The organism is Rhodococcus kronopolitis (genome assembly GCF_042654025.1).
In the GTDB taxonomy this organism is placed as follows: domain Bacteria; phylum Actinomycetota; class Actinomycetes; order Mycobacteriales; family Mycobacteriaceae; genus Rhodococcus_G; species Rhodococcus_G kronopolitis.
This window is the reverse complement of record NZ_JBHSFO010000002.1, coordinates 393,386-447,664: the sequence shown is the minus strand read 5'-3', so window position 1 is coordinate 447,664 and position 54,279 is coordinate 393,386. Positions and strand designations below refer to the sequence as shown.

General features: G+C 71.2%; 59 protein-coding genes and 3 tRNA genes (2 of these 62 only partly in view). 34 read left to right on the top strand and 28 right to left on the bottom strand.

The genetic code is table 11. From position 1 onward, the window contains the following. Positions 1–920: the start of a TPM domain-containing protein gene (locus tag ACFO6S_RS05390; protein WP_378414827.1), read on the bottom strand. 1,111 nt of this gene lie to the left of the window's left edge; only the first 920 of its 2,031 coding nucleotides appear in the window; its start codon is at positions 918–920; its stop codon lies beyond the left edge, outside the window. A gap of 123 nt (positions 921–1,043) precedes the next feature. Here ACFO6S_RS05390 and ACFO6S_RS05385 point away from each other — a divergent pair, with 123 nt between their 5' ends. Then, a complete protein-coding gene (locus ACFO6S_RS05385; RefSeq protein WP_378414825.1) occupies positions 1,044–1,721 on the top strand; it encodes a YdcF family protein in 678 nt (225 codons plus the stop codon). After that, positions 1,721–2,998 carry a deoxyguanosinetriphosphate triphosphohydrolase gene (locus ACFO6S_RS05380; protein WP_378414823.1) on the top strand — a complete coding sequence of 426 codons (1,278 nt, stop codon included), beginning with the start codon at positions 1,721–1,723 and terminating at the stop codon, positions 2,996–2,998. Before ACFO6S_RS05385 ends, ACFO6S_RS05380 begins: the two co-directional genes overlap by 1 nt. Before the next feature lie 4 nt (positions 2,999–3,002). Here ACFO6S_RS05380 and ACFO6S_RS05375 read toward each other — a convergent pair whose 3' ends face one another. Then, on the bottom strand, positions 3,003–4,193 hold the full coding sequence (locus ACFO6S_RS05375; RefSeq protein ID WP_378414821.1) for a dipeptidase: 1,191 nt from the start codon (positions 4,191–4,193) through the stop codon (positions 3,003–3,005). Between the two features lie 39 nt (positions 4,194–4,232). Here ACFO6S_RS05375 and dnaG point away from each other — a divergent pair, with 39 nt between their 5' ends. Beyond that, entirely contained in the window at positions 4,233–6,140 is a 1,908-nt protein-coding gene (gene dnaG / locus ACFO6S_RS05370) for a DNA primase (protein WP_378414820.1), read from the top strand. A gap of 64 nt (positions 6,141–6,204) precedes the next feature. Here the strand turns inward: dnaG and ACFO6S_RS05365 are convergent, their stop codons facing one another. Next, positions 6,205–6,450 (bottom strand): hypothetical protein, encoded by a 246-nt coding sequence (locus ACFO6S_RS05365; protein ID WP_072845833.1) that lies wholly within the window; start codon positions 6,448–6,450, stop codon positions 6,205–6,207. A gap of 136 nt (positions 6,451–6,586) precedes the next feature. On the opposite strand from ACFO6S_RS05365, the gene ACFO6S_RS05360 reads away from it, so the two are divergent. The 3 genes from ACFO6S_RS05360 to ACFO6S_RS05350 all read left to right on the top strand — a co-directional run bounded on the left by ACFO6S_RS05360 (position 6,587) and on the right by ACFO6S_RS05350 (position 7,544). Beyond that, positions 6,587–6,659: transfer RNA gene (locus ACFO6S_RS05360), tRNA-Asn, on the top strand. Between the two features lie 221 nt (positions 6,660–6,880). Beyond that, positions 6,881–6,954: transfer RNA gene (locus tag ACFO6S_RS05355), tRNA-Ile, on the top strand. Positions 6,955–7,232: 278 nt separating this feature from the next. Continuing rightward, entirely contained in the window at positions 7,233–7,544 is a 312-nt protein-coding gene (locus ACFO6S_RS05350) for a DUF6191 domain-containing protein (protein WP_378414818.1), read from the top strand. A 13-nt stretch (positions 7,545–7,557) separates the two neighbouring features. Here ACFO6S_RS05350 and ACFO6S_RS05345 read toward each other — a convergent pair whose 3' ends face one another. The 4 genes from ACFO6S_RS05345 to ACFO6S_RS05330 all read right to left on the bottom strand — a co-directional run bounded on the left by ACFO6S_RS05345 (position 7,558) and on the right by ACFO6S_RS05330 (position 10,686). Continuing rightward, positions 7,558–7,890, bottom strand: a complete 333-nt coding sequence (locus ACFO6S_RS05345) for an HNH endonuclease (protein WP_378415236.1) — start codon at positions 7,888–7,890, stop codon at positions 7,558–7,560. Positions 7,891–8,037: 147 nt separating this feature from the next. After that, a complete protein-coding gene (locus ACFO6S_RS05340; protein ID WP_378414816.1) occupies positions 8,038–9,138 on the bottom strand; it encodes a ParB/Srx family N-terminal domain-containing protein in 1,101 nt (366 codons plus the stop codon). Positions 9,139–9,317: 179 nt separating this feature from the next. Continuing rightward, positions 9,318–9,983, bottom strand: a complete 666-nt coding sequence (locus tag ACFO6S_RS05335) for an excalibur calcium-binding domain-containing protein (RefSeq protein WP_378414814.1) — start codon at positions 9,981–9,983, stop codon at positions 9,318–9,320. Positions 9,984–10,128: 145 nt separating this feature from the next. Then, complete coding sequence (locus ACFO6S_RS05330) at positions 10,129–10,686, bottom strand: TetR/AcrR family transcriptional regulator (RefSeq protein ID WP_378414812.1); 558 nt, start codon at positions 10,684–10,686, stop codon at positions 10,129–10,131. A 245-nt stretch (positions 10,687–10,931) separates the two neighbouring features. Here ACFO6S_RS05330 and ACFO6S_RS05325 point away from each other — a divergent pair, with 245 nt between their 5' ends. Beyond that, positions 10,932–12,146 carry a cytochrome P450 gene (locus ACFO6S_RS05325; protein ID WP_378414810.1) on the top strand — a complete coding sequence of 405 codons (1,215 nt, stop codon included), beginning with the start codon at positions 10,932–10,934 and terminating at the stop codon, positions 12,144–12,146. A 265-nt stretch (positions 12,147–12,411) separates the two neighbouring features. Further along, positions 12,412–13,539, top strand: coding sequence for an NDMA-dependent alcohol dehydrogenase (locus ACFO6S_RS05320; protein ID WP_378414808.1), 1,128 nt, complete (start codon positions 12,412–12,414; stop codon positions 13,537–13,539). A 31-nt stretch (positions 13,540–13,570) separates the two neighbouring features. Here the strand turns inward: ACFO6S_RS05320 and ACFO6S_RS05315 are convergent, their stop codons facing one another. Further along, entirely contained in the window at positions 13,571–14,458 is an 888-nt protein-coding gene (locus ACFO6S_RS05315; RefSeq protein ID WP_378414807.1) for an alpha/beta fold hydrolase, read from the bottom strand. Positions 14,459–14,576: 118 nt separating this feature from the next. On the opposite strand from ACFO6S_RS05315, the gene ACFO6S_RS05310 reads away from it, so the two are divergent. The 3 genes from ACFO6S_RS05310 to ACFO6S_RS05300 all read left to right on the top strand — a co-directional run bounded on the left by ACFO6S_RS05310 (position 14,577) and on the right by ACFO6S_RS05300 (position 16,731). Then, positions 14,577–15,200, top strand: a complete 624-nt coding sequence (locus tag ACFO6S_RS05310; RefSeq protein ID WP_378414805.1) for a TetR/AcrR family transcriptional regulator — start codon at positions 14,577–14,579, stop codon at positions 15,198–15,200. A 23-nt stretch (positions 15,201–15,223) separates the two neighbouring features. Continuing rightward, positions 15,224–16,039, top strand: coding sequence for a serine hydrolase domain-containing protein (locus tag ACFO6S_RS05305; protein WP_378414803.1), 816 nt, complete (start codon positions 15,224–15,226; stop codon positions 16,037–16,039). Positions 16,040–16,212: 173 nt separating this feature from the next. Beyond that, positions 16,213–16,731: a DUF3145 domain-containing protein gene (locus ACFO6S_RS05300; protein ID WP_378415234.1), complete on the top strand. Its 519-nt coding sequence runs from the start codon at positions 16,213–16,215 to the stop codon at positions 16,729–16,731. On the opposite strand, the gene ACFO6S_RS05295 is transcribed toward ACFO6S_RS05300, so the two are convergent. Then, complete coding sequence (locus ACFO6S_RS05295) at positions 16,728–17,075, bottom strand: winged helix-turn-helix transcriptional regulator (RefSeq protein ID WP_378414802.1); 348 nt, start codon at positions 17,073–17,075, stop codon at positions 16,728–16,730. The two genes, ACFO6S_RS05300 and ACFO6S_RS05295, sit on opposite strands and share 4 nt — an antisense overlap. A gap of 121 nt (positions 17,076–17,196) precedes the next feature. On the opposite strand from ACFO6S_RS05295, the gene ACFO6S_RS05290 reads away from it, so the two are divergent. Together ACFO6S_RS05290 and ACFO6S_RS05285 are read left to right on the top strand one after the other, a co-directional pair. Next, positions 17,197–17,847: an NAD(P)-dependent oxidoreductase gene (locus ACFO6S_RS05290; RefSeq protein WP_378414800.1), complete on the top strand. Its 651-nt coding sequence runs from the start codon at positions 17,197–17,199 to the stop codon at positions 17,845–17,847. Positions 17,848–18,112: 265 nt separating this feature from the next. Next, the gene (locus ACFO6S_RS05285; protein ID WP_378414798.1) at positions 18,113–18,313 is read left to right on the top strand and encodes a cold-shock protein; all 201 of its coding nucleotides are present in this window, start codon (positions 18,113–18,115) and stop codon (positions 18,311–18,313) included. 101 nt (positions 18,314–18,414) lie between these two features. Here the strand turns inward: ACFO6S_RS05285 and ACFO6S_RS05280 are convergent, their stop codons facing one another. The 6 genes from ACFO6S_RS05280 to aceE all read right to left on the bottom strand — a co-directional run bounded on the left by ACFO6S_RS05280 (position 18,415) and on the right by aceE (position 26,843). Then, the gene (locus tag ACFO6S_RS05280; protein WP_378414796.1) at positions 18,415–19,848 is read right to left on the bottom strand and encodes an acyl-CoA carboxylase subunit beta; all 1,434 of its coding nucleotides are present in this window, start codon (positions 19,846–19,848) and stop codon (positions 18,415–18,417) included. 95 nt (positions 19,849–19,943) lie between these two features. After that, positions 19,944–21,182, bottom strand: a complete 1,239-nt coding sequence (locus ACFO6S_RS05275; protein WP_378414794.1) for a KasA/KasB family beta-ketoacyl-ACP synthase — start codon at positions 21,180–21,182, stop codon at positions 19,944–19,946. An 8-nt stretch (positions 21,183–21,190) separates the two neighbouring features. Continuing rightward, positions 21,191–21,490, bottom strand: coding sequence for a meromycolate extension acyl carrier protein AcpM (gene acpM / locus ACFO6S_RS05270; RefSeq protein ID WP_378414792.1), 300 nt, complete (start codon positions 21,488–21,490; stop codon positions 21,191–21,193). Between the two features lie 107 nt (positions 21,491–21,597). Then, entirely contained in the window at positions 21,598–22,515 is a 918-nt protein-coding gene (locus tag ACFO6S_RS05265; RefSeq protein WP_378414790.1) for an ACP S-malonyltransferase, read from the bottom strand. 127 nt (positions 22,516–22,642) lie between these two features. Further along, positions 22,643–23,962 carry a PucR family transcriptional regulator gene (locus ACFO6S_RS05260; protein ID WP_378414789.1) on the bottom strand — a complete coding sequence of 440 codons (1,320 nt, stop codon included), beginning with the start codon at positions 23,960–23,962 and terminating at the stop codon, positions 22,643–22,645. A 124-nt stretch (positions 23,963–24,086) separates the two neighbouring features. Beyond that, positions 24,087–26,843 (bottom strand): pyruvate dehydrogenase (acetyl-transferring), homodimeric type, encoded by a 2,757-nt coding sequence (gene aceE, locus ACFO6S_RS05255; protein ID WP_378414787.1) that lies wholly within the window; start codon positions 26,841–26,843, stop codon positions 24,087–24,089. 365 nt (positions 26,844–27,208) lie between these two features. Here aceE and ACFO6S_RS05250 point away from each other — a divergent pair, with 365 nt between their 5' ends. From ACFO6S_RS05250 to ACFO6S_RS05240, 3 genes are all read left to right on the top strand, one after another. Then, positions 27,209–27,631, top strand: a complete 423-nt coding sequence (locus tag ACFO6S_RS05250; RefSeq protein WP_378414785.1) for a DUF3052 domain-containing protein — start codon at positions 27,209–27,211, stop codon at positions 27,629–27,631. Between the two features lie 24 nt (positions 27,632–27,655). Beyond that, positions 27,656–28,120: a peroxiredoxin gene (locus ACFO6S_RS05245; protein ID WP_378414783.1), complete on the top strand. Its 465-nt coding sequence runs from the start codon at positions 27,656–27,658 to the stop codon at positions 28,118–28,120. Positions 28,121–28,154: 34 nt separating this feature from the next. Next, positions 28,155–28,226, top strand: a tRNA-Val gene (locus tag ACFO6S_RS05240). A 114-nt stretch (positions 28,227–28,340) separates the two neighbouring features. On the opposite strand, the gene ACFO6S_RS05235 is transcribed toward ACFO6S_RS05240, so the two are convergent. The 4 genes from ACFO6S_RS05235 to ACFO6S_RS05220 all read right to left on the bottom strand — a co-directional run bounded on the left by ACFO6S_RS05235 (position 28,341) and on the right by ACFO6S_RS05220 (position 31,330). Beyond that, a complete protein-coding gene (locus ACFO6S_RS05235; protein ID WP_378414781.1) occupies positions 28,341–28,757 on the bottom strand; it encodes a hypothetical protein in 417 nt (138 codons plus the stop codon). Between the two features lie 421 nt (positions 28,758–29,178). After that, on the bottom strand, positions 29,179–29,589 hold the full coding sequence (locus tag ACFO6S_RS05230; protein WP_378414780.1) for a hypothetical protein: 411 nt from the start codon (positions 29,587–29,589) through the stop codon (positions 29,179–29,181). 124 nt (positions 29,590–29,713) lie between these two features. Further along, entirely contained in the window at positions 29,714–30,484 is a 771-nt protein-coding gene (locus ACFO6S_RS05225) for a biosynthetic peptidoglycan transglycosylase (RefSeq protein ID WP_378414779.1), read from the bottom strand. 522 nt (positions 30,485–31,006) lie between these two features. After that, positions 31,007–31,330, bottom strand: a complete 324-nt coding sequence (locus tag ACFO6S_RS05220) for a type II toxin-antitoxin system Phd/YefM family antitoxin (protein WP_378414777.1) — start codon at positions 31,328–31,330, stop codon at positions 31,007–31,009. Positions 31,331–31,495: 165 nt separating this feature from the next. On the opposite strand from ACFO6S_RS05220, the gene ACFO6S_RS05215 reads away from it, so the two are divergent. Both ACFO6S_RS05215 and ACFO6S_RS05210 read left to right on the top strand, forming a co-directional pair. Then, on the top strand, positions 31,496–31,966 hold the full coding sequence (locus tag ACFO6S_RS05215; RefSeq protein ID WP_378414775.1) for an acyltransferase: 471 nt from the start codon (positions 31,496–31,498) through the stop codon (positions 31,964–31,966). Positions 31,967–32,014: 48 nt separating this feature from the next. Beyond that, positions 32,015–33,010, top strand: coding sequence for a cobalamin biosynthesis protein (locus ACFO6S_RS05210; RefSeq protein WP_378414773.1), 996 nt, complete (start codon positions 32,015–32,017; stop codon positions 33,008–33,010). On the opposite strand, the gene ACFO6S_RS05205 is transcribed toward ACFO6S_RS05210, so the two are convergent. The 3 genes from ACFO6S_RS05205 to ACFO6S_RS05195 are packed head-to-tail and all read right to left on the bottom strand — an operon-like array spanning position 32,936 to position 35,066. Further along, positions 32,936–33,877 carry an SURF1 family cytochrome oxidase biogenesis protein gene (locus tag ACFO6S_RS05205; protein ID WP_378414771.1) on the bottom strand — a complete coding sequence of 314 codons (942 nt, stop codon included), beginning with the start codon at positions 33,875–33,877 and terminating at the stop codon, positions 32,936–32,938. The two genes, ACFO6S_RS05210 and ACFO6S_RS05205, sit on opposite strands and share 75 nt — an antisense overlap. A gap of 51 nt (positions 33,878–33,928) precedes the next feature. Continuing rightward, positions 33,929–34,411 carry a low molecular weight protein-tyrosine-phosphatase gene (locus ACFO6S_RS05200; RefSeq protein WP_378414769.1) on the bottom strand — a complete coding sequence of 161 codons (483 nt, stop codon included), beginning with the start codon at positions 34,409–34,411 and terminating at the stop codon, positions 33,929–33,931. Continuing rightward, positions 34,398–35,066 carry an HAD hydrolase-like protein gene (locus tag ACFO6S_RS05195; protein WP_378414767.1) on the bottom strand — a complete coding sequence of 223 codons (669 nt, stop codon included), beginning with the start codon at positions 35,064–35,066 and terminating at the stop codon, positions 34,398–34,400. The genes ACFO6S_RS05200 and ACFO6S_RS05195 overlap by 14 nt, the downstream gene beginning before the upstream one ends. A 55-nt stretch (positions 35,067–35,121) precedes the next feature. Here ACFO6S_RS05195 and cobC point away from each other — a divergent pair, with 55 nt between their 5' ends. The 4 genes from cobC to ACFO6S_RS05175 all read left to right on the top strand — a co-directional run bounded on the left by cobC (position 35,122) and on the right by ACFO6S_RS05175 (position 39,255). Then, on the top strand, positions 35,122–36,159 hold the full coding sequence (gene cobC, locus ACFO6S_RS05190) for an Rv2231c family pyridoxal phosphate-dependent protein CobC (RefSeq protein ID WP_378414765.1): 1,038 nt from the start codon (positions 35,122–35,124) through the stop codon (positions 36,157–36,159). Further along, positions 36,156–37,286 (top strand): Nif3-like dinuclear metal center hexameric protein, encoded by a 1,131-nt coding sequence (locus ACFO6S_RS05185; RefSeq protein ID WP_378414763.1) that lies wholly within the window; start codon positions 36,156–36,158, stop codon positions 37,284–37,286. Before cobC ends, ACFO6S_RS05185 begins: the two co-directional genes overlap by 4 nt. 92 nt (positions 37,287–37,378) lie before the next feature. Beyond that, on the top strand, positions 37,379–38,116 hold the full coding sequence (locus ACFO6S_RS05180) for a zinc ribbon domain-containing protein (RefSeq protein WP_378414761.1): 738 nt from the start codon (positions 37,379–37,381) through the stop codon (positions 38,114–38,116). Then, the gene (locus tag ACFO6S_RS05175; RefSeq protein WP_378414759.1) at positions 38,113–39,255 is read left to right on the top strand and encodes a bifunctional RNase H/acid phosphatase; all 1,143 of its coding nucleotides are present in this window, start codon (positions 38,113–38,115) and stop codon (positions 39,253–39,255) included. Before ACFO6S_RS05180 ends, ACFO6S_RS05175 begins: the two co-directional genes overlap by 4 nt. A 41-nt stretch (positions 39,256–39,296) precedes the next feature. Here ACFO6S_RS05175 and ACFO6S_RS05170 read toward each other — a convergent pair whose 3' ends face one another. Beyond that, complete coding sequence (locus ACFO6S_RS05170; protein WP_378414757.1) at positions 39,297–39,968, bottom strand: GAP family protein; 672 nt, start codon at positions 39,966–39,968, stop codon at positions 39,297–39,299. A gap of 162 nt (positions 39,969–40,130) precedes the next feature. Between ACFO6S_RS05170 and ACFO6S_RS05165 the strand changes: the two genes are divergently transcribed. From ACFO6S_RS05165 to ACFO6S_RS05140, 6 genes are all read left to right on the top strand, one after another. Continuing rightward, complete coding sequence (locus ACFO6S_RS05165; RefSeq protein WP_378415232.1) at positions 40,131–41,054, top strand: formylglycine-generating enzyme family protein; 924 nt, start codon at positions 40,131–40,133, stop codon at positions 41,052–41,054. After that, positions 41,054–41,899, top strand: a complete 846-nt coding sequence (locus ACFO6S_RS05160) for a hypothetical protein (RefSeq protein ID WP_378414755.1) — start codon at positions 41,054–41,056, stop codon at positions 41,897–41,899. The genes ACFO6S_RS05165 and ACFO6S_RS05160 overlap by 1 nt, the downstream gene beginning before the upstream one ends. Before the next feature lie 153 nt (positions 41,900–42,052). Then, positions 42,053–42,394, top strand: a complete 342-nt coding sequence (gene rplS / locus ACFO6S_RS05155; RefSeq protein WP_378414753.1) for a 50S ribosomal protein L19 — start codon at positions 42,053–42,055, stop codon at positions 42,392–42,394. 89 nt (positions 42,395–42,483) lie between these two features. Then, complete coding sequence (gene lepB, locus ACFO6S_RS05150) at positions 42,484–43,242, top strand: signal peptidase I (protein WP_378415231.1); 759 nt, start codon at positions 42,484–42,486, stop codon at positions 43,240–43,242. Positions 43,243–43,253: 11 nt separating this feature from the next. Beyond that, positions 43,254–43,988 carry a ribonuclease HII gene (locus ACFO6S_RS05145; protein ID WP_378414751.1) on the top strand — a complete coding sequence of 245 codons (735 nt, stop codon included), beginning with the start codon at positions 43,254–43,256 and terminating at the stop codon, positions 43,986–43,988. 37 nt (positions 43,989–44,025) lie between these two features. Then, entirely contained in the window at positions 44,026–44,349 is a 324-nt protein-coding gene (locus tag ACFO6S_RS05140; RefSeq protein ID WP_378414750.1) for a DUF2469 domain-containing protein, read from the top strand. Positions 44,350–44,474: 125 nt separating this feature from the next. On the opposite strand, the gene ACFO6S_RS05135 is transcribed toward ACFO6S_RS05140, so the two are convergent. Together ACFO6S_RS05135 and ACFO6S_RS05130 are read right to left on the bottom strand one after the other, a co-directional pair. Beyond that, positions 44,475–44,987 carry a TIGR04338 family metallohydrolase gene (locus tag ACFO6S_RS05135; protein ID WP_378414748.1) on the bottom strand — a complete coding sequence of 171 codons (513 nt, stop codon included), beginning with the start codon at positions 44,985–44,987 and terminating at the stop codon, positions 44,475–44,477. After that, complete coding sequence (locus ACFO6S_RS05130; RefSeq protein WP_378414746.1) at positions 44,984–45,775, bottom strand: DUF2786 domain-containing protein; 792 nt, start codon at positions 45,773–45,775, stop codon at positions 44,984–44,986. Before ACFO6S_RS05130 ends, ACFO6S_RS05135 begins: the two co-directional genes overlap by 4 nt. Positions 45,776–46,005: 230 nt before the next feature. Here ACFO6S_RS05130 and ACFO6S_RS05125 point away from each other — a divergent pair, with 230 nt between their 5' ends. From ACFO6S_RS05125 to dprA, 4 genes are all read left to right on the top strand, one after another. Beyond that, complete coding sequence (locus ACFO6S_RS05125) at positions 46,006–47,049, top strand: alpha/beta hydrolase (RefSeq protein ID WP_378414744.1); 1,044 nt, start codon at positions 46,006–46,008, stop codon at positions 47,047–47,049. Between the two features lie 195 nt (positions 47,050–47,244). Then, positions 47,245–47,601: a YraN family protein gene (locus ACFO6S_RS05120; protein WP_378414742.1), complete on the top strand. Its 357-nt coding sequence runs from the start codon at positions 47,245–47,247 to the stop codon at positions 47,599–47,601. Continuing rightward, positions 47,601–49,109 carry a YifB family Mg chelatase-like AAA ATPase gene (locus ACFO6S_RS05115; protein WP_378414740.1) on the top strand — a complete coding sequence of 503 codons (1,509 nt, stop codon included), beginning with the start codon at positions 47,601–47,603 and terminating at the stop codon, positions 49,107–49,109. Before ACFO6S_RS05120 ends, ACFO6S_RS05115 begins: the two co-directional genes overlap by 1 nt. Further along, positions 49,106–50,221 (top strand): DNA-processing protein DprA, encoded by a 1,116-nt coding sequence (gene dprA / locus ACFO6S_RS05110; RefSeq protein WP_378414739.1) that lies wholly within the window; start codon positions 49,106–49,108, stop codon positions 50,219–50,221. Before ACFO6S_RS05115 ends, dprA begins: the two co-directional genes overlap by 4 nt. 71 nt (positions 50,222–50,292) lie before the next feature. On the opposite strand, the gene ACFO6S_RS05105 is transcribed toward dprA, so the two are convergent. Continuing rightward, positions 50,293–50,898, bottom strand: coding sequence for a hypothetical protein (locus ACFO6S_RS05105; protein WP_378414737.1), 606 nt, complete (start codon positions 50,896–50,898; stop codon positions 50,293–50,295). Positions 50,899–51,053: 155 nt separating this feature from the next. On the opposite strand from ACFO6S_RS05105, the gene ACFO6S_RS05100 reads away from it, so the two are divergent. After that, entirely contained in the window at positions 51,054–51,845 is a 792-nt protein-coding gene (locus ACFO6S_RS05100) for a siderophore-interacting protein (RefSeq protein ID WP_378414736.1), read from the top strand. Between the two features lie 28 nt (positions 51,846–51,873). On the opposite strand, the gene ACFO6S_RS05095 is transcribed toward ACFO6S_RS05100, so the two are convergent. After that, positions 51,874–53,058, bottom strand: coding sequence for a multidrug effflux MFS transporter (locus tag ACFO6S_RS05095; RefSeq protein WP_378414734.1), 1,185 nt, complete (start codon positions 53,056–53,058; stop codon positions 51,874–51,876). A 100-nt stretch (positions 53,059–53,158) separates the two neighbouring features. On the opposite strand from ACFO6S_RS05095, the gene ACFO6S_RS05090 reads away from it, so the two are divergent. Then, positions 53,159–54,103 carry a tyrosine recombinase XerC gene (locus tag ACFO6S_RS05090; protein ID WP_378415229.1) on the top strand — a complete coding sequence of 315 codons (945 nt, stop codon included), beginning with the start codon at positions 53,159–53,161 and terminating at the stop codon, positions 54,101–54,103. A gap of 12 nt (positions 54,104–54,115) precedes the next feature. Here the strand turns inward: ACFO6S_RS05090 and ACFO6S_RS05085 are convergent, their stop codons facing one another. Next, positions 54,116–54,279 carry the 3' portion of a M23 family metallopeptidase gene (locus tag ACFO6S_RS05085; RefSeq protein ID WP_378414732.1) on the bottom strand. The gene runs 325 nt beyond the window's last position, so 164 of the gene's 489 nt are visible here — the last part of the coding sequence; its start codon lies off the right edge, out of view — the gene reads right to left on this strand; the stop codon is at positions 54,116–54,118.

The window sequence follows — 54,279 nt, the reverse complement described above, 5'->3', positions numbered from 1 at the left end:
ACGAGCATCTCCCGCTGCTGTTCGGGGGTCTCCGGAACGTCGTCGTCCAGGCGCTGGCGGATCGTGAACGCCGACGCGAGGGTGGCCTTCGCGGCGTCGTAGGCGGCGCGGAAGGGGGCGGTGGTGAGCTCGCCGAACTCGCCCGTGGCCAGCTCCAGCTCCTCGCCGCTGGTGCGGATCGCATTGTCCGTCTCCACCAGCACCTCGCGGGCGCGGGCGTCCAGGGTGGCGACCGGCAGCGCCGCGAGGGCGGCGGGGTCGGCCCAGTCCACGTCGCCGCCGGCGCCCGGACCACCGTGCGACTTCTTCTTCCGGCGCGAGTAGAGCACCGCGCCACCCGCGCCGACGATCAGCACGGCGCCGCCGGCCACGAGGTACTTCACGCCGCTCCCGGACCCCGAGCTGCTCATCGCGTCGGAGAGCCCGCCTGCCGCGGCGATCGCCGCGCCTGACCAGTCGTCCTCGCGCAGGGCGGGCACGATGGCGTCCCGCTCGATGCTGTCGAGCTCGGAACCGGTCACGTTCTTCAGGTCCGACGGCGCGTCGAAGGCGTAGGCCCGGTCGTCGGTGGCGATCGCCAGCAGCACGTCCTGACTGCCGAGCCCGCTGGTCTGCGCGGTCTTGTCCGCCCACTTCTCGGCGTCCATGCCGTCGAAGGTGCCGACGTACGCCACCCACAACTGCACGTGCTGCTCGTCGAAGAGGGTGTCCAGGGCCGCGCGCACGTCGGCGCGCGCGGAGTCGTCGAGGACGCTCACCCGGTCCGAGATCTGTCCGGGCATGCGGAACGGGGCCTCCGCCGACGCGAGACCGGGCAGCGCCAGCAGGCCGAACATGGTCAGGGCCGACGTCGCCGCCGCGGCGACCGTGATGCGGTGCAGGCCGTGTCGAACGCGACCGCGCGATTGTGCAGATGCCATGGGGATGAATCTATCGGCCGGGAGGCGGATCCGGCCGCGGACACCGCGGCGGCGGGCGCGTCGGGAGCCGGGGCCGGGCGCGCCGCACGGTGCCGCCACGGCGGTTGCTGGCAGACTTGCGGAGTGAGTTCAACAGCATTGGCCGAGCGTGCCGACGGTCGACTCGGTTTCGGCGGCACCCTGGCCCGGTGGAGCCGGCGATTCGTGGTCGGGTCGATCCTGATTGCGGTGGTGTTGGTCGGCGGGACCGCGGTGCGGGTGTGGCAGGTGGCCCGGATCAGCGACCTGACTGAGGCCGACGCGATCGTGGTGCTCGGCGCCGCCCAGTACTCGGGCACCCCGTCGTCGGTGTTCGCGGCGCGGCTCGAGCAGGCCGTCAAGCTCTTCGACAAGGGTGTGGCGCCGAGGATCGTCACCGTCGGCGGCAAGCAGGTCGGGGACGTCTACACCGAGGCCGCGTCCGGCAAGAACTACATGATCGGCCGCGGCGTGCCTGCGGACCGGATCATCGCCGTCGAGGAGGGATCGGACACGCTGCTCAGCATCGAGGGCGTGAGCCGGGTGATGGGCGAGCGCGGGATGTCCTCTGCCGTGCTGGTCAGCGACCCCTGGCACTCGCTCCGTGCCCGGACGATGGCACGCGACGTCGGGCTCGAGGCCTGGACGGCACCGACCCGACAGGGGCCCGCGGTGTTCACCCGGGAGTCGCAGGCGCACGGCATCATGCGGGAGACCGGCGCGCTGCTCTGGTACCAGCTCACCCACTTCTCGGCCGACTTCCCGTACACCGCGGTGCAGTGATGACCACCCCGGAGACCGCGCCCTACCGCCCGCACGACGTCGAACGGCGGGTCGTCGAGGCGCCCAAGTCCGGCGCGCTGCCCGGCACGTCGGCCCCGCGCAGCGACTTCGCCCGGGACCGGGCCCGGGTGCTGCACTGCGCGGCGCTGCGCCGACTCGCGGACAAGACCCAGGTGGTGGGCCCGCGGGACGGCGACACCCCCCGCACCCGGCTGACGCATTCGATCGAGGTGGCGCAGATCGGCCGCGGCATCGCCGACGGTCTCGGCTGCGACCCCGACCTGGTGGACCTGGCCGGGCTGGCGCACGACATCGGGCACCCGCCGTACGGGCACAACGGCGAGAAGGCGCTCGACGAGGTCGCGGCGAACTGCGGTGGCTTCGAGGGCAACGCCCAGAACCTGCGGATCCTGACCAGCCTGGAGCCGAAGATTCTCGATCCGGACGGCGGCAGCGCCGGCCTGAACCTGACCCGCGCGGCCCTCGACGCGTCCGTCAAGTACCCGTGGACCCGGCCCGGTCCGGGCGCCAAGTTCGGTGCCTACGACGACGACGCGGAGATCCTGGCCTGGGTGCGCGACGGCGCGCCGAGCACCAGGCGTTGCCTGGAGGCGCAGGTGATGGACTGGGCCGACGACGTCGCCTACTCCGTGCACGACGTCGAGGACGGGGTGATCGCGGGCCGGATCGACCTGCGCGCCCTGGCCGACCCCGGCGAGCAGCACGCGCTCGCGGAGATGGGTGCCGCGGAGTTCCGCGGACTGGTGGTCGACGACCTGGTCGAGGCGGCGCGGCGGCTGTCGGTGCTGCCGGTGGTGGTCGCCGTCGGCCGCTACGACGGCACGCTGACGTCGTCGGTGGCGCTGAAGAACCTGACCAGCGAGCTGGTGGGCCGGTTCGCGACCGCCGCCGTCACCCGGACCCGGGAGGTGACGGGTGGGGTGCCGCTGTCCCGGTACGACGCCGACCTGGAGATCCCGCCGATCGTGGCGGCCGAGGTGGCGCTGCTCAAGACGGTCGCGCTGCGCTACGTGATGTCCGACGCCGGTCACCGGACCCGTCAGGACCGTCAGCGCGACCGGATCCACCGGGTGGCGCAGTGGTTGATCCGCACCGCGCCGTCGGGGCTGGACCCGATCCTGCTGCCGGCGTGGGAACGGGCAGGCGACGACGCGGCGCGGACCCGGGTGATCGTGGACCAGATCGCGTCGTACACCGAGAGCCGGCTCGAGCGGGTCGACAAGCAGAGCCTCGGCGCGCAGGCGGCCTGGGGGTAGGGGCTCAGCCGGCCGGCAGCACCTCGGCCATCACCCGCAGCGTGTTGCCGCCCATGATCGCGCGGATCTCCTCGTCGGTGCGGCCACGGTCGCGCAGTTCCTGAGTGATCACCGCGATCTGGCTGGTGTCCCAGGCCACCGTCGTCGCGCCGTCGAAGTCGCTGCCGAGTGCCGCGGTCTGCAGGCCGCCCACCGCGACGACGTGCTCGATCGCGTCGACCACGGCGGCGGGGGTCAGTTCGCACACCGCCGCGTCCCAGTAGCCGATCCCGACGACGCCGCCGGTGGCCGCGACGCCGCGGATCTCGTCATCGGTGAGGTTGCGGTTGACCTTGCAGGTGGCCTGCACACCGCCGTGGCTGGCCACGACGGGCCGGGTCGCGAGCGCGAGCATCTCCGCGATCGCCGGGTGGCTGGCGTGCGCAATGTCGACGATGACCCCGCGCCGCTCCATCTCCGCGAACACCGTCCGGCCGAGGTCGGTCAGGCCGCCCTTCGCCTCGCCGTGCATGGAGCCGGCCGTCTCGTTGTCGAAGAAGTGGGTGAAGCCGGCCATCCGCATGCCCGCGTCGTAGAGCCGGTCGAAGTTCCCGGCGTCACCCTCGAGGTTCTGCAGGCCCTCGACGGAGAACAGCGCGCCGGTCACGTTCTCTCCGGCCGCCCGGTCGTCGAGCACGCTCGCCAGGTCCGCCTGCGTGCGGACCAGCCGCAGCTGCCCGTCCGAGTCCGCGGCCGCCTTCTCCAGCTTCTCCGCGTGGTAGAGCGAGCGCTCGAGCAGTGAGCGCCAGGTGCGCGGCGGCTGCAGCTGCGCGACCGTCAGCAGCTCGATGTTGTCGGTCTGGTCGGAGTTGGAGTCGTAGTTCTGGTTCTTCGGCGACTTCGACACGGACGAGAAGACCTGCAGTGCGACGTTGCCGTCCTGCAGGCGCGGCAGGTCCATGTGTCCGCGGTCGGACCGCTCGAGGAGGTCGCGGTCCCACATCAGGGTGTCCGAGTGCATGTCGGCGATCTGCAGGCGAGCGTGCAGGTCCCGGGTCGACGCGGTCACCTCCGGGAGGTCGCCGGGGACCTTCTTGTTCATGGACTTCTCGATGACGCCGGGGCCGATCGTGAAGAACGTGACCAGGGCGGCGGCGACCAGGACCAGTGCACCCACCAGGGTGCGGCGCAGCCACTTGCGCTTCGGGGACGGCATGCGGCAGATCCTAGGCGCACGACCCCCTAGACTGGCCCAGTGGCGGGCCGAATTTCTGAACGAGACATCGCGGCCATTCGCGACCGGGTACACATCGAGGACATCGTGGGGGAGTACGTCGCGCTCAAGCGCAGCGGCGGCGACTCGATGAAGGGCCTGTGCCCGTTCCACGACGAGAAGTCGCCCTCCTTCCACGCCCGGCCCAGTCACGGGACCTACCACTGCTTCGGCTGCGGCGAGGGCGGCGACGTCTACTCGTTCCTGCAGAAGATCGAGCACGTCTCCTTCGTCGAGGCCGTCGAGCAGCTGGCCGACCGGGTCGGCTACACCATCTCCTACGAGGGCGGCGGGCCGTCGGTGCAGCGCGACCGCGGCACCCGGGCCCGGCTGGTGGCGGCCAACGCGGCCGCGCAGGCGTTCTACGCGGCACGCCTCGGCGAACCTGACGCGCAGACCGCCCGCGACTACCTCACCGAACGCAACTTCGACGGCCAGGCCGCGCTCACCTTCGGCTGCGGCTACGCGCCCGACGGCTGGGACACGCTGACCAAGCACCTGATGACCAAGGGCTTCGAGGCCAACGAGATCGTCGAGGCCGGGCTGGCGACGCCGGGCAAGCGCGGCACCCCGATCGACCGGTTCCGGCGCCGGCTGGTGTGGCCGATCCGCAACCTCAGCGGCGACGTGATCGGGTTCGGTGCGCGCAAGCTCTTCGACGACGACACCATGCCCGGCAAGTACATCAACACCCCGGAAACCATGCTGTACAAGAAGTCGCAGGTGCTCTTCGGCCTGGACCTGGCCAAGCGGGAGATCGCCAAGGGCCACCAGGCGGTGATCGTCGAGGGCTACACCGACGTGATGGCCATGCACCTGGCCGGGGTGAAGACCGCGGTCGCGGCCTGCGGCACCGCGTTCGGCGAGGACCACCTGGCGATGCTGCGTCGACTCCTGTTGGACGACAGCTACTTCCGGGGCGAGGTCATCTACACCTTCGACGGTGACGCGGCGGGTCAGGCGGCCGCGCTCAAGGCGTTCGAGGGCGACCAGAAGATGTCCGGGCAGTCCTTCGTCGCGGTCGCGCCGGACGGGATGGACCCGTGCGAGCTGCGGCAGGCCTCCGGCGACGCCGCGGTCCGGGACCTGGTGGCGCGCCGGATCCCGATGTTCAAGTTCGTGGTGAAGTCGCTGCTCGCGGCGCACGACCTGGAGACCAGCGAGGGCCGGGTCGAGGCGCTGCGGCGCACGGTGCCGGTGGTCGCCCGGATCCGGGACGAGGCGCTGCGCGAGGACTACGCGCGTCAGCTCGCCGGCTGGGTCGGCTGGGACAACATCCCGACGGTGATCAAGCGGGTCCGCGACGAGGCGCGTCGGGGATCGTCCCGGACCTCCGGTCGCGGACGGCCGGGGACGGACCGCGTCGCCGAGACCGCCGACGCGCAGGCGCCGACGGGTCCGCCGCGCCCCAACCCGAAGGACCCGGCGCTGTGGCCGCAGCGCGACGCGCTCAAGGCGGCGCTGCAGTACCCGGCGATCGCCGGGTCGGTGTTCGACTCGCTGCCCGCGGAGACGTTCGGGCACCCGGCCTACGCGATGGTCCGGCAGGCCGTCGCCGCGGCAGGCGGAACCGCGGCGGGCCTGGCAGGCGCGGAGTGGATGGAGGCCGTCGGCAGGCAGGTGGAACCGCTGCAGTCGCTGGTCACCGAGCTGTCGGTGGAGCCGCTCCGGGCGTCGGACGTGCCGAACTACATCCCGCGGGTGCTGGCACGGCTGCAGGAGGTGTGGGTCGGTCAGCAGGTCGCCGACCTCAAGTCGAAGCTGCAGCGGATGTCGCAGGCGGACCGCCCGGACGAGTACATGTCGCTGTTCGGCGACCTGGTGGCGCTCGAGCAGTACCGGCGCAGCCTGCTCGAGCAGGCCGTCGGGGACAACTCCGAGGACGTCTAGCTCGCTGCGTACCGCCCCCGGGCGGTGCCCGCTCGCGCCCCGCGGTGCCCCCGGCGGGGGCCGGCTACAGGCGTTCGCGCGGTACGTAGATGGTGGTGTCCGGTTCGGTGTCGATCTGCTTGAGCGGCTCGAGCTTCGGCTGGGTGCTGAGGCTGTCGGAGAGCTTCTGCCGGCCCACCTCGATGACCTTCTTGGTGGCGGGGCTGCCTGCCACGGCCTTGGCGGCCCGGCTGATCTGTTCGTAGCGGGCCCGACCTGCCTTGGATCCGAGCACGTATCCCGCGGCGATACCGATCAACAAGCGCATCATTCCTGCTTTCCTCCCGGACGAACGGCCTGCCCACAGTGTGCCTGACACCGCGTTGGGCAGGCGATTTGGCACCAGGGTGGGGTTATGGGTTAAAGTCTCTCTGCAGCCAAACGGAAACGGGAGGCGCTGAAAGTAATCCCCTGTAGCTCAATTGGCAGAGCTTCCGACTGTTAATCGGACGGTTACTGGTTCGAGTCCAGTCGGGGGAGCACACAGAGAAGCCGCCCACCAGATCATCTGGTGGGCGGCTTCTTTGGTGTCGGGGGTTCGCCGGTCCGGCCCGCGGATCGAAATGTGACGAGCATCACCTGCCTGGCGGGCGGTCGCGCCGGGCGTACGTCCGGGCGGGTAACCGCACCCTGGTCTCGCACGCGTCGCGGGGGCCGGTAGCATTCTGCTCTGCAGTCCTCCGGCGTCGCCCGGGCGGAATGGGGCGGTAGCTCAGTCGGTTAGAGCCGTGGACTCATAATCCATTGGTCGCGGGTTCGAGCCCCGCCCGCCCCACTTCAGCAGATGTCCCCGAATCGAGCCCGACGGACCAACTCGTCGTCGACGGCAATCGTTCGGCCCCGACAAGTGCCGACCGGCCGTCGTCGTCGATGCCCGCCAAGCGCCCGGAGTTGTTCCGCGGTCAACGCTTTGGCCCCGGACGGGGAGTTCGGCCGGACCGGGGAGACGTCGCGCGCCGGATTCGAGTCCAGGTCCCGAAGCCAAGGACGTGTCGGTGCCGCGTGCGGTGAGACCTGGCGGCGCGACGTGACCCGCAACTAGACTCCGTGACTGTGGGACTGCTGTGGGCGATGACGATTCCAGGGCTGCTGTGCCTGCTGGTGCTGCTCGCATTCGCCGAGACGTTGTGGAACCGCCTCACGGGCGGCCGAGCGTTGCCGTGGACGCGGAAGCATGGCGGGCGCACCGTCTCCGCGACCGGGTTCGAGGAGGTCACGGCACTGTTCCAGGGATCCAAGCATCACGAGTTCGAGCAACGGCAGACTGCGTTGATGCATCGAGAGGACGAGGGGGACGGCGCACCGCCACGGGTGCGGGTCGACATCGCGTCGAACACCGTCGTGTTGCGGCCGGAGGCCACCTAGGCTGCCCCACCGGTCAGTCCCGGTGCAGCTGCGGATCCTCGTCCGACGGTGTCGGGAACCGCGTCACCATCGCCGAGCCGATCTCGTGCAGGCGCAGCAGGAAGGCCTTCTCGTCGTGGCCCTTGCGGCGCATCCACGCGGTGACCTCGCCGTTGCACTTGCTGGAGTTGCACGACGCGCAGGCAGGCGCGATGTTGTCGAGCGTGTAGCGGCCACCGCGCGAGATCGGCAGGACGCAGTCGCGCTGCAGGGGTCGGTCCCGGGCGCCGCAGTAGGCGCAGCCGTCCCACGCCTCCCGCAGTGCGGTCCACTGCTCGGCAGTGAGGTCGTGCTCGACGAGGTCCATCCGGCGCTTGCGTCGCCGCGCGTACCTGGATTTGCGGCTGATCGCCATGGCCGAACCCTACCGTCGCGGGCGACGAAGGCCCCGGAGCGCCGCTCCGGGGCCTTCGTCGTGGTGTGGTCGCCGCCGAGTCTTGGGCGGCGACGGCGCCTACTTCCCGTGCGCCGCCTTGTATTCCAGCGCGTAGGCGATCTTGCCGGGCTTGCCGTCGGAGTACGGCTTGGACAGCTTGGCGAACTCGCCCTTGTCCTCGGTCTTGCCGTCGTTCCACTGCGCCAGGGCGCCGAGCTGGGCCGCCGTGAAGCCGCCGCCGACGACGGTGTCGGCCGGAAGGGCCGTCTGCGCCTTCGTGACCCGCTTGACGGTGTCGAGGTAGCTGGCGAGCTCGCGGGTGTTCCAGCCGCTCAGGTCGGCGGCCTTCGCGTCACGAAGCCATGCGCCCCAGTAGAACTCCTGGAACGGGATGGTTCCGGGGGTGAAGCCGATGTCCCGGGCGAAGTACATGAGGCTGCGGTACCGGTCGTCGGCGAAGTTGGCCAGGCCCACCCCGGCGGGGAGGCTGGTGACCGGGACCTCCTTGCCGTCGACGTCGTGGTTCCAGACCCACCCGTTCTTCTTCATCTCGGCCCAGAAGTTGTTGACGGTGAAGGTGCTCAGGTTGGCGAGCACTCGCAACCGCACGTGCACGTCGGGACCCTCGGTCTCGTAGAACGAGGTCAGGGTGTGGTGGCCGTCGGTCAGGTAGAGCTTGGCAGCGGGACCGATCACCACGGTCTTCATCGGCGCGACGGATTCGGCCGTCTCCTGGCCAACCGGCAGCTCGCAGGTGAACGAGCCCGGATCCGCGATCTTCGCGCCGGGGGTCACCGTCACGGCCTTGACCTGACCGTTGGCCTCACACCAGTCGTCGAACTTCTTGTTGATCTCGTCCTTGCCGAGGGTGTACCGGCCGAGCTTGTAGTACACCTCGTCGTACCCCAGGGAGGGCTGGGTGGCGCGCACGTCGCCGATCCGGACGTCGATGAGGTCACCGACCTCCGAGCACCGGAACGGGGAGTCGGAGAAGCCGGCGGCCGACCCGCTCGACGAACCGTTGGGGAACAGGTCGGACGCGCTGCCCGCGGAGGGACCGCAGCTGGGGGAGTTGATGTCGGGTTCGGCGAGGGCGGTCCCGGTGGCGCCGAGGGTGCCGGCGCCGACGAGGGCAAACGCGGCCAGCGTCGTGAGCGCGCGGCGTGAGGTGAGAGACATGGGTGGGTGATCTCCTGGTCGACGGTGAGGTGCGAGTCACCTTGATCCGCCCCGATGGCCGGGCGGCCGACCGCGGGTGGACCGGCGTCGACGGTTCCGTGAACGGTCGGCGCCACCGAACCCCGGCTCGACGAATCCGCTCGACGATCCGCCGCTCGACGGCGGGGTGGCCTGCCAGGTTACTTGTAGCAGGCGACGCCGTCGCCGTCGCGATCCAGATCGGTCGAGTATCCGGGCTGGCCGCGGTGGATGGGCGCCGCGCCTGCCGCGCGTACCTGCACGCAGTTCGTGTAGGTCGACCCTGACGGACTGACCGGGTCCGCGGCGGACCCGGTGCCGAGGCACTCGGCCGCGAACCCGAGCGCGTCGTCGGCGTAGTCGGCGGCCCCACGCTCGGTCATCGGCGGACGGCAGTCCTCGACGGTGGCGCCGCCCGTTCGCTTCTCGGTCCCGTCGGAGCCGAGTTGCTCGGGGTCTGGGCAGTTGTAGCAGAGCCGGCCCTCGACCTCGTGGTCGTAGGGCTCGGTGGTCGGGTCGGTCGCCGCCCCGTTCTCGGGCTCGTGCTCGTGCTCGGTGACGGGTGCGTCCGTGACGGGCTCGTCGGTGCGGGTTTCGTCGGTCCGGTTTTCGCCGGTGCGGGGTGCGCCGGTGACGGGGGAGGACTGCTCGGGGGCGGTCTCCGAGGGGCGCGGTGCCGCGATCTGCGGCGGTGTGGTCGGCGCCGGCGGCTCCGGCGTCGTGCTCGTGACCGCGCCGCTCGGCGGGTTGACGGACTGTCCGGGCGAGCATCCCGCGAGAACGGCGCAGCCGAGGGCGGCAGCCAGGGCGGCGATGCGCACGTTCACGGATGCTTCTCCAGTCTGCGCATGGACAGTGCGCGGTGCAGGTCAGCAGTGTTTTCGCAACTATCGCACATGCGGCCGGTGTCGCGCCCGCCGTCGGGGGCCTCGACTTCGCGACGCGGGAGACGGTCAGGTCGCGGGGCTGGGTCTACCGGAACGCCGGCTCGACGAACCGTTCCACGATCCGCCGCTCGGTGTCCGGGTCCGCCGCGGGCAGGGCCAGCAGCGACATCACCACCCGCACGATCCACTGCGCGCTGTCGTCGTCCGGGGCGATGCCGGTCAGGGTGGTGGCGATCCGGCCGAGTTCCGGGGACGAGGCGAGGTAGTCGTCGCCGCGTCCGGGACCGGTGTGCGCGAACCACGCGGCCAGTGCCGGGTCCGAGCGGACCGCCGCGACCGAGGTGAGGATCGCCTCGACGATGCGGCGGGAGCCGGTCAGCGGCGCCACCGCGGTCGCAACCTGCTCCGCGACGGTGGCGGCGGCCGCGGCGACCACCCCGCCGACCAACGCGGACTTGCCGCCGACGTGCCGGTACAGCGTCGCCCGTGAGCATCCCGCCCGCTCCGCGACGTCCTCGATGCTGACCTGTTCGAGGCCGCGTTCGAGGAACAGTTCGGCGGCCGCCGCCCGGATCTGTGCGACGGCGGCCGCCCGCCGCGGGTCGGTGCCCAGCCAGTCCTGCCGTCGGTTCGACGTGTCCATCAGTCCTCCGATCGGCGTCTCACTGATGTCTCACTCCTGAGACGGAGTTGGGCGAGAGTCTAGCCACGGCCCACTCGGTGAGGGTGCTGACCAGGCCGTCGTCGGGGCCCTCGGCGGCGGGTGAGACGGGCCGTCGACGCCCGCGTCGGGTGCGCATCTCAACCCTCCTGCCGGGGTTGACAGGCCTGTGACCAGAGGGAACGGTGGTGCCTCGACACGAGTCCTACTGCCGCGGGAGACGGAAGATGACCACCTTGCCGCTCGACGGGATCGACATCTTCGACCCGGTCAACCTCGACGACCCGAACGGCCTCTACCGGGCGCTGCGCGAGGGCTCTCCCGTCCATCGGGTCCCCGGCACCGACTTCTACCTCGTCTCTACCTGGGAGCTGGTGACCGAGGCGGCAGCCCGCGTCGACGACTTCTCCTCGAACCTGACGGGCATGCTCGTCCAGCAGCCGGAGGGCCCGCCCGCCACCTTCGACATGGACGGCGGCGGTCGGGCCGTGCACGTGCTCGCGACGGCCGACGACCCCACCCACCTCCAGCACCGCAGGCTGGTGCTGCAGAGCCTCGGCAAGCGGATCCGGGCGCTGACGCCGGCCGTCGAGCAGCTGGCCGACCGGCTGTGGGCCGAGGGCCTGTGCGAGGGCCGGATCGACTTCGCCGGCGCGATGGCCGACGCGTTGCCGCTGGCCGTGATCGCCGAGCTGATCGGTCTTCCCGAGGCCGACGTGCCGCAGCTGCTGGGCTGGGCGTACGACAGCACCGAGATGCTCGGCGGGGTGGTCACCGCGGACCGGCTCGGGCAGCTCGTCACCTCCTCGGTGGAGCTCGCGGGCTACCTGCACGCCCGGTTCGTCGAGGCCAAGGACGAACCCCGCGACGACCTGCTCGGCGTGCTCGTCGCGGCGAGCCGGGCGGGCGAGCTCACCGACGACGTCGCGGTGCTGATCCTGATTCAGCTGGTCGGCGCGGGCGGCGAGTCGACGGCCGGACTGATCGCCAGCGCCGCGCGGCTGCTGGCGACCCGGCCCGACCTGCAGGAGCTCCTGCGCGCCGAGCCCGCCCGGATCGACGCCTTCCTGGACGAGGCGCTGCGGCTGGAGTCGCCGTTCCGTGCGCACCACCGGCACGTGGTCGCCGACACCACGCTCGGCGGGGTGGCGCTGCCCGCCGGCAGTCACCTGCTGCTGCTCTGGGGCGCGGCGAACCGTGACCCGGCCCGGTTCGAGCGGCCGGACGAGCTCGACCTCGACCGGCCGAGCATCCGCTCCCACCTGGCGTTCGGGAAGGGCGCCCACTTCTGCGTCGGCTCGGCGCTGGCCCGGATGGAGGCGACGGCCGCGATCGCCCTGTTGCTGGACCGCAGCACCGAGGTCACCCTCGCCGACGGCGCCGAGTGGGTGCCGAGCATCTTCGTGCGCAGGCACCTCCGGCTGCCGCTGTGGGTGCGCTGACCGGCGACCGCGATTCGTCGCGTGGCGACGGACGGCCTCACCGACGCGGGGAGAGACCGGAACCGGCCTCGGGCGGGCCGACGGACGTGTCGACCCGTCCGGACCCGGCCCTGCCTGACCTGGCGTTTCTCCTCATCGTTAGACCCTGTCACGAAATTGGCCTAGAACGTGTTCCAATTTGGCGGTTTTCCCGCTATCGTGTGCCCTGTGATCACCGTCACCTCGATCACGACAAGCTGACGCGGACGAAAGGCCAGAACCAAAGATGAAGACTAAAGGCGCGCTGTTGTGGGGACTGAACGAGCCGTTCTCGGTCGAGGAGATCGAACTCGGTGATCCGCGGGAGGGCGAGGTCCAGATCCGCATGGAGGCGGCCGGGATGTGCCACTCCGACTACCACCTCGTCACCGGCGCCACCCCGCTGCCGTCGTTCCCGGCACTGGCCGGGCACGAGGGTTCCGGTGTCGTCACCAAGGTCGGCCCGAACGTCAAGCGGCTCAAGGAGGGCGACCACGTCGTCCTGTCCTTCATCCCCGCCTGTGGCGCCTGTGACCCGTGTACGCAGGGTTACTCGAACCTCTGCGACCTGGGCATGGGCCTGCTGAGCGGCCAGTCCATCTCCGACGGCTCGTACCGTATCCAGGCCCGCGGCCAGAACGTCATCCCGATGTCCCTGCTCGGCACGTTCTCGCCGTACATGACCGTGCACGAGTACTCCGCGGTCAAGATCGACGAGCACATCCCGTTCGAGGTCGCCGCGCTGGTCGGCTGCGGCGTCACCACCGGCTGGGGCTCGGCGACCAACGTCGCGCAGGTCCGCCCCGGCGACTCCGTCGCGATCGTCGGTGTCGGCGGCGTCGGCATGGCCGCGCTCCAGGGCGCGGTCGTCTCCGGTGCGCGCCACGTCATCGCCATCGACCCGGTCCCGTTCAAGCGCGAGCAGGCCCTCAAGTTCGGCGCCACCCACGCCTACGCGAGCCTCGAGGAGGCCATCGTCCCGGTCATGGAACTGACCTGGGGCAAGATGTGCCAGAAGGTCATCCTGACCATGGGCGAGATGGACGGCGCGATGGTCGACCCGGCGCTGACCCTGACCGCCAAGGCCGGCACCTGCGTCGTGACCTCGATGGGCAACATGTCCGACATGGACGTGAAGATGAACCTCTTCCTCTTCGCGATGCTGCAGAAGACGCTCAAGGGCAACGTGTTCGGCGGCGCCAACCCGCGTCACGAGATCCCGATGCTGCTCGACCTGTACAAGTCCGGCCAGCTCAACCTGCAGGACATGATCTCCAACACCTACAGCCTCGAGCAGATCAATGACGGCTACCAGGACATGCTGGACGGCAAGAACCTCCGCGGCGTCATCAAGTACACCGACGCGGACCGCTAGACCCTCGCACCACTCGACGGCGCCGGGCAGCTCATTCGAGCCGCCCGGCGCCGTCGTCGTTGCCGGCCACCCATTCGTCGATGAGCCCGGCGACCCGGTCCGGCGCGTCGACGGGGACGAACGCCCCGCAGTCGTCGAGGACCTCGAGCCGGGCGCCCGGGATGTCGGCCGCCAGCCTGCGGCCCAGGTCGAGGCCGAAGACGCGGTCGTCGGCGCCCCAGACGAGCAGTGCCCCGCCGGTGAAGGTGCGTAGCTGCCGCGCGGCGGCCAGGGTGTGCGAGGCGTCGATCCCCGCGAAGAACTTGACGGTGTCCCGGCGCAGCCGCCGGTCCCGCAGCGGCCGCGTCCAGCCGGCGATCACCTCGTCGCCGGGCCCGCGGTGGCTCAGGGGGCGTGGTATCGCGAACCGGCGTGCCGCCCGCAGCCGAATGAGCCGCCCGCCGAGGGCGAGGACCCCGGGCGCCCGGCCGAGTGCGAAGAAGGCGCGCAGCGACCGGGGCGGAAACTGCTCGTAGGCGTCGCAGGCGGTGAGGACCAGCGTCCGCACGAGATCGGGATGCCGGGCGGCCAGGATCTGGCTCAGGCCACCGCCGGTGTCGTTGCCCACCAGCGTGACCTGGCGCAGCCCGAGGTGCCCGACCAGTTCGGCGGCGAGGTCGGCCAGGGCGGGCGGGTTCAGATCGGCGCCGGGGTTCATCGGCCGGGTGTGCGAGCCGAGGGGGAGTGTCGGCAGCAGACACCGGTATCCGAGGGCTGCGGTCCGTTCGGCGACGCCGTCCCAGAGGTGGCTGTCGACGAGCGCGCCGTGCACGAAGAGCAGCGGGCTGCCGGACGGGGCGCCGATCTCGCGCAGATGCACCGGGCCCGCGGTGGTCTCGATCCAGTGTTCCGTTTCCAGGTTGGTGCCGCTCTGCGTCATGTCGGGCTCCTGTATTGAAAGTGGATTCAATAGCAACTTCGACGGTAGCCTCTGTTGAACACCATTTCAATAGCCGTCGAGCCCCTGGAGTGAGCGCGACCGAGGGGAGGGGGCGCCGATGCCCGAGCAACGCACCCGGCTGACGACCGAGCAGCGCCGCGCCGAGCTGATCGAGGCGACCCTGCGCGCGCTGTCCAGCCGGGACCCGGAACGGCTTTCCGTGCAGGAGATCTCGGCGGAGGCCGGGGTGTCCGTCGGACTGCTGTACCACTACTTCGGCGGCAAGGACGCGCTCGTCTTCGCGGCGATGGAGTTCGCGGCGGACCGGATGATCGCGGACCTGACCGCGGCCACCGGCGAGGGGCCGTTGCTCGGCCGGCTGATGGCCGGACTCGGGGCCTACCTCGACCACGTGCAGCTGCACAGCGTCGGCTGGCAGGCCCTGATGCGGGCCGGTGGGAGTTCGGGCCTCGCCGAACTCGGGCGCCGGGTGGACGCGGCCTCGTTCGAGCTGATCCTCGACGCGCTCGGCATCGACACGCCGAGCGAGACCGCGGTCATGGTGGTCGAGGGCTGCCTGGCGTTCGAGAAGGCCGCGTGCCTGCGCTGGCTGGCGAGCGCGGACATCGAGCGGGCGACCCTCGAACAGGTGCTGGCCGGGACGTTCCTGTCGGCACTGCAGTCCGCCTCGGGTGCGGATCCGGCACTGGCGGCCGGGCTGGCCAGGCTGGCGGAGGGCTGAGGGCGGTCTCGTAGGCTGACCGGGTGCAGAGCCTCAATGCGATCACCCAGTGGCCCGTCGACCATGCCGCCGCGGCGGTGATCGGCCCGGACGGCACGATCGCGTCGGCGGGGGAGCCGGACCGGGTGTTCGCCCTGGCCTCGGTGACCAAGCCGCTGGTCGCCTACGCGGTGCTCGTCGCCGTCGAGGAGGGCGCGGTCGAACTCGACCAGCCCGCCGGCCCGCCCGGGTCGACGGTGCGGCACCTGCTCGCACACGCCTCCGGGCTCGCGTTCGGCGAGAACGTGGTGGCGGCCGCGCCCGGAGCCAAGCGGATCTACTCGAGCGTCGGCTTCGAGGTGCTCGCCGACCTGGTCGCGGCCGAGAGCGGGATCGAGTTCTCCGAGTACCTGCGCGAGGCGGTGTTCGTGCCGCTGGGCATGACGGCGTCCGCGCTGACCGGGCCAGCCGGGCACGGCGCCGCGTCCACGGTCGCCGACCTGGCCCGGTTCGCCCGCGAGTTGTTGCGACCCAGCCTGGTCTCGGCGCAGACCGCCGCCGCCGCGACCACAGTGCAGTTCCCCGGGCTCGACGGCCTGCTGCCCGGCTACGGTTCGCAGCGGCCCAACGACTGGGGCCTCGGGTTCGAGATCCGGGGCCGGAAGTCGCCGCACTGGACCGGCACCGGGAACTCGTCGGCGACCTTCGGGCACTTCGGGCAGTCCGGCACCTTCCTGTGGGTCGATCCGGTCCGGTCGTTCGCCTGCGTGGCGCTGGCGGACCGGCCGTTCGGCGACTGGGCCAAGTCGGCCTGGCCGGTGCTCAGCGATGCCGTGCTGGCCGAGACGCCCCGCCGGTAGCGCCGGGCTCAGCTCTCCGCGCCCCGATCCGGACCGCCGAAAGGCCAGATAACCACTGGTTACCTTTTCGTGATGCGTAAGGCTGGACCCTGGTGCACACTGATACCTCGAACGTGCGTGGAGTCGACATGAGGCCGTTGGGGAAGACGTCCCTCGTCGAGCAGGAGGTTTCTGTGCACGCGTTGAATCAGTTCGCTGAAGGTACGAATGGTGTACTGCACGTGCACTCTGCGCCCGCGGCCCTGTGCCCCCACGTCCAGTGGGCACTGACCGCGACCCTGGAGTGCCGGGCCAACCTCAAGTGGGCCGCGCAGCCGGCCTCGCCCGGACTGTTGCGCGCGACCTGCACCTGGTCCGGGCCGGTCGGCACCGGCGCCCGGCTGGTCAACGCGCTGCGTCCCTGGCCGATGCTCAGGTTCGAGGTGACCGAGGACGCCAGCGAGGGCGTGGACGGCGAGCGATTCAGCTACGTGCCGACGCTCGGGCTCTGGCACGGGTCGATGAGCGCCAACGGCGACGTGATCCTCGGCGAGATGCAGCTTCGAGCCCTGATCTCCGCCCATGGCCACTCCGGAGCCCTCGCCATGGAACTCGACGTCGCGCTCGGCTCCGACTGGGACGCGGAACTGGAGCCGTACCGCAGCGGCGGCGAGGGCGCCGAGGTCACCTGGCTGCACCGCAACGTCGGCTAGGCGTCGGTACGCAACTCGTGTGCGGCCCGGGCATCACGGACCTCGTCCTGATGCTCGCGATTCCACGCGCAGGCGGCCGCCATCGGCTCGAGCAACGACCTCCCGAGCGGGGTGAGCTCGTACTCGACGCGCGGTGGGATCTCCGGATAGGCGGTGCGGGTGAGAATCCCGTCACGCTCCATCGCCCGAAGCGATTCGGTGAGCACCTTGGGGCTGACCCTGTGCAGTGGCACCTGCAGTTCCGAGAACCGGTGAGGCCCCTCGCGCAGGCACGCGATGATCCGCGCGGTCCACTTGTCGCCGATCCGGATCGGCGTCGGGTCGGGGTCGCAGTCCGCGAACATTCCCGCTCGAGTCGATTGCTCACCTGGTCAGCGTAACTATCGTTGCGGTAACCGGCACCCCCAGCGCTACTTTCGCGGCATCGGCCGGCGAGCGTGCCGGCCCCGTCGAACGGAGTCCCATATGAGCAGGATCATCATCTTCGGTGCGGGTGGTCGCGCCGGGCGTCGGGTGGTCGGAGAGGCGGTCGACAGGGGCCACCTGGTCACCGCCGTGGTCCGGGACCTCGACCGCGCCCGGCACTCCGGCCTGGCCGGCGTGACCGTGCTGTCCGGGGACGTCACCAGTTCCGACAGCGTGGCCGAGCTCGCGGCAGGCCACGACGCGGCGATCAGCGTCGCGGCGCGCCTGGACGTCCCGTCGACGGAGTTCTTCGCCGACGCCGCCCGGGCCCTCGTCGACGGGCTCGGCCGTGCCCGGACGGGTCGGCTGGTGACCCTCGGGATCGGCTCGATGCTCGAGACGGCGCCCGGCGTCCGGGTGCTGGACGACCCGGCGTTTCCCGCTCCGGCCCGGGAGTTCTCCCTGGGCCACGTCGCGGAACTCGAGGTGCTGCGGACCGCCGGTGCCGGCTTGGACTGGGTGATGCTGGCGCCGCCGCCGACCATGCTCGACGAGACCGCCGAGCGCACCGGTCGCTACCGGATCGGGGGGACCGCGGTGCTCGGGAACGAGGACGGTGCGGCGGCCTTCTCGTACGCCGACCTCGCGGTCGCCCTGGTCGACGAGGCCGTGCGCCCGGGCCGACGCGGGGAGCTCGTTGCCGTCGGCTGACCCGGACGGCGCGCGGCCGTCCGGGCCCGGTCACCGGCTCCGGGAATGAATCGGGCGCCGGATCGGTTGACCCTGTCGGTCGTAGTTTTTCTGTGTTTGTGTTTGCGCACGCCCGCAAGGAACTTTGTTGCGAGGAACGTTTGTCACGCGGAGCTTCGGTTCCGCGCACTCTTTGCCTTCAGGAATCTGGAGACGCCGAGTCTCGAACCGGCCCGGGACACCACGAGGTGTGGGTCCCGCCATCCCAGCCCTGTAAGGAGCAGAAATGACTCAGGGAACAGTCAAGTGGTTCAACGCGGAGAAGGGCTTCGGCTTCATCGCCCGCGCCGACGGACCGGACGTCTTCGTCCACTACTCCGAGATCGACAGCTCTGGTTTCAAGAGCCTCGAGGAGAACCAGCAGGTGGAGTTCGAGGTCGTGCAGGGGCCCAAGGGCCCGCAGGCCGCCTCGGTCCGCCCGCTCTGAGCTACCGCGCGAGCGAGTAGCGCGGCTGCCTGACCAGCCGACGAGAATGCCCCCGACAGTGTTGTCGGGGGCATTCTCGTGTCCGGGTCAGCCGAGCCGACTCACAACGGGATGTTCTTGTGCCGTCCACGCTGCGCGGGTGCGGCGGCCAGCGCAGCGGTGAGGGTGCTGCGGGTCTTGGCCGGTTCGATCAGCTCGTCGACGACGCCGATCGAGATGGCGCGCCCGACGCCGCCTGCGATGGCCTCGTGTTCGGCCGCGAGCCGGTCGTGCAGGGCCTCGCGCTCCTCCTCCGGTGCGGCGGCCAGGGCGCGCTTGTGCAGGATGCCGACGGCGGCCTTGGCGCCCATCACGGCGACCTCCGCCTCGGGCCAGGCGTAGACCGCGGTCGCGCCGAGCGCACGGGAGTTCATCGCGATGTACGCGCCGCCGTAGATCTTCCGGGTCACCAGGGTCACCCGGGGGACGGTCGCCTCGGCGAACGCGTGCAGGAGCTTCGCGCCGCGGCGCACCACGCCCTCCCACTCCTGGCTGACGCCGGGGAGGTAGCCAGGGACGTCGACGATGACCACCAGCGGGATGCCGAAGGCGTTCGACAGCCGCACGAACCGGGCGGCCTTCTCGGCGCTCTCGGAGTTGAGGCAGCCGCCGAGGCGCAGCGGGTTGTTGGCGATGATGCCGACGGTGCGCCCGGCGAGCCGGCCGTAACCGGTGACGATGCTGCGCGCGTAGTTGCCCTGCAGCTCCTCGAAGCTGGATTCGCCGTCCACGTTGTCGATCAGCTCGTGCACGATCGGTCGCACGTCGTAGGCGCGCTTGGCCGAGGCAGGCATCAGGGCGCGCAGGTCGGTGTCGCCGTGCTCGGCGGCGGACTGGTCGAAGGTGCCCTGGTCGCAGAACATCGACACCAGCCGGCGGGCGCGGTTGAGGGCGTCGAGCTCGTCGGTGGCCGCGATGTGCGCGACGCCGGACTTCTTGGTGTGGGTGTCCGGGCCGCCGAGCGAGGCCATGTCGACCTGTTCGCCGGTGACCGAACGCACCACGTCGGGTCCGGTCACGAAGACCCGGCCCTCGGGGGCCATGATCACCACGTCGGTCAGTGCGGGGCCGTACGCGGCGCCGCCGGCGGCGAAGCCGAGGACGACGGAGAGCTGGGGGACGTTGCCGGACGCGCGCACCATGGCCTCGAACACGAGACCCACGGCGTGCAGGGCCTCGACGCCCTCCGCCAGGCGGGCCCCGCCGGAGTGCCAGACGCCGACGATCGGGGACTGCTCGTCGATGGCGGTGTCGATGGCGCGCACGATGTGCTTGCACCCCTCGACTCCCATGGCGCCGCCCATCACGGTGGCGTCGGAGCAGTAGGCGATGGTGCGGACGCCGTCGATCGTGCCCGCCGCGGCGAGCACCCCGGAGTTGTCACGGGGGTGCAGGGGCACGGTGGTCCCGGCGTCGAAGAGGTTCTCGAGTCGCGCCAGGGGGTCACGGGGATCGAGGTCGGTGTCGGATCTGCTGATCGGTTCCAAGATTGTCATCGCCGGTCCTCCTTGTGCGAGCCGCCTGCCGGCGGTGGTCGGGGTGGGGGTCCACAGGTACTGCGGACCCCCACCGTTCGGGCGGTGCCGACCTGTCAGGCTCGGCCGAAGGCGAGCGCGACGTTGTGCCCACCGAATCCAAACGAGTTGTTGATTGCGAAATCGATCTGGCCCTGACGGGGTTCACCCTTCACGACATCCAGGTCGATCTCTGGATCCTGATTCTCGAGGTTGAGCGTGGGCGGGATGATGGAATCCCGCACACTCAGGACCGTGAGCACTGCCTCGAGCGCACCGACGGCGCCGATCGAGTGCCCCAACGCGGACTTCGGTGCGTACACCGAGGCGTGAGAGCCGACCGCGGCCTTGATGGCTGCAGCCTCGGCGGTGTCGCCGATCGGGGTGGCGGTGGCGTGCGCGTTGACATGCGTGATGTCGGACTTGACCAGGCCGGCCGTCTGGATGGCCCTGGTCATCGCCCGCGCAGCGCCGAGGCCCTCGGGATGAGGCGCCACGATGTGGAAGCCGTCCGAGGTGATGCCCGCACCCAACAGTCGTGCATGGATGGTGGCACCGCGCGCCTTCGCGTGCTCCTCGGTCTCGAGGACCATCATGGCCCCGGCCTCGCCGAAGACGAAGCCGTCGCGATCCTTGTCGAACGGACGCGACGCAGCCTTCGGGTCGTCGTTACGCGTGCTCAGGGCACGCATCATCGTGAAGCTCGCCATCGCGACCGGGTCGATGATGCCCTCGACACCACCGGTGACGATGATGTCGGCGTCGCCCATGATCAGCATCCGGTACGCATGCGCAAGCGCTTCCGAACCGGACGAACATGCCGAGACGGGAGTGATGACGCCGGCCCGGGCACCGAGCTCGAGCCCGACCACTGCGGCCGGACCGTTCGGCATCACCATCTGGACGGCGAACGGCGACACCTTGCGGTAGCCACCGTCCTTCATCTTGTCGACGGCGTCGAGGAGAGCCTCGCCACCGCCGAGTCCGGTGCCGAGGACGACGCCGAGTCGGTCCTTGTCGACCTCGGGGCTGCCCGCGTTCTCCCACACCTGGCGGCCGAGCACGAGCGCCAGGCGCTCGACGTAGCTCATCCGCCGGATCTCGACGCGGGTCAGGGAATCGTCAGGGCTCACCTTGAGGTGTCCGCCGATGCGGACCGGAAGGTCGAACTCCTCGATGAACGGGTCGTCGAGAACGCCGATTCCGGATTCGCCGGCGAGCAGGCCCTTCCACGTGGAATCCACGTCACCAGCGAGCGACGTCGTAGCCGCGAGGCTGGTGACGACGACGTTGGGGAAGTTCCTGGTGGAAGTCACGGACTGACTCACTCCTCGGAGTCGAGCTTGGCCTTGACGGCGGCGGCGGCGTCGCCACCCTCGGCCTCGAGCTTCTGGATGTACGCGACGGCGTCGCCGACGGTGCGCAGGCTGGCGAGATCCTCGTCGGGGATCTTGACGCCGTACTTGTCCTCGGTCTGGACGGCGATCTCGACCATGGACAGCGAGTCGATGTCGAGGTCGTCGACGAAGGACTTCTCGATGGTCACCTCGGACGGCTCAATGCCGGTGACCTCCTCGATGATCTCGGCGAGTCCGGCGATGAGTTGTTCCTGGCTGGCGGCCACTGGGTGGCTCCCTTCATGTTTGGTGAATCGTGGGTCCAACTTTCGGACGGTGCGCACACCGGCCAAAATGTTCGTGGTGCGTCGCCGTGAAGAGGCGACGCAGGATACTAACCGGCGGCGCCGAGCTCCAGCAGTCCGTCGAGATCGGCGGGCGTCTTGACCGCCAGGGTCGGCGTGCCGCGCATCTCGCGCTTGGCGATGCCGACCAGGGTTCCGGCCGGGGTCAGCTCGGCGATTCCCGAGACCGCCGCGGTACGGAGGTAGTCGGTGCACAGGTCCCAGCGCACGGGGCGGGTGACCTGCGCGGCCAGCTTGGCCAGCGCGTCGGCGCCGGAGGTGACGGGCAGGCCGTCGGAGTTGGACAGCAGCGTCCGGGTGGGCTCGGAGGGGGTGATCCGCGCGGCCGCCTCGGTGACGGCGTCCTGCGCGGGCGCCATGAATGCGGTGTGGAACGCGCCGGCCACGGGCAGTGCCCGGACCCGAGCCTTCTCCGGGGGCGCCGCCGCGAGTTCCTCGAGTGCGCTGAGCAGCCCGGCCGCCACGATCTGACCGGCGGCGTTGCGGTTCGCGGCCTCGAGGCCCAGCTCGGCGAGCCGGGCGAGGACGGCTTCCTCGTCGCCGCCGAGCACGGCCGACATCCCGGTCGGCTGCAGCGCGCAGGCCTTGGCCATCTCGGCGCCGCGGATCGCGGCGAGCGTGACGGCGTCGTCCGCGGAGATGACGCCTGCGATGGCGGCCGAGGCCAGCTCGCCGACGGAGTGCCCGGCCGAGATGAGCTCGGCGGGCACCTGTCCGCGGCGCTCGAGCTCCTCGAAGGCGAGCAGTGCGGAGGCGACCACGAGCGGCTGGGTGACGGCCGTGTCGGTGATCTCCTCCGCCGTCGCGGTGGTGCCGAGACGTTCGAGGTCGAGCCTGGAGGCCTTCGACCAGATGGCCAGGCGGTCGGCAGTGCCGGGCAGCTCCAGCCAGGGGCTGAGCATGCCTACGGTTTGGGAGCCCTGTCCGGGGGCAAGCAACGCAATCACAAGCTAAGAGAACACCCAGAAGGCGGGTTTGCGAGGTGTTGTTGGCAATGAACCTTGGATCAGTGTTTTGTAGGGTTCCTACAAACGGCCACGTCGGCGTCGGGCATCGGACAGGGCCGGATGTTCGTTACACCCCGTTCTTGTGAGTAGCGTTAGATGTTACGGGTGTGACGGAATTGGCCGTTTCGTTACCTCTTTGGGCCAGCCTGCCGACGGTCGCGGCCACTCTGAGCACATACGCGTCGCGCGGGTTGGTCGGATCCCGGCGGGTGACCTCGGCGATTCGCTTCAAGCGATAGCGGACCGTATTTGGATGTACGAACAGTTGTCGGGCGCAGGTCTCGACGGCCCCGCCGCAGTCCAGGTAGGCGTCGAGGGTGTCGGTCAGCGAGGCCCCGGCGGCAGCCAGCGGTCGCACCAGGGCGTCGTTGAGCAGGTCCAGCGCGGCCCGGTCGCCGATCAGGGCGCGCTCGGGCAGCAGCTCCGCCGCGTGCACCGGCCGCGGTGCGGCGCGCCAGCCGGCCACGGCCTCCATTCCGGCGAGCGCCTCCACGGCACTGAAGTGCGCCGCGCCGAGGGTCGGTGTGGTCGGCCCGATCACCACCGGTCCGGTGGAGAAGCTGGTGAGCATGTCCGCCATGAACTGCCGGGTCTCCGGCGACGGCGCCATGTCGCCGGAGATCACCGCCACCAGCCGGGAGCCCTGGACCACCGCCAGCGCCGCCCGATCGTGCCGCTGCGCGATGGAGTGGATGGTGCCGACCACCGACACGCGCTGGTCCGGTGGCGGTGTCCCCACCATGACGGTGGCCGGGGAGGTGGCGTCCCAGTTCAGCGTCGCGGCCCGCGAGAGCATGTCGGGGCCGCTGTCGCCGCGGACCACGGCGTCGACGACCAGCGCCTCGAGCCGGGTGTCCCAGGCGCCGCGGGACTCGGCGGCACTGGCATACACCGACGCCGCGGCGAACCCGAGTTCGCGGCCGTAGCGCAGCACCGCCTCGGTGAGCGCGACCAGCTGCTGGTCGTTGCGGGCCAGGGCGGGCAGCCACTGCTCGAAGAACTCCATCGCCACCCGGACCATGTCGACGGTCTGGCGAAGGGTCAGCCGCCGGGCGAGGTCGTGCGGGATGACCTGGAACGCGTCCAGGCTGAACCGGATGTCGCTCTGCGGGTCCTGCAGCCACTCGAGGAAGTTGACCACCGACGTCTGCACCAGCATCTGCACGCTGGCGCGCTGGTCGGCGTCGAGGTCGGCGAAGAAGGGCAACTGGACCTGCATGGTGGTGACGGCCTCGGTGGACAGCCGCCCGGAGAACTGCTTGACGCGCCGGAGCAGGGCGTCGGGCAGCGGCTCGCGTTGCTGACGGTTCCGGGTGAACACCGGTGTCGGTGTCGGCGCCTCGTTGCCCTCGGCCGGCGTCGCCGGCCCGGATTGCTGCTCGCCCATGACTGGGAAACCTACGCCACCGGGCTGCCAGGACCACGCCGCCGGGCCACTGGGACCTCGACGCCGGACGCCCCGGACACCGATGTCGGTGTCCGGGGCGTCCGGTGTGTCGGTGCCTGGGCGGCTACGCGCTGCCCGGGTCCTTCAGCGACTTCGGCGCCGCCAGCACGTCGTCGATCCGGTACTGCTGCGCGGCGGTGACCGCGGTGAGCCGGTCGATCTTGCCCTCCCGCGCGAGCGCGATCAGGACCGCCACGGTGATCGACTCCGCGTCGACGTTGAAGTAGCGGCGGGCGGCCGTGCGGGTGTCGGAGAAGCCGAACCCGTCGGTGCCCAGGGTGGTGTAGTCGCCCGGCACCCACTGGCGGATCTGGTCGGCGACCGCGCGCATCCAGTCGGACGCGGCGACGACCGGGCCCTCGGCCCCGGCCAGGGCCGTGGTGACGTAGGGGACCGGGGCCTCGGCCTCGGGGTGCCGCAGCGCCTCCCGCTCGCACAGGACGCCGTCGCGGCGCAGCTCGCCCCACGAGGTCACCGACCACACGTCCGCCGAGACGCCCCAGTCGTCGGCCAGCAGCTGCTGCGCGCGCAGGCCCTCCGGCATGGCGACGCCGGAGACCAGGATCTGGGCCTTCGGCCCCTGCTCCTCGGACTTGCTGTACCGGTAGATGCCCTTGAGCAGGCCCTCGACGTCGAGCCCCGCAGGCTCCGCCGGCTGGACGTACGGCTCGTTGTACAGGGTGATGTAGTAGAAGACGTTCTCGCCGCCGAAGCCCGGCTCGAGCGTCCCGTCCGCCGACACCGTGCCGCCGTACATCCGGCGCAGGCCGTCCTTGATGATGTGCGCGATCTCGTACGAGAACGCCGGGTCGTAGGTGACCGCGGCCGGGTTCGTCGACGCCAGCAGCAACGAGTGACCGTCCGCGTGCTGCAGGCCCTCGCCGGTCAGGGTGGTGCGGCCGGCGGTGGCGCCGAGCACGAAGCCGCGGGCCATCTGGTCCGCCGCGGCCCACAGGCCGTCGCCGGTCCGCTGGAAGCCGAACATCGAGTAGAAGATGTACAGCGGGATCATCGGCTCGCCGTGGGTGGCGTACGAGGTGCCGACCGCGGTGAACGACGCCGTCGAGCCGGCCTCGTTGATGCCCTCGTGCAGGATCTGACCGATCGGGCTCTCCTTGTACGCCAGCATCAGCTCGGCGTCGACGGAGGTGTACAGCTGGCCGTTGCGGTTGTAGATCTTCAGCGACGGGAACCACGAGTCCATGCCGAAGGTGCGCGCCTCGTCGGGGATGATCGGCACGATCCGCTTGCCGATCACCGGGTCGCGCAGCAGCTCCTTGAGCGTGCGGACCAGGGCCATGGTGGTGGCCACTTCCTGCTTGCCCGAGCCCTTGCGGATCGGGTCGTACGTCGAGTCCGGCGGCAACTGCAGCGGCGCGACGTCGGTGTTGCGGGACGGCAGGAATCCGCCGAGCTGCTTGCGTCGCTGCAGCATGTACTGGATCTCCGGGGCGTCGGGCCCGGGGTGGTAGTACGGGGGCAGGTACGGGTCCTTCTCCAGCTCTTCGTCGGAGATCGGGATGTGCTGCAGGTCGCGGAACCGCTTGAGGTCGTCGAGGGTGAGCTTCTTCATCTGGTGCGTGGCATTGCGGCCCTCGAAGTGCTTGCCGAGGGTGTAGCCCTTGATCGTGTGCGCCAGGATCACCGTCGGCTGGCCCTTGTGTGCCATCGCCGCCGCGTAGGCGGCATGCACCTTGCGGTAGTCGTGGCCGCCGCGCTTGAGGTTCCAGATCTCCTGGTCGGTGAGGTCCTTGACCAGTTCCTTGGTGCGCGGGTCGCGGCCGAAGAAGTGGTCGCGCACGAACGCGCCGTCGTTGGCCTTGTAGGTCTGGTAGTCGCCGTCGGGCGTCGTGTTCATCAGGTTGACCAGGGCGCCGTCGCGGTCGGCCTGCAGCAGCGCGTCCCACTCGCGGCCCCAGACGACCTTGATGACGTTCCAGCCGGCGCCGCGGAAGAACGACTCCAGCTCCTGGATGATCTTGCCGTTTCCGCGTACCGGTCCGTCGAGACGCTGCAGGTTGCAGTTGACCACGAAGGTCAGGTTGTCGAGACCCTCGGTGGCCGCGACCTGCAACAGGCCACGCGACTCGGGCTCGTCCATCTCGCCGTCGCCGAGGAACGCCCACACGTGCTGGTCCGAGGTGTCCTTGAGACCGCGGTCCTGCAGGTAGTGGTTGAACCGCGCCTGGTAGATGGCGTTCATCGGGCCCAGGCCCATCGACACCGTGGGGAACTCCCAGAAGTCGGGCAGCAACCGCGGGTGCGGGTACGACGGCAGTCCGCCGCCCTTGTCGGCGTGGCTGTGCTCCTGCCGGAAGCCGTCCATCTGCTCGGCCGGGATCCGGCCCTCGAGGAAGGCGCGGGCGTAGATGCCGGGGGAGGCGTGACCCTGGATGAAGATCTGGTCGCCGCCGCCGGGGTGGTCCTTGCCGCGGAAGAAGTGGTTGAACCCGACCTCGTAGAGGGCCGCGGAGGACGCGTAGGTGGAGATGTGGCCGCCGACGCCGACGCCGGGGCGCTGGGCCCGGTGCACCATGATCGCGGCGTTCCACCGGATCCACGCCCGGTAGCGGCGCTCCATCGACTCGTCGCCGGGGAACCACGGCTCGTTCTCGGTCGGGATGGTGTTGACGTAGTCGGTCGAGGTCAGCGCCGGAATCGACACGCGACTCTCGCCGGCGCGCTCGAGCAGGCGCAGCATCAGGTAGCGAGCGCGCACGGGTCCGGACCGCTGCAGCAGGTCGTCGAAACTCTCGATCCACTCGCCGGTCTCGTCCGGATCGATGTCTGGGAGGTAGGACGCCACGCCCTCGCGAATCACGCGGACCCGGCCGTCGGCACTGGGTACGGGACGCTGTGTGGGGGGTGTTACGGGGTCCTGGGTGTGGTCGGACAACAGTTGCTCCTCATCCGCGATGGGCGCGCGGGTACGGGCGCCCAATCCTGATGGTCTGCCTGTGTGACGGCGGACCACATCTGACGTTGATGGTGATCTCTCTCAATCTTGCCGTACCGGCGGAAAAGCAGGGAATCCGAGTCTCATTTCGGGCCGTGCGGAAACTTTTGTGGAGGCATTCGGCCCCGTTGGCTTGCGCGAGACGCGTTTACCATGTTCGCTTTCACTACTGATTCACACGGAACGGGTGCTGGAGGTTGCAGCCCTGTCAACAAGAGGAGGACACCACCGTGGTCGCCGCGGCCGACGCCCAGAACTACGCCCAGAAGCTCGGCATTACCAACGACATGGTCGTTCAGGAACTGGGTTGGGACGAGGATTCCGACGATGACCTGCGGGCATCGGTGGAAGAAACCATTGGTGGAGAACTCGTGGACGAGGACTCCGACGAGGTGATCGACGTGGTCCTGCTGTGGTGGCGGGACGGCGACGGGGATCTCGTCGATGCCCTCATGGACGCGATCTCGCCGCTCTCCGACGAGGGTTTCGTGTGGGTCCTCAGCCCCAAGACCGGTCAGTCCGGACATGTCGAGCCCAGCGAGATCGCCGAATCGGCGCCGACCGCGGGCCTGACCCAGACGTCGGCCGCGAACCTCGGTTCCTGGACCGGCAGTCGGCTGGTGCAGCCCAAGGCCCGACCGGCCAAGCGCTGACACCGCGGTCGCGAAGGAGTCGAGATGCCTCTCGAGGTCGGTGCCGTCGCACCGGAGTTCACGCTCAAGGACCAGAACAACCAGGAGGTCTCGCTCGCGGACTACCGCGGCAAGAAGAACGTCCTGCTCGTGTTCTACCCGCTGGCCTTCACCGGCACCTGTCAGGGTGAGTTGTGCCGGGTGCGCGACGGTCTGCCGAAGTTCGAGAACGACGACGCCGCCGTGCTCGCCATCTCGGTCGGCCCGCCGCCCACCCACAAGATCTGGGCGTCCGAGCAGGGGTACACCTTCCCGTTGCTCTCGGACTTCTGGCCGCACGGCGCGGTCGCCCAGGCCTACGACGTGTTCAACGACAAGGCCGGGTTCGCGAACCGCGGAACCTTCGTCGTCGACAAGGCGGGCATCATCGCGTTCGCCGAGATGAACGGTCCCGGCGAGGCCCGTGACCAGGCGGCTTGGGAGAATGCGCTTGCCGCGCTAGATTCCTGAGTGTCATTCGGCGGGCTCCGGCCCGCCGAATTTCGGGCGTGTAGCTCAGTGGTAGAGCTCTGGTTTTACACACCAGCGGTCGGGGGTTCGAAACCCTCCGCGCCCACCGCGGTCCGGCGGTCGAGTCGTCGATCTCGTTGTCGGACAACGAACAAGCCCCCCGCCTCGTCGAGGTGGGGGGCTTGTTCTGTTTCGTGGAGCGTGGGCCGTCGCCGGTCGGTCAGGAACCCAGCGGGAGGTAGCCGAAGAACACGTCGTCCACGCTGCCAAACATGCCTAGGAAACCGAAGTCCGTCGACCCTGCCGACCCGAACGGGTTGCCCTGTCGGTGCCAGGTGGTGCACCCGACGGAGGCGAGCCGGTCGCCGGCGTCCAGCTCGACGACGGTGTACTGCATGTTGAAGCCGACGCCCTCGGAGCTCGGTTCGGTTGCGCCGGCCTGGGTGAGGTCGAATTGGCAGGCGGTGCCAGTGTCGCGGGAGTAGTACGTCCCCGGCTCCACGTCGACACCCGCCACGTAGGCGTGGTCGGTGGTGCCGGGAATGCTCACCGGGAGCGCGCTGGCGATTCCGGCGGAGCCGAGGGTGAGGGCGACGGCGGCGAGGGTGGCGCCGGCGAGGCTGATGGTTCTACGCACTGCAGTTCTCCTTGTGGTTGGTGGAGTGAGCGATCACACATTAATGGCTTCGTGGTCCGCCGGTCGGGAGATCCGCGTGGATGTTCCCGCCGAACAACTTTGTGCGACAGCCGATTTGACCATCGGCACCGGGCGGCGGCACGGATCGGGTTTCGGGCACGAGAGTGATCCAACCGCACCCCGCCGTGGTTGTCCCCGGTGAGAACTACCGGGATCCGGGAGGTCGGTACCCGGTGGCTATTGCCGATTCGTCATTTCTGTCCGGGCGTCGGCGGATAGCACCTCAGGAATGTGGAAGACCCACGCTGTCGCGGGAACGGCTCGCGCCGTATGGGATTGACGTGCGCGGGGCCGCCGATGAGAGGGCTGGTCATGTCCGACACCGGCAAGGTCGCGCGGTTCGAGGCTGTGTGCGCGATCGTCAGGGTACGAGGAAGATTCCGCGAGCGCTGATGTACTCGAGTGGGTCGCCCGTGGTCACCGTCGCGGTCACCACTCCCGGACCCGTGTGGGCGACGGCGGGATGGAACGTGTCGATCGCCGACGTGCCGGACGCACCGGTGGAGACGTTCGTCCAGCGAACCGAGTACGCGCCGGGGACTGCAAAGGGGCGGGGAGCGGGGAAGATCGCGATGCCTGCCGTCTCGCCCACAATCGCGACCGGATAGTCGACGCAGGCCGGCCTGCAGAGCCCGTCGATGTCGAGTCCCCACACCCGCGGTACCTGGAACGGCATGGTTGTCGCCGCCGACGCCGTCGCGTTGCTCGTCGCGAGGGGAGTGGCCGCGAGGGCGGCCAGGGTGAGCGCGGTGGCGATCGAGGATCCGAACACGGGGTCAACCCTTCGTTCTGCGAACGACTTCCCGGTATCCGCCCCCGACGCGCGGTACCGAGTTCAACGGTAACCGCTAGCGGTCAGCCGTGTGCGGGCCGTGCGATCGAATTCGACGGGACCCTCACCGGGCCCCCTCCGCCGCCAGGCGGTCGGCCACGCTCCGCGGCATCGAGGAGCAGCTGCCGGAGTCGTCGCCGAGGGTGTGGTCGCCGGCCGAGTCGGTGATCCCGACCGTGTCGACGACGCCCTCCCAGTCGCCCATCTCGCGGATCCGCTGGGGCACCTTGTTCCGGGCGTTGGCGACGGTGCTGGCCACCAGCCAGGTCCCGTCGCTCTCGATGTCGACGCCGCCGCCGGGAGCGCGCCGGACATCCTCGCCCAGCGGCAGCAGGCCGGCCAGAGTGGCCGCGTCCCAGGGGTTTCCGTCCCACGGCGGCCGGTTGAAGTAGTACCAGCTCGCGGCGCAGACGCCGTACAGGTTCGGGCCGAACTGGGCGTAGTTCAGGTACAGCTCGAGCTGCCGCTTGTCGCCCATGAGGTTGTACGGATAGGACAGGACCGATTCCGCGACCTTGCGCGCCGCCTTGACGATCTGCCACTCGCCCCGGATCAGAAAGATGTTCTTCACCAGCTGCTGCGGGATCGTCGAACCGGAGGGATCCTCCTTGCCGGACAGGAACGCCCCGATGCGCTCGTTGAACACGCCGACGTCGAACGGACCGGTCCGGGTGCCCAGCCGGGCGTCCTCGTGGACGAGCACGGCCGCGACGTAGTGCCGGCTGATGTGGTCGAGCGAGACCGCCTGGAAGACGGTGGGGCCGCCGGCCTCGTCGGTGAGCATGAACATCGTTCGCGGCGGGGTCCAGACCCGCAGCACGACAGGCGTCACCACGATCCAGACCAGGGCCGCGATCGCGATCCGGGTGCCCCAGCGGAGCCAGGTGGCGCGGCGGCCGGCGTCGGGCGGAGTGGGCGTCGGGTCGCTCGGGGGACCGGGCCACGGTGCCGGCGGCCATCCGGGCGGCGGCGACTGCGGTCGTGAGCGCTCGGCCGGCGGCGGTGGGTAGGTCGCCCGGGGTGCGGGACGGGACGCAGCGCGTGGCGTGGCGCGAGACGTGGGTGGGATCGGACGTCGGGGCCAGGGCGGGGTGACCGTGGGCCGGGCATCGGGGGTCGGGCGGTTCGGGCGGCCGCCGAGTCGTGTGTTCAAGATGTCCTCGGGGCGGTGTTGCAGGGCCAGAAGCCGGAACCGGTTTGCTCAGTTGAACTTTAGACGTTGTGCGAGGGGTTCAGAAACCACGCACTGCGTGCTCGTGCACGGACTGTGGGTCCCGAGGGAGTGACACGGGTTCAGGGACCGGTCAGCCACGCACGAGTCGCGGGTCGGCCTGCGGGTCGAAGGTGGGGCGCGGGGTCACCGGCGCTTCGCCGCGCGCAACTTCCGCTTCCGCTTCTTGCGGGACTTCTTCGACTTGCGTGGCCGCGCCGCCGGATCGGTGGCGGGGGTCGGCGCATGCTCGCGGAGCGACTCGGCGGCCGCCCTGCGACGGAGGCTGTCCATCAGTTCGGGGGAGCGGAGCAGGAAGGTCGCCTCCTGCAGCGTCTTGTAGCGGTCCGCGGAGATCAGGACGGCGTTGGCGTTCTTGCCGGCGATCTCGATGGCGACGGTGTCGTCGTTGACCCGGCGGACCAGGTCCTTCAAACGCTTCCGTGCGGTCTTCACGGTTGTTGCCGTCACCACCACCGACTCTCCATTCGCTGCATCCCGACTCCGGGATCCTGCCACCTCGTCGGCCCGATTCGCGGTACCTGCGCCTCCGCCGCGCGCGCCCGACGGCGCACCGGAGGGTGTCGCGGCGTTCGGCCGACGGCGCGCGGCCCGACGGGACTATCGTCACTTCTCGTGCGGCTCATCAACATCGTCCAGTCCTGGCGCCTCGTTCCCGTGTGGCTGCGCATCCTGCTGTTGCTGATCGGGGGAGCGAAGGTCTGGGGCGCCGGGATCTATGCCGGATGCCACTTCGGCAGCAAGGACATTCGGCTGGGCCTGGGCACCTTCGTCAACCGGGGTGTGCTCTTCGACGGCACCGCGCCGATCACGCTGGGCCGGCAGGTCGCGGTTGGTCACGGCGTGCGGTTCATCACCAGCACCCACCGGGTCGGGCCGCCCGACGGCCGCGGCGGCGCCGTGTACCACCTGCCGATCGTCGTCGAGGACGGCGCCTGGATCGGTGCGGGGGCGCTGGTGCTGCCCGGCGTGACCGTCGGCTCCGGCTGCATCGTCGGCGCCGGTGCCGTGGTCACCAAGGACTGCGCGCCGAACGGGCTCTACGCGGGCAACCCGGCCCGGCGGGTGAAGGACCTGCCGGTGTAACCGGTCCCGGTCCGGTCCCGCACGACGGCCTTGGTAGAACTAGTCCTCGTGAAGTTCAGTGGCCGTGGAACGGCGAGAGCGGCCGGGATCCTGCTCGGGTACGCGGCGGACGTGGCGTTCGCGGACCCGGCGCGCTGGCATCCGGTGGCCGGGTTCGGCCGGGCGGCGGCGCTGCTCGAGACCCGCAGCTACCGGGACCACCGACTGGCCGGCGTCGCGCACACCGCGGTCCTGGCCGGGTCCGTGGTCGCCGTCGGAGCGGTCGCTGCGCGGGCGTCGGGACGGCTCGGCTGGCTGGGGGAGACCGCGGTGACGGCCGCCGCGACCTGGACCGCGCTCGGCGGCACGTCGCTGACCCGGGTGGGCGTCGCGATGGCCTCCCGTCTCGAGGACGGCGACCTGGCCGGGGCGCGTCGGCTCGTCCCGTCGCTGTGCGGCCGCGACCCCGACTCCCTCGACGAGGCCGGAGTGACCAGGGCCACAGTCGAATCCGTGGCCGAGAACACCTCCGACGCCACCGTCGGACCGCTGTGGTGGGCGGCCGTCGCGGGCGTGCCGGGCGTGCTCGGGTACCGCGCGGTCAACACCCTCGACGCCATGATCGGGTACCGCTCGGAGCGCTACCTGAGATTCGGCTGGGCCGCGGCCCGGCTCGACGACGTGGTGAACCTGCCCCCGGCACGGGTCACCGGACTGCTGGCGGTGCTGGCCGCGCCCGTCGTGGGCGGCGAGCCCGCGGCCGCCGTCCGGGCCTGGCGACGCGACGCGCGGGCGCACCCGAGCCCCAACGCGGGCGTCGCGGAGGCGTCGATGGCCGGTGCGCTCGGGGTCCGCCTCGGCGGTCGCACCGAGTACCCGCACGGCGTCGAGGAGCGGCCGACGCTCGGCGACGGGCCGGCCCCGGCGGTCACGGACGTACGACGGGTCGCGCGCCTGTCGACGGCGGTACAGGCGGGTGCCGCGGTGGGGTCAGCGGTTCTTGCCGTAGCGGTCGGCGAGCTTCGCTTCCGTCGCGGTGAGCGCCGCCGGCTCGGCGGGCTGTGACCGGCCGAACCGGCGGCGCGGCAGCACTATGTCGTCGTCCGTGGCCGGCGCGGTGACCGAGGTGCCGGTCGCCGGGACCTCGGTGGACTCGTCAGCATCCGCGGCGATCCCGGCGTCGGTCTGGGCCTGGGCCCGGCGACGCTCGCGGATCTCGGCCCACGCGAAGTAGCCCAGACCCAGCGGTGCCATCAGGCCGAACGCGAGCCACTGCAACCCGTAGGAGAGGTACGGCCCGGAGTCCATCTGCGGCAGCGGGATCGGGCTCAGGGAGCCGGGCTGGTCGCCGGCCAGCTGCAGGTACAGGTCCGCCGGAGCAAGGCCGAGCACCGAGCCGATCTGCGGGGCGTCGATGAAGTACACCTGGCGCAGACCGTCCTCGACCAGCGGATCCTTGCCGGGGACGGTGCCCTCGGAGGTTCGCGCGCGGGCGGTGATGGTGACCGGTCCGGTCGGGGCGGGCGCGATCTCCGGCGGGCGGGTGCCCTGGATCGGCCGCTCGTAGCCGCGGTTGACCAGCACGACGCGACCGTCCGTCAGCTCGAACGCGGTGAGCACCTCGTAGGCGGGGGCGGCCTCGACCGAGCGCAGCCGGATCAGCACGTCGGTGTCGGGCAGATAGCTGCCGGTGGCGGTGACCTGACGCCACTCGTCGTCGGGGGCGAGCGGCCCGGTCGTCGGCAGGATCGACTCGACGGGCACCGGGTCCGCGGACACCGACTGCTCGATCAGCTGGTTGCGGTGTTCGGTGCTGGTGTTCTTGCCCAGCTGCCACGGCGCCAGCACCGAGAAGCACATGTATGCGAAGCCGGCGACGATCAATGCCAGTACCAACCAGCCCGGACGCAGCAGAAACTTCAACCTTCGCACGCCACCACGGTAGCTGTTGCCGGCCGCGGCCCGGCCCACCGGTGTGGTCGGTCAGGGCTGGGCGCGCACCCAGTCGAGCAGGCCGGGCACCGCCGCCTCGATCTGCCCGCGCACCAGTTCGAAGTCCTCGAGGTCGCCGTAGTAGGGGTCCGGCACCGACTGGTCGTCCGCGTCCGGGTCGAAGCTGCGCAGCAGTCGGCGTCGCTCGGTGGGCACCCCCAGCTGCGCCAGCGCCCGGTCGTGGCCGGTGGCCAGCGCGACCACCAGGTCGGCGGCGAGGTGGTCGGCGCCGACATGCGCGGCGCGGTGCCCGGTCGGGTATCCGTGGCTCGCCAGTACCTCGTTGGTGCGCTCGTCGGCCTCCTTGCCGACGTGCCAGTTCTCGGTGCCGGCGCTCGTCACCCGCACCCGGGCGTCGAGCCCGGCCTCGCGCAGGCGCCCGAGGAGGATCTTCTCGGCCATCGGGGACCGGCAGATGTTGCCGGTGCAGACGAAGGTGATGTGCAGCGGGGTGGCCGCGTCACGGCGTGACATCGAGAACGCTCCCTAGTTGGTCGACGGTCGAGACCGACCAGCGGGCATCGGCGGCCTCCTCAGCGGAACCGTAACCCCACTCGACGAAGACGGTCGGGATGCCCCAGTGCGCGGCGCCGTGCACGTCGTGGGCGCGGTCGCCGACCATCACCACCCCGGCGGTCCCGGCGGCGACGGGCTCGATGCCCAGACCGCGCAGGGCGTGTTCGATCACGTCCACCTTGGCGCGGCGGGTGCCGTCGTCGCTGGCCCCGGCGATCACCTCGAAGTGGTGCGCGAGCGAGAAGTGCTCGAGGATCCGGCGGGCGAACCGCTCCCGCTTGGAGGTGGCGACGGCCAGCCGAGACCCGCGGATCGCCGCGGCGGTGAGCAGGTCCTCGATGCCGTCGAACACCGCGTTGTCCGACCAGCCGGACTCGTCGTAGTGCACGAAGTACGCGGCCAGCGCCCGTTGCGTGGTCGCCTCGTCGAGCCCCAGCGACCGCAGCGTGTCCGCCATCGGGGGGCCGACCACCAGCTCCCGGAGGTCGCCTGCGGGGGCGTCGACGCCGACCACGGCCAGCGCGTGGCGGAAACCGGCGACGATGCCGGGCGCCGAGTCGGTCAGGGTGCCGTCGAGGTCGAACACGGTCACGGGGGCGGGGCTGTGGCTCACGCGCCCATCCTGCCCGGCGGCCCGGCGCGGGCAGCCGCCACCATAAGCTCGTCGGGTGCACACCAGCGACACGGCACCGGCCGACCTGCGACATCACGGCGACATCGACGCCGAGCCCGGACTGCTCGACTTCGCCGTGAACGTGCGCGGTGACGGCCCGCCGGCCTGGCTGCGCGAGCGGCTGGCGCGGGCGCTGACGACGCTCGGCGCCTACCCGTCCGAGGCCGCGGACGCCGCCGCCCGCGAGCAGGTGGCGGCCCGGCACGGTCGTCGACCCGACGAGGTGCTGCTGCTGGCAGGCGGCGCGGAGGGGTTCGCGATGCTCCCGCGGCTGCGGCCCGCGTCGGCGGCGTTGCTGCACCCCTCGTTCACCGAACCGGAGTGGGCGCTGCGCCAGGCCGGGGTGCCGACGACACAGGTGGTGCTCGCCCCGCCGTACCGGCTCGACGCTGCCGCCGTCCCTGCCGACGCGGACCTGGTGGTGCTGGGCAACCCGACCAACCCGACCTCGGTGCTGCACCCCGCCGACGAGGTGCTGGCGCTGCGTCGGCCCGGCCGGATCGTGGTGGTGGACGAGGCCTTCGCCGACGCGGTCCCCGGCGAACCGGAGTCGCTCTCGCACCGGTCGCTGCCGGACGTGCTGGTGTTGCGCAGCCTGACCAAGACCTTTGCCCTGGCCGGACTGCGCTGCGGGTACCTGCTGGGGCCGCCGGAACTGCTGGCCCGGCTGCAGGTCGGTCGCGCGCACTGGCCGCTGGGCAGCCTGCAGGTCGAGGCAATCCGGGCCTGCTGCGAGCCCGACGCGGTGGCGTGGGCGCAGCGCGAGGCCCTGGTGATCGCCGCCGAGCGCGCCGAGATGGTCGAGATGCTCACCGCCGCGGGTATCGCGGTGCACGGGCCGGCGGCGGGCCCCTTCCTGCTGCTGAACGTCCCGGACGCCGAGCGGGTCCGCCGCGACCTGCGCGAGCGCGGCATCGCGGTGCGCCGCGGCAACACCTTTCCCGGGCTCGGCCCGGACCATCTGCGGGTCGCGGTCCGCGCGGCCGAGCAGGCCCAGACGCTGGTGACGGCATTGAGGGAGGTAACGGCATGACGGTGCTGCTGTCCGAGGTGATCTCGGCGCTCGAGGCGGCCTACCCGCCGGCCCTGGCGGAGTCCTGGGACTCGGTGGGACTGGTGTGCGGCGACCCGGCCGACGAGGTGAGCCGGGTGCTGATCGCCGTCGACGCCACCGCCGAGGTGGTCGAGGAGGCGCTGGCCTGGGGTGCCCAGCTGCTGCTGGTGCACCACCCGCTGCTGCTGCGCGGGGTGGACACCGTCGGCGCGCACACCCCCAAGGGGGCGCTGCTGCACCGGCTGATCCGGTCCGGCTGCGCGCTGTACACCGCGCACACCAATGCGGACCGCGCCGATCCGGGCGTCTCCGACGCGCTGGCCGCCGCCCTCGGCCTGACGGTGACAGGTCCGCTGGAGCCGGCGCCGTCCGAGCCGCTGGACAAGTGGGGGGTGACCGTCCCGGTCACCGACACCGAGGCGGTCCGCGACGCGCTGTTCGCCGCGGGCGCCGGCGCGGTCGGGGAGTACCGGCACTGCAGCTGGACGGTCACCGGCACCGGGCAGTTCCTGCCGTCGGCCGCCGCGCGGCCGACGCTCGGGGAGGCCGGCCGGCTCGAACGCGTCGCGGAGGACCGCGTCGAGGTGGTCGCGAGGCGCGCGCTGCGGACCGGGGTGCTGGCCGCCCTGCGCGCCGCGCACCCCTACGAGGAACCCGCGTTCGACGTGCTCGAGCTGGCGGACGTCGGGTCGGCCCGCGGCATCGGGCGGATCGGCGTACTGGCGGAGCCGACGACCCTGCGGGCGTTCACCGAGCGGGTGCACGCCGGACTGCCGGTCACCGAGTGGGGGGTCCGCGCGGCCGGCGACCCGGAGGCGCTGGTGCGCACGGTCGCGGTGTGCGGCGGCTCCGGCGACTCGCTGCTCGGCGCGGCCCGGGCGCGGGGGGTCGACGTGTACGTCACCGCCGACCTGCGTCACCACCCGGCCGACGAGCACCTGCGCTCGGGCGGTCCGATGCTGGTCGACGTGGCGCACTGGGCCAGCGAGCAGCCGTGGTGCGCGCAGGCCGGCGCGGTGCTCGACGCCAGCTTCGCCGGCACCGCGGACTGGGCGGTGGCGGTCTCCACGACGCGCACCGACCCGTGGACGGTTGGTTGCCACTGACCGGTGCGACGCGGTGGTGCGGGGCACCGGTCGGCGGGCGGTACGGTTAGCCGTACCCCGTCGCACCATCCGCACCACAGGAGCCCGAACGCGTGAACGTCGAACCCCGGATTCAGGCAAAGCTGCTGGACCTCGCCGCATTGGACACCGAGCTGACGAGGGTCGCGCACAAGCGCAAGACGCTGCCCGAGGTCGAAGAGGTGCAGCGGCTCGAGTCCGACCGCGTGCAGCACAAGGACGCCGCGGTCGCGGTGGAGATCGTGCTCGGCGACCTCGACCGGGACATCCGCAAGCTCGAGGGCGAGGTGGACGCGGTTCGTCAGCGCGGCGACCGTGACCGCAAGATGCTCGAGAGCGGCACCATCGCGGCCAAGGCGCTCTCGGAACTGCAGCACGAGCTTGGCAGCCTCGAGCGCCGGCAGGGAGTCCTCGAGGAGGAGCTGCTCGAGGTGATGGAGCGCCGTGAGGCCACCCAGGGCGACTACGAGCGCGCCGGCGCGCAGCTGAGCGAGATCGACGACGCGCTGATCGACGCGGTCCGGCGCCGTGACGACGCGCTCGCCGACCTGGCCAGTGTCGAGCAGCGGCACGTGGGGGACCGGACCGCGCTGGCGGCCGAGCTGCCCGAGGACCTGATCGCGGCCTACGAGCGTCAGCGCGCCCAGGGTGGGGTCGGTGCGGCACTGCTGCAGGCCCGCCGCTGCGGCGCGTGCCGGATCGAGATCGACCGCGGCCAGATCGCGCAGATCGCCGCCACCGACCCGCAGGTCGTCGTCCGTTGCCCCGAGTGCAACGCAATCATGGTGCGTACCAAGGAGTCCGGTCTGTGAGTGACCCGCAGGGCGCAGGTTCTGCGCCCGACCGGGTGGTCATCGAGGCCGACGGCGGATCCCGGGGCAACCCGGGGACGGCCGGCTACGGCGCGGTGGTGTTCGACGGCGCCGACGGCCGGGTGCTGGCCGAACGCAACGAGGCCATCGGCGTCGCCACCAACAACGTCGCCGAGTACAAGGGCCTGATCGCCGGACTGACCGCGGCCGCCGAGCTCGGTGCCCGCACGGTGGAGGTCCGGATGGACTCCAAGCTGGTGGTCGAGCAGATGTCCGGGCGCTGGAAGGTCAAGCACCCGGCCATGATTCCGCTCGCGCGGCAGGCCGACGAGCTCGCGGACCGGTTCGACTCGGTCCGGTACACCTGGATTCCGCGTGCGGAGAACTCGCACGCGGACCGGCTCGCGAACGAGGCGATGGACGGCAACGCCGGACGGTCCTCGACCCCCGTCGACCCGCCCCGGGCCGCGGCGGCGCCGGCGACGTCCCCCGAGACCCCGACCGCACCGGGCTGGACCGGCGCCGTCGGCAAGCCGACCCGGTTGCTGCTGCTCCGGCACGGGCAGACACCGCTGTCGGTGGAGCGGCGCTACTCCGGCCGTGGCAACCCCGCGCTCTCCGAGACGGGCCTGGCGCAGGCGAACGCCGCGGCCGCCCGGCTCGGCGCCCGCGGCGGGATCGCCGCCGTGGTGTCCTCGCCGCTGGGCCGGGCCCGCCAGACCGCCGAGTCCGCGGCGGCCGCACTGTCGCTGCCGGTCCGGGTGCACGAGGGCCTGATCGAGACCGACTTCGGTGCGTGGGAGGGGCTGACCTTCACGGAGGCGTCCGAGCGTGATCCCGCACTGCACCGTGCCTGGCTCGGCGACACCTCCGTCCGTCCGCCCGGCGGCGAGAGCTTCGACGAGGTCCGGGTCCGGGTGGCCGCGGCCCGCGACGACCTGCTCGCCGAGTACCCCGGGGCGAACGTGCTGGTCGTCTCGCACGTCACCCCGATCAAGACCCTGCTGCAGCTGGCGCTGGACGTCGGTCCGGCGCTGCTCTACCGCCTGCACCTGGACCTGGCGTCGCTCTCGGTCGCCGAGTTCTACCCCGACGGCGGCGCCTCGGTGCGCCTGGTCAACGACACCTCGCACCTGTAGGCGCGCGGACCGGCCGGTCCCGGCGGACCGGCCGGCGGCGGTCAGCCGGCGGTCAGCGCCTTGCTGATCATCACCACGCCGATCACCAGCAGCAGCACCGCCATCACGGCGGCATTGTTGGCGACCAGCCAGGCCTTCAGCTCCTGCAACCAGGCGGTCGCGCGTTCGCGGGCGGCGAAGTAGGCGATCACCGGGACGGCGACCGTGCACCCGGCGAGCACGGTGAACACGATGCCGGTGACCACGATGGTCGCGCCGCTGACGTCGAGCTGGGCGACGGCCACCGCGGCGCCGACGATCATCAGCAGGTTCTTCGGATTCACCGCGGCGAGCGCGAAGCCCAGTCCGACGGCCTTGCCCGGGGTGACCTTGTCGATGGCCTGCAGCCATCCGGGCATGGCCGCCTCCTCGCCGGGGGCGGGCCTGCCGCGCCACTGCTTGACGGCCAGTCCGAGAAGCGCCACGCCGAGCAGGACCTTGATCGTCGTCCCCGCCGCGCTGCCGCCGGACCCGCCGCCAAGGCCGAGCGCGTCGGCAAGCACCACGAACACCGCGAACGCGGCGGCGATGCCGAGCACCCAGCCGACGGCGAACGAGGTGGCGGTGCGCCCGGCCTGCGGCGTGAGCAGCATCAGGATGGCCGCGATGATCGGGATCGGGCTGATCGCGACGCCGACGGCGAGTGGCAGGACGGTACCTATAGCTGTTCCCATGCGTCGGAGCCTGGCGGTGCGGACTCCCCGGCACACCATCCGCCGGGGGTGAGTTCGAATCGCCGCGCGAGATGGGATGCTCGACGGATGACGATCGAGACCGCGCAGACAAGGGACGGGTCCGGCCCGGTCGCGTCCCGGCAGACCACACCACCGAAGGACATGGCGTGGATTCCGGGCGGACGCTTCTGGATGGGCTCCGAGGACTTCTACCCGGAGGAACGGCCGGTGCACGAGGTGCAGGTGGACGGGTTCTGGATGGACACCCACCAGGTGACGGTCGCGCAGTTCCGTCGCTTCGTGAAGGACACCGGCCACGTCACCGTCGCCGAGACGCCGCCGGACCCGGCCGACTACCCGGGCGCGGACCCGGCGCTGCTGGTCCCGGGCTCGTTGGTGTTCACCCCGCCGCCCGGACCGGTCTCGCTCGACGACTACCACCAGTGGTGGTCCTGGGTGCCGGGGGCGAGCTGGCGTCGCCCCGAGGGCCCGGAGAGCAATGTCGGTGGGCGCGAACGGCATCCGGTCACCCACGTGGCGTACGCCGACGCGCTGGCCTACGCGGCCTGGGCGGGCAAGGACCTGGCGACCGAGGCCGAGTGGGAGTTCGCGGCCCGCGGCGGACTCGACCGCGCCGTCTACTCCTGGGGCGACGAGTACACCCCCGGCGGCCGGCAGCAGGCCAACACCTGGCAGGGCCAGTTCCCCTGGGAGAACCTGCTCGAGGACGGTTACGCGGGCACCTCGCCGGTCGGCAGCTACAAGCCCAACGGCTACGGCCTGTTCGACGCGGCCGGCAACGTCTGGGAGTGGACCACCGACTTCCACACCGCGGACCACAGCGCCGGCGGCAAGAACGTCGCGCCTGCCAGCGCGTGCTGCATCCCGAGCAACCCGCGGATCGAGGTGGGCGCCACCCGTGACGGGGAGAGCTACCCGCGGCGGGTGATCAAGGGCGGCTCGCACCTGTGCGCGCCCAACTACTGCCTGCGGTATCGGCCCGCGGCCCGGCAGGGCGAGACCGAGGAGACCTCGACCTGCCACATCGGGTTCCGGTGCGTGGTGCGGAGCCCAGGGTCACGCTGATGCGCCACTGGCTGCAGGACGAGATCATCGAGCACGGCCGGCTGCCGCTGCTGCTGTTCCTCCTCGGCTTCATCGGCGGGTTCGTCTTCATCCGGCTGAGCGTGCGGATGATCCGTGCGGAGGTGCGGTGGTGGCCCGGCAACGTCACCCCCGGCGGACAGCACGTGCACCACGTGGTGTTCGGGGTCGTCACGATGATGATCTCGGGGGTCGCGTTGATCGCGGTCTACGAGGACGCCACCCAGACCACCGGCGCGGTGCTGGCCGCCTGCTTCGGCGTCGGGACGGCGCTGGTCCTCGACGAGTTCGCGCTGATCTTCTACCTCAAGGATGTGTACTGGGAGGAGCAGGGCCGGGCCTCGGTGGACGCGGTGTTCGTGGCGCTGGCGGTGACCGGGCTGCTGCTGCTCGGCGCCAGGCCCGACGCGATCATCAACGTCGCCGACTTCCGCGACAACCCGGAGGCCTGGGTGCGGTTGGTGCTGGTGCTGGGGACCTTGGTGAACATGGCGATCGCGGCGATCGTGATCGCCAAGGGCAAGATCTGGACCGGCCTGTTCGGGATGTTCTTCTTCCCGATGCTGCTTGTCGGGTCGATCAGGCTCAGCCGGCCCGGGGCGCCCTGGGCGCGCTGGCGGTACCGTGACCGGCCGAAGCGGATGGCCAGGGCCGTCGCCCGCGAGAAGCGGTACCGCAGGCCGGTGGTGCGGGCCAAGATCTACGTGCAGGACCTGATCGCGGGCAAGCCGAGCGTCGCGCACGCGAAGGCCGAGACCGAGGTCGTCCTCGAACGCACCGTGCACGCGGCCCCGCCGCCACCGGTGCACGAACCCGTCCGTCGCTGACGCCCGGTTTCGCCCGGAACGCGCACGTCTGGCACAATTGGGCGGTTGCCTGTCACAGGCGCACGACCTAATCGGAGTACGAACCAGCTACCGACCGCTCACGCGGTGCCGCTCGGTTCCTCTACTCGCGCAAAAACAAGAATGGATCACCCCATGAACACTCTGGACTTCCTGGACGCCAAGTCGCTCCGCGAGGACATCCCCGCGTTCCGTCCCGGCGACACGCTGAACGTGCACGTCAAGGTCATCGAAGGCTCGAAGGAGCGCGTGCAGGTCTTCAAGGGCGTCGTGATCCGTCGCCAGGGCGGCGGCGTCCGCGAGACCTTCACCGTCCGCAAGGTCTCCTTCGGCGTCGGCGTCGAGCGCACCTTCCCGGTGCACAGCCCGAACATCGCCGAGTTCGAGGTGCTGACCCGCGGTGACGTGCGTCGCGCGAAGCTGTACTACCTGCGCGACCTCCGTGGCAAGGCCGCGAAGATCAAGGAAAAGCGCTGAGCGTAGAGCTCCTTTCAGTGTTAGCCCGGCCCGGGATTCTCGGGCCGGGCTAACCTGTTCCAGTGGTAGATACCCCGCACGAATCGACGGTGCCCCCAGCCGGCACCGATGGCCCCGACACAGCATCGGGAAAGCCGCAGAAGAAGCCCCGCTCGTTCTGGCGGGAGCTGCCCATTCTCATCCTCGTCGCGCTGATGATGAGCTTCCTCTTGCAGACCTTCGTGGGGCGGGTGTACCTGATTCCGTCGGAGTCGATGGAGCCCACACTGCACGGCTGCGCAGGCTGTACCGGCGACCGGATCTTCGTGGAGAAGATCGGCTACCGCTTCGGTGACCCGCAGCCCGGCGACGTCGTCGTCTTCAAGGGCCCGGACTCCTGGAACGCCGGCTGGACGTCCACCCGCTCCGACAACACCGTGCTCCGCGGGATCCAGGAGGTCGGCGCACTGGTCGGCCTCGTGCCGCCGGACGAGAACAACCTGGTCAAGCGCGTGATCGCGACCGGCGGCCAGACGGTCGAATGCTGTGACGAGCAGGGCCGGATCCTGGTCGACGGCAAGCCGCTGGACGAGAACTACGTGGTCACCGACTTCCCGTTCACACCGGGCAGCCAGACCTGCGACACCCCGTTGAAGTCGGGCCGCTGCTTCGGGCCGTACACCGTCCCGGAGGGCAACCTGTGGGTGATGGGTGACAACCGCAGCAACTCGGCGGACTCGCGCTACCACGTCGGCGACGAGTACAACGGCACCGTGCCGGTGGACAACGTCGTCGGCAAGGCCGTCGCCATCGTGCTGCCGCCGTCGCGGTGGGGCCTGATCGACTCGCCCGACATCCAGAGCAACTGAAGTAGCAGACGATGACCAACTGGCCGCCCCGAACCGTCATCCGCAGCGCCGCCGGCCTGCGGACGATGGAGTCGGCCCTGATCCGCACCGGGCTCGGTCCGGTCGCCGGGGTGGACGAGGCGGGCCGGGGCGCCTGCGCAGGCCCGCTGGTGGTGGCGGCCTGTGTCCTCGGACCCAGGCCGCACGCCGCCCTCGCCGGACTCGACGACTCGAAGCGGCTCACCGAACGCGTCCGCGAGGGACTCTTCCCGGTGATCCAGCGGCTCGCCCACGCCTGGTGCATCGTGGAGATCCCGGCCTGGGAGATCGATGCGCTCGGCGTGCACGTCGCCAACATCGAGGGCATGCGACGCGCGGTGGCCGGGCTGTCGACGGCACCGGGATACGTTCTCACGGACGGCTTCCGGGTGCCGGGCCTGCCCGCACCGTCGCTGCCGGTGATCGGCGGTGACGCCGCCGCGGCGTGCATCGCCGCGGCGAGCGTGCTGGCGAAGGTCTCGCGCGACCGGACCATGGTGGCGCTGGACGACGCGCTTCCCGGGTACGGTTTCGCCGGGCACAAGGGCTACGGCACGGCCGCGCACACCGCCGCGATGGTCGCGCTCGGCCCCAGCCACGAGCACCGGATGTCGTACGCGAACGTCGCCGCGGCCCGGTCGGCGCGCCCCGGTCCCGACGATCCCGGACGCGACGTGGGCGGTCGTACCGAGGGCGAAATGTACACCGCGGTGGTCGGTGCGCGATGATGGTGGTTCAACCCGGAGCTGGAGGACGTGCAAGCTGATGAGTGCCGAAGATCTCGAGAAGTACGAAACGGAGATGGAGCTGTCGCTCTACCGTGAGTACAAGGACATCGTCGGCCAGTTCGCCTACGTCGTCGAGACCGAACGCCGTTTCTACCTGGCGAATTCGGTGGAGCTGATCCCTCGCAACGCGGACGGGGAGATCTACTTCGAGGTGCGGATGGCCGACGCCTGGGTGTGGGACATGTACCGCCCGGCCCGGTTCGTCAAGCACGTGCGGGTGATCACCTTCAAGGACGTCAACGTCGAGGAGCTCGAGAAGTCCGATCTGCGGCTGCCGGAGAACGGCCCGTTCGGAGACTGAGTCCCGTGCGTGGTGCGGCTCGGCTGCATCCACACACCTGCTGTCCCCGTCACACCCCCGTTGAACGCTCAACGGGGGTGTGACGGCGTCGAGGGGTGGGTGCGGCCGGTCGGTGGGCGCCGACCTCAGGCGACGGTGACGCCGTTCTCCAGCATCGTGGTCCGCAACACGAACGCGGCCTCGCCGCCGAGGATCCCGTCGACCAGGGCCAGGTAGCGGCCGACGAACTCGGGCCCGTGCGGGGCCAGTTCCGCGCCCGACGGTTCCAGATGGTGCGCGAGTTCGTGCAGGACCACCAGTTCCCGCAGCGCCCAGGCGCCGTCGCGGGTGCGCGGCACCGCGACCGTTGCCGTCGCGGGCTCGTAGTGCGCGGCGGTGGCCCCGGACCGGGCCCGGACGGTGACGGGGGCGGACGCGCGCGGCCAGTCGGCGCGCACCCAGTTCAGCGCCCGCACCCGGTCCAGGTAGTCCTGTACCGATTCGACGGAGGCGAACTTCCGCTCGACCGGCAGCGTCAGTCGCGAACCGAACAGCTCGAGCTCGCGGCCGGTGCCGAGGTCGGCGCGGTCGAAGATCCGCCGGACCACGGTCTCGGCCTCGTACACCCGCGACCGCTGACCGTCCCGGCGTCCGGTCACCGTTGCGGCCGGGACAGCTCGCGGCGCGCCCCGGGCAGTTCGGCTTCGTGGCCGAGCCGCGCGGCCCGTCCCGCCCGGTCGCCCGCGTGGCGGGCCTTCGAGGAGTGCCCCGCGGTGGCCTTCGCGCCGCGCCACGCGCCGCGGGCGGTGGAGGTCCGCCGGTAGAAGTCGGTGAGCTCGATCTGCTTGTCCCGCAGCACCAGTGCAGTCCCGGAGAGCGAGCCGTCGTCGGCTGCCGCCGCGTCGGGGCGATCGGCGTCCGCGCGCAGCGCCTGCTCCTCGGCGGCGCGCCTGGCGGTGGCCAGCCGTTCCCCGATCCGGGCGGCGAAGGCCAGCTGGAAGTTCAGCCGGGCGGTGACCCCGGCGACCGGCCGGTGCGCGCCCGACGCCAGGTAGGCGTCGGAGGACCGCACCATCTGCACCAGCAGGCCGGCGTAGAGCGCCTCGCACGCGTCGATGTCGGTGTCGAAGCCGTACGCGAACACCTGGGTGGAGTTGTGGGCGACGTCGCACTGCACGTCGTTGGCGGCCGCGATGCTCACGAACAGCTGCACGTAGGTGCGCAGGCCCTTCTTCCCGGTCTCGCCGATCCGGATCGCGCGCTGGACGGGGGAGGCGCGCTGTTCCCGGCGTGAGGTGTGCGCCCGGGCGACGGCAAGGTCGATGGAGGTGGCGGTCGCCAGCCGCTGGGCCGCCTCCATGAAGGCCTGGGCCTCGTGCGGGTTGCTGGTCGACTCGGCCTGGCGCAGCAGCCCGCCGATCCGCACCAGCATCTTCTCGGAACTCACGCCGCCGAGGGTAGCCGGTGGCACCGACACCGACCGGTCCGCTGCGTCGGCGAGAAGTCTCGACGGCGCAGGCGAGATCGCCGGTCCGGCGGCGATGATCGGCATGAATTCGGTTGTGTCGAAACCCACACGGACGCGCGGTCTGGCGAGAACAATCGCGGCACAGGTCCACATCGCCACGCGGGAGCGACCGTGGCGGGACGACACGAAGAACTGGGGAGGGTGATTCGATGCGGGGTCTCACACGTGGACACGGCCGACTGGCGGCGGTGGCCGCGGCAGTGTCGGTGCTGCCGCTGTTGCTCGGTGCGCAGACAGCGTCGGCGGGGGTGGCGGCGGTTCGGACGGTCGACGCGCCGGCGGCCGGCTCGCATGTGGTCGGAGTGACGAAGGACGGTCCCCGCAAGGTCACCGTGAAGGTGTACTCGGCGGCGATGGACCGCACGATTCCGCTCGATGTGATCCTGCCCGCCGACACCAGCGCGCCCCGACCCACTCTCTACCTGCTCAACGGTGCCGGCGGCGGCGAGGACTCCGCGAACTGGGAGGCGAGGACGGACCTGATGGCGTTCTTCCAGGACAAGAACGTCAACGTGGTCACCCCCAATGAGGGCGCCTTCAGCTACTACACCGACTGGGAGAAGGACGACCCCGCCATCGGTCGCAACAAGTGGCAGACCTTCCTGACCGAGGAACTGCCACCGATCGTCGACAAGGAGTTCGGTACCAACGGCGTCAACTCGCTCGCGGCCATCTCGATGACCGCCACGTCGGTGCTCAACCTCGCCATCGCGGCACCGGGTCTGTACCGGGGCGTCGGTGCCTACAGCGGCTGCGCCGAGACCAGCACGCCGGTGGGTGAGACCTACGTCAGGACCGTGCTGGGTCGCGCCGGCGTCGACCCGACGAACATGTGGGGGCAGTACGGCGGCCCGGCCTGGACGGCCAACGACCCGGTCGTCAACGCGGCGAAGTTGCGGGGCACGCAGCTGTACATCTCCACGGGATCGGGACTGCCCGGCCCGCACGACACGTTGAACGGCCCGGAAATCGACGGCAATGTCGGGACGCTCGCCGAGCAGGTCGTCGTCGGGGGCGTCATCGAGGCGGCGGTCAACCAGTGCACCCACACCCTGGCGGACCGGCTGAACCAGCTCCAGATCCCCGCGACGTTCGACTTCAAGCCGGCGGGCACGCACTCCTGGGGCTACTGGCAGGACGACTTGCACAACTCCTGGCCGATGCTGGCCCGCTCGATGGGCATGCAGCCGTAGCGGACAGCCGGTAGGAATCCGCGCACACCCTTCTGGTGGTCGTCGCGCGGCAGAGGTCTCGGTCGACGGTGGCACCGCGGCGCAGGTCAGCGACCTGCGCCGCGGTTGTGCACAGGGGCGAATCTGTCCACAGGGCAATCGTTTCCGCAGCCCGGGTGGATCCCGGTCCGGAAGCCGGCGGGCATCGTCGTCGGCATGGCACGAAACCTGGAGTTGGGCGCACAGGGCGAGAATCTGGCCGTCGGCCACCTCGTCGACGGTGGCATGACGATCCTGGAGCGGAACTGGCGGTGTCGGTACGGGGAGCTGGACGTGATTGCCGTCGACGGGGACGCGGTGGTGTTCGTCGAGGTGAAGACGAGGTCCGGACGCGGGTACGGGACGCCGGCCGAGGCGGTGACCTTCGCGAAGCAGTCGCGCATCCGGCGGCTCGCCGGGCTGTGGCTGCGTGAGCAGAAACGGGGCTGGGTGCACGTGCGGTTCGACGTGGTTGCGGTGCTCGTCGTACCGGGCAGCGAGCCGCTGGTCGAGCACCTGAGGGCAGTGTTCTGATGACGCTCGGGCGGGCGCACTCGGTGGCCGTGCGCGGAGTCGAGGGGCTGCTGGTCGAGATCGAGGCAGACATCGGGCGCGGGCTGCCCGGGGTGCACCTGGTGGGTCTGCCGGACACCGCGCTGCAGGAGTCGCGGGACCGGGTGCGGGCCGCGGTCGCCAACTCCGGTGAGAGGTGGCCGGATTCGCGGGTGATCCTGGCGCTGTCGCCGGCGACGCTGCCCAAGGGCGGCAGCATGTACGACCTCGCGCTCGCCTGCTCGGTACTGGTCGCGGACGGCCGGGTGCCGTCCGCGGACCTCGAGCGCAGCGTGCTGCTCGGCGAACTCGCCCTCGACGGGCGTTTGCGCGCGGTCCGCGGGGTGCTGCCGGCGGTGCTTGCGGCCAAGGCCGCGGGCTGGCCGTCGGTGGTGGTCCCGCACCCGGCCCTGCCGGAGGCCGGGCTGGTGGACGGCATCGAGGTGCTGGGGGCCCGGGACCTCGGCGAGGTGATCTGCTGGCTGCGTGGCGAACTGACCCTGACCCGGCCCACCCCGATGGACCGGGACCCGGCGCCGACGATTGCGGACCTCAGCGACGTGGCGGGTCAGGGGGAGGCCCGGCTGGCGCTGGAGATCGCCGCCGCGGGAGCCCACCACCTGATGCTCACCGGGCCACCAGGAATCGGCAAGACGATGCTCGCGCAACGACTCCCGGGTGTGCTGCCGCCGCTCAGCGACGGCGAGGCGCTCGAGGTGACGGCCATCCACTCGGTGGCGGGCCTGCTCAGTACGGAGCAGCCGCTGATCACGGCGCCGCCGTTCGTCGCCCCGCACCACACCTGCTCGGTCAGCGCGCTGGTGGGCGGCGGGTCCGGGATGGCCCGGCCCGGCGCGGTCAGCCGGGCCCACCGCGGCGTGCTGTTCCTCGACGAGTGCGCCGAGTTGGGTGTCAAGGCGCTCGAGGCGCTGCGCACTCCGCTCGAGGACGGGGAGGTGCGGATCGCGCGCCGCGACGGGGTGGCCCGCTACCCCGCGCGGTTCCAGCTGGTACTGGCCGCCAACCCGTGCCCCTGTGCGCCGCCCCGGGAGGTGGACTGCATCTGCACCCCGACCGTCCGGCGGCGGTACCTGGGCAAGTTGTCCGGACCGTTGCTGGACCGGGTCGACCTGAGGGTCAAGATGCGTGAGCTCTCGGTCGGCGCGCTCAACGGCGAGGCCGCGGAGTCGACTGCGGACGTGCGGGAACGGGTGTCGCGGGCGCGCGCGGTCGCCGTGGAACGATGGCAGGATTTTGGGTGGCGCAGCAATGCGGAGGTGCCCGGACCCGCGCTGCGGCAACGATTTCGACTGTCCCGACAGGCCCTCGGTCCGCTCGAGCGGGGACTGCGAGAGGGGGCGATCACCGCGCGCGGGGCCGACCGGGCGCTGCGGGTCGCGTGGACGCTCGCGGACCTGGCGGGCGAGTCGGTACCCGGCCCGGACGAGGTGGGGACGGCGCTGCACTTCCGTGACCGGATGGGCGCATGAACGCCCGGCAGGCGGCCTGGGCGTACCTGTCTCAGGTGGCGGCCGGGCCCTGCGCACCGCTCGCGGACCTGGTCGGTGCGGTCGGTCCGGAGGAGGCCGCCCGGGCGGTCCGCGGGGCGGAACTGCCGGAGGTGCTGCGCACCCGGACCCAGGCGCGGGCACACCTGGACACCGCGGCCCGGGACCTGGCGCTGGTCGAGCGGCTCGGCGGCCGGTTGCTCACTCCCGACGATCTGGACTGGCCGCAGTGGAAGCTGCTCGCCTTCGACGGGACCGAGCAGCGCGCCGACCGGGAGTCCGCGGCGCCGCTGGCGCTGTGGGTGCTCGGGCGGCGGAAGGTGGCGGAGCTGACCGAACGGGCGGTCGCGGTGGTCGGGACCAGGGCGGCCAGCGGCTACGGCGAGCACGTGACCACGCAGTTCGTCGACGACCTGGCGGGTGGCGGCTGGACGGTGGTCTCCGGTGGGGCCTACGGAATCGACGGTGCCGCGCATCGGGCCGCGCTGGCGGCGGGCGCGCCCACCGTGGCGGTGCTGGCCTGCGGGGTGGACCGGGCCTACCCGGCCGGTCACGGTCGGCTGCTGCGCGAGATCGCCAGGGACGGGCTGGTGCTCAGCGAGTACGCGCCCGGTACGGCGCCGGCGCGGTACCGATTCCTTGCGCGTAACCGGCTGGTTGCCGCGCTGGCCGACGCGGTGCTGGTGGTCGAGGCGGGGGCCCGCAGCGGGGCGCGCAACACCGCGTCCTGGGCGTCACGGCTGGGACGGCCGGTGCTGGCGGTGCCGGGGCCGGTGACGTCGGCGTCCTCGGTGGGGTGTCACCGGATGATCCGGGACGGGGAGGCGATCCTGGCGGCGCGGGCGGCCGACGTCGTCGAGGCGGCCGGGCCGATGGGGGTCGCGGCGGAGTCGTCCGGTCCGGTGCGTCGGCTGGACGGGCTGTCGAGTCGCGCGGCGCAGGTCTACGAGGCGTTTCCGGCGTCGGGCTCGATCGGGGTGCGGGAGCTCTCGGAGGGGTCGGGGCTGCCACTCAAGTCGGTGCAGGGGGCGTTGCCGGTGCTGGAGATGAGCGGGTTGATCGACTCCGACGAGACCGGTTGGTTCCGCCGGTGAACGGGCGCCGGCGCCGCGGGGGATCCCACGGCGCCGGCGTCAGCGGTCCGAGATTCAGGCGAACCCGAGACTCAGGCGAACTGAGGGCAGATGTTCGTCAGCGCGGCGGCGTACGTCTGCCGTCCGTCGTCGGCGCCGTCGGTCGCGCCCTGCGTCATCATGTCGACGTACCCGGCCCAGTCCGACCATGCGCCGGTCGAGGCGGCCGACGGCTTCAGCTGGGCGAAGGAGTCGCAGTAGGTGTGGCCGGTCGCGACGACGGCCGCCCGCTGCGAACGCGGGCTCGCCAGCGTCTCGCCCTGGTCGTTGACCACGTCGTCCCAGCGGGACTGTGCGCAGACCGACTTCGCGAAGGCGGCGTCACCGTCGGCCGGAACCGCCTTGAACACCTCGCCGTCCTGCATGCGGGCGACCTGTGCGGCCCGGCCCTCCTCGAACTGCGCCATCAGGCTCGTGAACTCGTCGTCGGCGTCGCCGACCTGTACCGGGCGCAGCACGTCGACGAGTTCCTCCGCGGTGGCGTTCGGCAGGGTGGCGTCGACGCACGTGGTGGCCCCGCCGGACGAACCGCCGCCGGCCTGGTCGCTGGTGTCGGCGTCGGCGGAGCATCCGACGAGCGCGACGCCAACCACCGCCACGGTGGCGGCGAGGCTGGCGGCACGGCGAGCGATTTTCATGATCCTCCGAAGGGTGAGAGCGGGATTCGGCGACCGGCAGGACGAGATTCCTGCCGTCGACACGGCGTGAGGAGTATTACAGCAGACGCCGGATTCCGGGACCGATCACCCATCTCCGGTAGGGTTAGGTGAACCTAACAACTGGAGGGCTCGGCATGACCCGACCACTCGTCACCCTGACAGTGCTGCGCACCGAACGCCTCACCCCGCACCTGGTGCGGGTGTACCTGGGCGGCCCCGGCTTCGACGACTTCGTGCCGAACGCCCACGCCGACGCCTACGTGAAGCTGCTCTTCGGCTCCGACGACGAACCGGTGCTGCGCACCTACACGGTCCGCCGCGTCGACGACGAGAAGCGGGAGATCTCAATCGATTTCGTGGTCCACGGCGACGACGGGCTCGCCGGGCCGTGGGCGGCGTCGGCGCAGCCCGGGCAGACGCTGCGGCTGCGCGGTCCGGGCGGTGCCTACGCACCGCGCGACGACGCCGACTGGCACCTGATGGCAGGCGACGAGTCCGCGCTCCCCGCCATCTCGGCGGCGCTCGAGGCGCTGCCGGCGTCGGCGGTGGCGCGGGTGTTCGTCGAGGTGTCCGGGCCGGAGGGGGAGCTGGACCTGCGGTCCGCGGCCGATGTCGAGGTCACCTGGGTGCACCGCGGCGGGCCCGCCGACGAGGTGGGCGACGACCTGGCGGGGGACCGGGCGCCGCTGATCGACGCGGTCCGGCGGGCGCCGTGGCTGCCCGGCCAGCCCCAGGTGTTCATCCACGGCGAGGCGCACGCCGTCATGCACGGCCTGCGCGGCTACATCCGCAAGGACCGCGGGGTGTCTGCGGAATGGGCCTCGATCTCCGGGTACTGGCGGCGCGGCCGGTCCGAGGAGGGCTTCCGGGCGTGGAAGTCCGACCTCGCGAAGGCCGAGGGTGCCGCGGAGCGCGGCGGGCGGTAGGTCGCGGACGGTCAGGCTCCGGCGGCGGTCAGGCCGAGCGGGCGGCGGTGGACTCCGGAGTCGACTGTTCCTCGGGCCGGCCGAGCAGCTGCAGCGCCGCCATCGCGATCACCGCGCAGGCCACGATCCCGGTGGCCATCTGCGCCGCCGACCCGCCGACCAGCGGCGAGATCACCGCGGCCAGGCCGAACTGGCCGGCGCCCATCAGCGCGGACCCGGTGCCCGCTGCCTCGCTGACCTGGCTCTGGCCCAGCGCGGTCGCGTTGCCCATGACGAATCCGATGCTGGTGGTGACCGCGAACAGCAGCGGCAGCACCACCACGGTGTGGGCGCCGCCGACGGTCACCTCCGCCAGCAGGGCGAGGCCGGCGACCAGCAGCATCGCGACGCCGAAGGTCAGCAGCTGCCGGGCGCGGAAGCGGCCGATCAGCCTGGTGTTGACGATGCTGCCGGCGACGATGCCGATCGAGTTCACGCCGAACACCACCGAGAACTGCCCCGGGGACAGGCCGAGGACCTCCTGGATCACGAACGGCGACGCGGAGATGTACGAGAACAGGGCGCCGAAACCGAACATGAAGGTCAGCGCGTAGCCGACGTAGCGACGGTTGCCGAGCACGTACCGCATGTTGTGCGCCAAAGCGGCCAGCCCGCCGCCGTGCCGCCGCTCGGGCGGCAGCGTCTCCGGGATCAGCGTGAGGATGCCGACGACCATCACCACGCCGGCGCCGGTGAGCACCCAGAAGATGCCGCGCCAGCCGACCGGGTCGAGCAGGGCGCCGCCGAGCAGCGGCGCCACCACCGGGGCGACGCCGCCGATGATCATCATGACCGAGAACAGCTTGGCGGCGGTCTCGCCCGTGGCCCGGTCGGCAATCACCGCGCGTGCCAACACGATTGCCGCGCCGCCGCTCAGTCCCTGCAGCAGTCGGGCGCCGATCAGCACCTCCGCGGAGGGTGCCAGCGCGCACAGCGCGCCGCTGACCGCGAAGGTCGCGGCGCCGGCGAGCAGCAGCTTCCGCCGGCCCCAGCCGTCGGAGAGCGGGCCCACGACCAGCTGGCCGATGCCGAGGCCGGCCATGAACGTGGTGAGGGTCAGCTGGACCGACTGCGTCGAGGTGCCCAGGTCGTCGCCGAGTGCCGGCAGGCCCGGCAGGTACATGTCGATCGCGAGCGGGGCGATCGCCGAGAGCAGCGCCAGTGCCAGCAGCATGGGGATCGATATTGAACGGGTCACATGGGACTGCCAGCGGCGCGGTCGCTTGATTTATTCCCTTGCGCGGGTGAACCTTCGTCGCATGGCAACCGGTCGCATGGCATCCGAGGGGCGCACCCAGGCGGAACTGCCGGAGCGCCTCTCCGGACACCTCGACGCGTACGCCGAGCACCTGCGGCTCGAGCGGGACAGGTCGGAGCACACCGTGCGGGCCTACCTCGCCGACGCCCGTTCGCTGCTCGAGCACCTGGTCGCGGACGTGCCCGACGCCGGTATCGGCGACCTCGACCTGCGGGTGATGCGGTCCTGGCTGTCCGGGCAGGCGGCCGCCGGGGTGGCCCGCAGCACCCTGGCCCGACGCACCGCGGCCTCGCGCACCTTCACCGCCTGGCTGACCCGGACCCGTCGCATCGCGCGGGACCCCGGCGCCCGGCTGGCGTCGCCGAAGTCGCACCGGACCCTGCCCGCGGTGCTGCGGCAGGAGCAGGCCGCGGACGCGATGCGCGCCGCGGAATCCGGTGCGGCACAGATGGACCCGATCGCGCTGCGGGACCGGCTGGTGGTGGAGTTGTTGTACGCCAGCGGAATTCGGGTGGGGGAGTTGTGCGGCCTGGACGTCGGTGACGTCGACCACGACCGCCGGGTGCTGCGGGTGCTGGGCAAGGGCAACCGGGAACGGTCGGTGCCGTTCGGCGGCCCGGCGGCCGAGGCGCTCGACGCCTGGCTGGCCGCCGGTCGGCCGCACCTGGTGCGCGAGCACTCGGGCTCGGCGCTGTTGCTCGGCAAGCGGGGCCGCCGGCTCGACCAGCGCCAGGCCCGTTCGGCGGTGCACGAGGTGCTGGAGGCGGTGCCGGGGGCGCCGAGCCTGGCCCCGCACGGGCTGCGGCACTCGGCCGCCACCCACCTGCTCGAGGGCGGCGCGGACCTCCGGGTGGTCCAGGAGCTGCTCGGCCACACCAGCCTGGCCACCACCCAGCTCTACACCCACGTCTCGGTCGCGCGGCTGCGCGCGGTGCACGACCAGGCCCACCCCCGGGCCTGACGCCCGCCGGGGTCAGCGGTCGGAGCCGTTCAGCGGTTTGAGCCGGACCGGCGTGGACCGGACCAGGCCCAGCGGGTCCAGGTAGAGCCTGCCGCGACGCAGGCCCCAGTGCAGGCATTCCGCGCAGCCCGGGTGGTCCGGTTCCAGGGTGCCCAGGACCGCGCCGCGTGTGACCC

Excerpts from the sequence above, each read along its gene's own strand:
- ACFO6S_RS05100 (WP_378414736.1), top strand. The coding sequence starts at position 51,054 with ATGACCCGACCACTCGTCACCCTGACAGTGCTGCGCACCGAACGCCTC.
- ACFO6S_RS05380 (WP_378414823.1), top strand. The coding sequence starts at position 1,721 with ATGACCACCCCGGAGACCGCGCCCTACCGCCCGCACGACGTCGAACGG.
- ACFO6S_RS05200 (WP_378414769.1), bottom strand. The coding sequence starts at position 34,411 with ATGTCACGCCGTGACGCGGCCACCCCGCTGCACATCACCTTCGTCTGC.
- ACFO6S_RS05145 (WP_378414751.1), top strand. The coding sequence starts at position 43,254 with ATGACCAACTGGCCGCCCCGAACCGTCATCCGCAGCGCCGCCGGCCTG.
- ACFO6S_RS05285 (WP_378414798.1), top strand. The coding sequence starts at position 18,113 with ATGACTCAGGGAACAGTCAAGTGGTTCAACGCGGAGAAGGGCTTCGGC.
- ACFO6S_RS05160 (WP_378414755.1), top strand. The coding sequence starts at position 41,054 with ATGCGCCACTGGCTGCAGGACGAGATCATCGAGCACGGCCGGCTGCCG.
- ACFO6S_RS05325 (WP_378414810.1), top strand. The coding sequence starts at position 10,932 with ATGACCACCTTGCCGCTCGACGGGATCGACATCTTCGACCCGGTCAAC.
- ACFO6S_RS05315 (WP_378414807.1), bottom strand. The coding sequence starts at position 14,458 with ATGACGCAGAGCGGCACCAACCTGGAAACGGAACACTGGATCGAGACC.
- ACFO6S_RS05280 (WP_378414796.1), bottom strand. The coding sequence starts at position 19,848 with ATGACAATCTTGGAACCGATCAGCAGATCCGACACCGACCTCGATCCC.
- ACFO6S_RS05365 (WP_072845833.1), bottom strand. The coding sequence starts at position 6,450 with ATGATGCGCTTGTTGATCGGTATCGCCGCGGGATACGTGCTCGGATCC.
- ACFO6S_RS05345 (WP_378415236.1), bottom strand. The coding sequence starts at position 7,890 with ATGGACCTCGTCGAGCACGACCTCACTGCCGAGCAGTGGACCGCACTG.
- rplS (WP_378414753.1), top strand. The coding sequence starts at position 42,053 with ATGAACACTCTGGACTTCCTGGACGCCAAGTCGCTCCGCGAGGACATC.
- ACFO6S_RS05140 (WP_378414750.1), top strand. The coding sequence starts at position 44,026 with ATGAGTGCCGAAGATCTCGAGAAGTACGAAACGGAGATGGAGCTGTCG.
- ACFO6S_RS05125 (WP_378414744.1), top strand. The coding sequence starts at position 46,006 with ATGCGGGGTCTCACACGTGGACACGGCCGACTGGCGGCGGTGGCCGCG.
- ACFO6S_RS05330 (WP_378414812.1), bottom strand. The coding sequence starts at position 10,686 with ATGGACACGTCGAACCGACGGCAGGACTGGCTGGGCACCGACCCGCGG.
- ACFO6S_RS05105 (WP_378414737.1), bottom strand. The coding sequence starts at position 50,898 with ATGAAAATCGCTCGCCGTGCCGCCAGCCTCGCCGCCACCGTGGCGGTG.
- ACFO6S_RS05245 (WP_378414783.1), top strand. The coding sequence starts at position 27,656 with ATGCCTCTCGAGGTCGGTGCCGTCGCACCGGAGTTCACGCTCAAGGAC.
- ACFO6S_RS05165 (WP_378415232.1), top strand. The coding sequence starts at position 40,131 with ATGGCGTGGATTCCGGGCGGACGCTTCTGGATGGGCTCCGAGGACTTC.
- dprA (WP_378414739.1), top strand. The coding sequence starts at position 49,106 with ATGAACGCCCGGCAGGCGGCCTGGGCGTACCTGTCTCAGGTGGCGGCC.
- ACFO6S_RS05090 (WP_378415229.1), top strand. The coding sequence starts at position 53,159 with ATGGCATCCGAGGGGCGCACCCAGGCGGAACTGCCGGAGCGCCTCTCC.
- ACFO6S_RS05340 (WP_378414816.1), bottom strand. The coding sequence starts at position 9,138 with ATGTCTCTCACCTCACGCCGCGCGCTCACGACGCTGGCCGCGTTTGCC.
- ACFO6S_RS05320 (WP_378414808.1), top strand. The coding sequence starts at position 12,412 with ATGAAGACTAAAGGCGCGCTGTTGTGGGGACTGAACGAGCCGTTCTCG.
- ACFO6S_RS05120 (WP_378414742.1), top strand. The coding sequence starts at position 47,245 with ATGGCACGAAACCTGGAGTTGGGCGCACAGGGCGAGAATCTGGCCGTC.
- ACFO6S_RS05375 (WP_378414821.1), bottom strand. The coding sequence starts at position 4,193 with ATGCCGTCCCCGAAGCGCAAGTGGCTGCGCCGCACCCTGGTGGGTGCA.
- ACFO6S_RS05115 (WP_378414740.1), top strand. The coding sequence starts at position 47,601 with ATGACGCTCGGGCGGGCGCACTCGGTGGCCGTGCGCGGAGTCGAGGGG.
- ACFO6S_RS05290 (WP_378414800.1), top strand. The coding sequence starts at position 17,197 with ATGAGCAGGATCATCATCTTCGGTGCGGGTGGTCGCGCCGGGCGTCGG.
- ACFO6S_RS05310 (WP_378414805.1), top strand. The coding sequence starts at position 14,577 with ATGCCCGAGCAACGCACCCGGCTGACGACCGAGCAGCGCCGCGCCGAG.
- ACFO6S_RS05170 (WP_378414757.1), bottom strand. The coding sequence starts at position 39,968 with ATGGGAACAGCTATAGGTACCGTCCTGCCACTCGCCGTCGGCGTCGCG.
- ACFO6S_RS05260 (WP_378414789.1), bottom strand. The coding sequence starts at position 23,962 with ATGGGCGAGCAGCAATCCGGGCCGGCGACGCCGGCCGAGGGCAACGAG.
- ACFO6S_RS05295 (WP_378414802.1), bottom strand. The coding sequence starts at position 17,075 with ATGTTCGCGGACTGCGACCCCGACCCGACGCCGATCCGGATCGGCGAC.
- ACFO6S_RS05095 (WP_378414734.1), bottom strand. The coding sequence starts at position 53,058 with ATGCTGCTGGCACTGGCGCTGCTCTCGGCGATCGCCCCGCTCGCGATC.
- ACFO6S_RS05185 (WP_378414763.1), top strand. The coding sequence starts at position 36,156 with ATGACGGTGCTGCTGTCCGAGGTGATCTCGGCGCTCGAGGCGGCCTAC.